The following is a 56,205-nucleotide window of genomic DNA, read 5'->3' as shown; positions in this document are numbered from 1 at the left end:
TGCACAGTCGGTTGATCATCAGCGCGCGCCTGCAACCTTTGCATTCGGTCGACAAGCTGCGCTCATCGGTCAAGGCCGGCGAGTGCTTTCGCTCACCGCTGGAACTGCTCGTGCATCTGCTACGCGACCAAGGCGAAGTGCTGACTCAGATCGTGCGCAAGACCAGCCTCAGCGTCGACCAGATCGAAGACCAATTGCTCTCTTCGCGACTGTCCACCAACCGCTCCGAGTTGGGCGCCCAACGTCGTGTGCTGGTGCGCCTGCAGCGTCTGCTGGCCCTGGAGCCAGGCTCGTTGCTGCGCTTGCTCAACCGCCCACCGCAATGGTTGCAGAAGGAGGACGTCAAGGAGCTGCGCAAGTCCACCGAGGAATTTGCCCTGATCATCAACGACCTCACCGCCCTGGGCGAGCGGATCAAGCTGCTGCAGGAAGAGATTGCTGCCAACCTCAACGAACAAAGCAACCGTACGCTGTTCACCCTGACCGTGGTCACGGTCCTGGCGCTGCCCATCAACATCATTGCCGGTTTCTTCGGCATGAACGTCGGCGGCGTACCGCTGGCCGGTGACCCCGAGGGCTTCTGGATCCTGGTGGCGCTGGTGGCGACCTTTACCGTGATTGCAGGCCGATGGGCGTTTCGCAAGCGACGCGATTATTGAGCATGACCTGTCCAGACAACCCCTTTTGTCGGCACGCCAGGATTTAAAAGTCTTTTTGTCATTTCTCCTGGGGTATCCTGCCCACGCTTTGTAAAAGCGCGGATCTACCAGATCTATCCACAGACTTTGCGAGGAGCGCGATATGCACGAGATCCCTAATCTCCCCTTCCCAAGCCTGCACGACACTGAGCAGACGACCACGCTACAAGCCGGGGGGCAACCTGATGCCCAGCAACCCGAGCCCAAGGAAACCACTGAACGCCGCCAGGCCGACAGCGAAGACTGATTGACCCGCACCACCAGACCGTGTGGAAAGCGCTAAGATGCGCTTTCCACACTGCCTGAACCCGAGTGCCCCATGACCGATGACACCCCTCCCTTCAGCGAAACCCAGGCCAGCGTCCTGATCGGCACCGCCGAGAGAATGGTCGAGATCTGGACCCGCCTTCCCGCCGAGAAACAAGCGGCCCTGCTGGCCCGTTTCGGCAGCGAAGAAAACGCCATCGCCGCGCTGGTCACCACGCGCCTGGTCAGCGGACAGCACGACAGCTGAACCGCCATTGGGCAAATAGTTTTACTTTTCCACGCCCGGACGCCGCGCTCGCCGTTATCATAAGCCGCCTATCTATCCCCGCTGCTCCGTGGACCTCTTTCCCATGTCAGATTCCCAGCGCCCCCTGGCGGTCACGCTGCAAGTCGTTTCCATCGTCCTGTTCACCTTCATCGGCTACCTGAATATCGGCATTCCCCTGGCCGTGCTGCCCGGTTTCGTCCATGGCGAACTGGGCTTCGGCGCGGTGATCGCCGGGCTGGTGATCAGCGTGCAGTACCTGGCCACCCTGCTCAGTCGCCCTTACGCAGGACGAATCATCGACAACCTGGGGAGCAAGCGCGCGGTGATGTTCGGCCTCGCCGGCTGTGGGCTGAGCGGTGTGTTCATGCTCGTGTCGGCCTGGACGCCCCACCTGCCGACACTCAGCCTGATCAGCCTGTTGATCGGTCGCCTGGTGCTGGGCAGTGCCGAAAGCCTGGTGGGCTCGGGTTCGATTGGCTGGGGCATTGGCCGGGTCGGTGCGGCGAATACCGCCAAGGTGATCTCCTGGAACGGCATCGCCAGTTACGGCGCGCTGGCGATCGGTGCGCCGCTGGGGGTATGGCTGGTCAATGCGTTGGGGCTGTGGAGCATGGGCGTCAGCATTATCTTGCTGGGTTTGCTGGGGCTGGCATTGGCCTGGCGCAAAACCGCGGCGCCCATCGTCGCTGGCGAACGCCTGCCGTTCATGCATGTGCTGGGACGTGTGCTGCCACACGGCTGCGGCCTGGCCCTGGGCTCCATCGGGTTTGGCACGATCGCGACCTTCATCACCCTGTACTACGCCACGCAGCACTGGGACAACGCCGTACTGTGCCTGAGCCTGTTCGGCGCCAGCTTCATCGGCGCGCGCCTGTTGTTCGGTAACCTGATCAACCGTCTGGGCGGCTTTCGCGTAGCGATTGCCTGCCTGTCGGTGGAAACCCTCGGACTGTTGCTGTTGTGGCTCGCACCGGATGCCCACTGGGCCCTGGCGGGCGCGGCGTTGAGCGGTTTCGGCTTTTCCCTGGTGTTCCCGGCGCTGGGCGTGGAAGCGGTCAACCTGGTGCCGGCCTCCAGTCGTGGGGCAGCGGTGGGCGCCTATTCACTGTTCATCGATTTGTCGTTGGGGATCACCGGGCCACTGGCCGGTGCCATTGCCGCAGGCTTCGGCTTTGCCTCGATCTTTCTGTTCGCCGCCCTGGCGGCCCTGGGCGGGTTGGCACTGAGTGTCTACCTGTACCGGCAGGCGCCGCGGTACCGTGAAGCGCGGGAGAAGGACTAGAAATCCACCTTGCCGCGCCCGGCCTTGATCGAGCCGCGCTTGGTCTTGGATTCCAGGCGACGCTTTTTCGAACCCAGGGTCGGCTTGGTCGGGCGGCGCTTCTTTTCGACCTTGGTGGCGCTGAGGATCAGTTCGGACAGGCGCTCCAGCGCGTCGGCCCGGTTCTGTTCCTGCGTGCGGTACTGTTGGGCCTTGATGATCAGCACACCGTCGCTGGTAATGCGACTGTCGCGCAGGGCCAGCAACCGCTCCTTGTAGAACTCGGGCAGCGACGAGGCCGGAATGTCGAAGCGCAAATGCACGGCGCTGGAGACCTTGTTGACGTTCTGCCCCCCGGCCCCTTGGGCGCGGATGGCCGTCAGCTCGATCTCGGCGTCCGGGATGTGCACGGTGTTGGAAATCGCCAGCATGGGAAAGGGTCCGCAATCAGGCCCCACAGAATACCCCGAATACCCCAGACAACGCCTAACCCTGTGGGAGCGAGCTTGCTCGCGATTGCAGTGTGTCAGTCACCCTTGACATTGCTGGCCCATCACCATCGCGAGCAAGCTCGCTCCCACAGGGTCCAGTGCTTACTTGGCAGCCGCCACAGCCAATTCCTGGCGGGCACTGCGCTTGTTCTTGATCACGTAGCACCCCCACATGAACACCACCCACACCGGAATCGCATACACCGAGATCTGGATGCCGGGGATCAGCAACATCACGCCCAGGATGAACACCACGAACGCCAGGCAGATGTAGTTGCCGTACGGATACCACAGCGCTTTGAACAGTGGCGTCTGGCCGGCCTGATTCATGTGCTGGCGGAACTTGAAGTGCGAGTAGCTGATCATCGCCCAGTTGATCACCAGGGTCGCGACCACCAGCGACATCAGCAACTCCAACGCATGCTGCGGGATCAGGTAGTTCAACAGCACCGCCACCAGCGTGACCGCCGCCGACGCAAGGATCGAACGTACCGGCACGCCGCGCTTGTCGATCCTGGACAAGGCCTTGGGCGCATCGCCCTGCTCGGCCATGCCCAGCAACATGCGGCTGTTGCAGTAGGTGCCGCTGTTGTACACCGACAGCGCGGCGGTCAGCACCACGAAATTGAGGATATGCGCAGCGGTGTTGCTACCCAGCATCGAGAACACCTGCACGAACGGGCTGCCGCTGTAGGCATCGCCGGAAGCGTTAAGGGTGGCCAGCAGGCTGTCCCAAGGGGTCAGGGACAACAGCACCACGAGCGCGCCGATGTAGAAAATCAGAATCCGATAGATCACCTGGTTGATGGCCTTGGGGATCACGGTTTTCGGTTTGTCGGCCTCAGCGGCGGTGAAACCGAGCATTTCCAGGCCACCGAAGGAGAACATGATGATCGCCATGGCCATCACCAGGCCGCTCACGCCGTTGGGGAAGAACCCACCATGGGACCACAGGTTGGTCACCGACGCCTGCGGGCCACCATGACCGCTGACCAGCAAATAGCTGCCCAAGGCAATCATGCCGACAATCGCCACGACCTTGATGATCGCGAACCAGAACTCGGCCTCGCCGAAGACTTTGACATTGGCCAGGTTGATCGCATTGATCAGGATGAAAAACGCCGCCGCCGACACCCAGGTCGGGATGTCCGGGGCCCAGTAATGGATGTACTTGCCGACCGCGGTCAGCTCGGACATGCCCACCAGGATGTAGAGAATCCAGCAGTTCCAACCCGACAGGAACCCGGCGAAACCGCCCCAGTACTTGTGGGCGAAGTGGCTGAAGGACCCGGCGACGGGCTCTTCGACGATCATTTCGCCCAACTGGCGCATGATCATGAAGGCGATGAAGCCGCAGATGGCGTAGCCGAGGATCATCGACGGGCCGGCTGATTTCAGCACCCCTGCCGAGCCGAGGAACAGGCCGGTGCCGATCGCGCCACCGAGGGCGATCAGTTGAATGTGGCGATTTTTCAGGCCGCGTTTCAGCTCGCCCGAATGCGAGTTTTGTCCACTCATGAAAAGGGTCTCACGCAAGGTTTGATGATGTTCGTTAGACGTTGCCGCTCGAATCGGATCTCAAGCAGCGCCGATCAAACCCCAGCGCAGGCACCAGGACTTCAGCGTTTTTACAACGGTCATGCGTCACCTGTTTGTTTTTATCTGTGACGAAATCGAACCCGACACGCTTGTGGCGTGGCGGAGTGAACAAGGCGGATAACCTTGAAAGTGCGTGGGTACGCGCAGGGTCACAGTAAAACGCGGCGCATTGTACACCGCTGACCCCCTGCTGCCAGACACCACCGGATCAGCGTGTCGTTTGCCGGGATTGCATGGGTCCGCCTCGAACGTGCCGGGCGGCTGCAAAAAAGTGTCCAGGCCCTTGCGAGCCCCTGAAGGGTGTAGCGCGAAAAACGCCACGACGGGAGAGATGCACTCGAGTTGCGGCGTTCATTGCGCCTCCTTCTTGTTATTTACCTGCACGACAGGCATGGGGCGCATCTCACCCTGCCCATCGTTTGGAAACAAGCGGGCCAGAGCCCAGGGAAACCCAATAAGGCAAGACGTGCGGAAGTTTTTTCTTACGATCCGGCAGAACACCGTTTTGGGCTCTCTCGGAGGCCCTTTTTTGTCAGTATTTCTTTACAACCCGTCACGCAAACTTTCCAAGTAGGAAATTTCCGTAGGCTGACTGCAAATTGACGGTAGGTAGCTACCTATTTAAAAAAACACCCAGGCGGCTGTTTTTGAATGAGTAATGTTGTCGTTGAAAATGGAACAAAAAGTTCAAACGAAAAAAATAAAATTATTTTTTTGCAATCCAAAAAACCCTCGACTAGGTTTTCAGCGACTTGCCAAGGCATCGTGCCGACAAGTTCTGTGGTGCCGTCGCCGGCCTGTTCCACTCGCCGCATCGGTCCGCTGATTTCCGTAAAAGTCATCTAGGAGATTCACTATGCAAACACTGGACAAAGACTTGGAAACCGAACTGCAACTGGACGAATGGTTTGAAGCACCGACCCATGAAGCCGCTGTTGAAATGATGCAAGCCGACGCCGTCGTTCCGTTCGGCACGGCGATGTGGCCTCTGTAGGCACCGCCCGGCGGAGGCGATCCGGCCGGTCGACTCCGCCACTTTTTGCCGGTTGTCAGGGAAGTCAAATGAACTTGTCAGGGAAGAATAAGCATGGACACACAACGAGCCATCTCACATTTCCTTTACTACCTCGAACACCATCCCGCCCTGGCTGGCATTCAGCCCGCCAAGGTGTTGCTCGGTCATACCGCTGACTACGAAGCGCTGACCGGCGCCATTGCCGAGCAGGCGGACAGCGGCTCGCCCTTCCGGTTCAGCGCCATGCGCCTGGACCTCGAATCCACGGAGCGCCTGTCCAAGGCCATTGCCGACAGCGATCTGTATATTTTCTTCTACGACTCTTCCACCCTGCCCAACCCACGTCCCGATGGCCCGGACTTTGTCCGTGCGCTGCAAGGCGTGATGGCCGACAACTGGAAGAAATCGCTGCTGTTCAAGGACTATGGCGATTATTTCTACGACACCTTCAGCGTGATTCCCCAGCGCATCGCCGGGCTCAACAGTCACCTGATCCGGCGCATGTCCCAGGCGACGACCCTGAGCTTCCAGGATGACCACGGTTCATATTTCGACACTGCCCTGGGTGGCGTGAAGAAATGGACCGACATCAACGGGGTCGGCAACTACGACCTGGCTCCCGGCGAAATCGCCACCCACAGCGACACCATCAATGGCCGGGTGAATTTCCTCGGCACATTCCTGAGCACCATCCCGTTCGCACGTAAATACGGCGTGTTGCAATCGCCGCTGCAGCTGTGGATCGAAGACTCCACCATCCAGAAAATCGCCACCGATGTACCTGGCCTGGAACACGACTTCAACAAGTACCTGGACGCCAACCCGTCCAATCGCCGCATCGAAGAACTGGGAATCGGCACCAACGAAGGGGTCAAGAGCCTGTACGCCCGCAATGCCGGTTTCGAGGAGCGCCACTGCGGCTTGCATCTGGGGCTTGGCGGTGGGGCCAAGGGCAGCCATCACCTGGATCTGATTTTCGAGAGCGGCGTATTGGCGCTGGATAACGAGCCGATGTTCGATGGGCGGTTTGTGCTTTAGGTTGGATTTCCAGAAGGCTGAGTCCGCATCGCGAGCAGGCTCGCTCCCACGATGGAGCGGTGCCGAACACATATCTCCCATTCACTGAAAATCAACTGTGGGAGCGAGCCTGCTCGCGATGGCGGACTCATCTGCACCACATCATGAAAGCCAGGCCAAAAAAAACGCCAACCCTAAGGTTGGCGTTTTTCATGGGTGCTCGCCGATCACTCCGGCTTACGACGCCCGAACCCCGGACGCTGTCCCGAACCTGCCGGTGCACCACGGCGCTTGCCTGATGGCGCGTCGCGGTCGGCCAGGACGATACCCGGGCGCTTTTTCGGCGCTGGCTTGGCCGGACGCTTGGTGTCGGCCGGGCGATCGGCGACTGGCGTACCGCGACCCGCCGGAGCACCGCGACCTTCACCGCGCTCGGTCCGACCATTGGCCGGACGCGGCGCACGTGGGCCACGCTCACCGTCCTGGCGAGGAGCAGGCTTGCGGGCCGGGCGTTCGCCTTCGATCTGCGGCTCGCGGGAAGGACGCGGGCCGGTCGCCACACCTTCAACAGCCGGACGCAACGTACGCACGCGCTCGGTCTTGCCCATCGGGCGCGAGGATTTACGCTGCATCCGCTCCAGCTTGTCCTTGCTCTTGGCGGTCATCTGCGGCATCGCCACCGGTTTGAGACCCACTTCGGCGGCCAGGATGTCGACTTCGTACTGGCTCATTTCGCGCCAGCGGCCCATCGGCAGGTCGGAGTTGAGGAACACCGGGCCGAAACGCACGCGCTTGAGGCGGCTGACCACCAGCCCCTGGGATTCCCACAAACGCCGCACTTCACGGTTCCGGCCTTCCATCACCACGCAGTGATACCAGTGGTTGAAGCCTTCGCCGCCGGGCGCCTGCTTGATGTCGGTGAAACGCGCCGGGCCGTCTTCCAGCACGACGCCGGCCTTGAGGCGCTCGATCATCTCGTCGTCGACTTCGCCACGCACACGCACGGCGTATTCGCGGTCCATCTCGTAGGACGGGTGCATCAAACGGTTGGCCAGCTCACCGTCGGTGGTGAACATCAACAAACCGGTGGTGTTGATGTCCAGGCGACCGATGTTGATCCAGCGGCCTTCTTTCGGACGCGGCATCTTGTCGAACACGGTCGGACGGCCTTCCGGGTCGTCACGGGTGCAGATCTCGCCGTCGGGCTTGTTGTACATGATCACGCGGCGCACCGTTTCGGCGGCCTCTTCGCGCTTGATCACCTTACCATCGATGGTGATGGCGTCGTGCATGTCGACACGCAGGCCCAAGGTGGCATCTTTACCATTGACCTTGATCCGGCCCTGGGTGATCCAGGCTTCCACGTCACGGCGCGAACCGACGCCGATACGGGCGAGGACTTTTTGCAGCTTCTCGCCTGCTGGGCCGATTTCCTGGCTGTCGTTCTGGTCTTGGTCTTTCATTCTGGGCACCTCCCGGTGTGGTCGGGTCAGGCCTGGCCTGACGCTTTGAAAACGGGTCTTGGACGAAGGGATCGCCAAAGGGTCGCGAATCATACGCCTGTTGAAGCGATTGCGCATCTGAGACTAGCTGATCAACCCAGGCTCAACGCTTTTTCCGCCGACCGGTGGCGCAATGCAGCGGCTCTTGGTGGAGTTCATGATGCACCGCATTCCTCTGTGGGAGCGAGCTTGCTCGCGATAGAGGTTTAACTTTCAACGATGACGTTGGCTGTCAGACCGCTATCGCGAGCAAGCTCGCTCCTACAGGATAGTGGGGTTTCAGAATTGTTTTTCCAGCACGCGGGATCAGTCGTCAAACTGGCGCCGTTCGTTCTCGATCGCCTCGGCCAGGGCACGGGCTTCGGCTTCTTCGTCGCTCAGTTCCGGCTCCGGCTCCGGCTCGTGAGGCTGGAGTGCGGCGACCGCGGCCAGCAGTTTTTCTCGAGCCTCGGCAACGCCGAGGATGTCTTCTTCGGGTTCAGGCTCGGCCTGACGTTCAACTTCGCGGTCGGCCTCGGGAGGCTCATCCGACTCATCCCCAGGACCAGGCCCCTCACGCAGCAGGTCGTCGAAATCGGTCTTGAGGCCTTCTTCCATAGTGTCCAGCTCCAGCAACAACGAGTGGAAACTGGTCTCTTCCTTCGGCTCCTCAGGCTCGGCGCTGGCATCCGCCAGTTCCTGCAAGCCCTGGGGCACCGGCACGTCGTCGAACTCCAGCACCGGTTCGGGTTCCAGCTCCCGCAATTCGGCCAGGGGCGGCAGGTCGTCCAGGTTTTTCAGGTTGAAATGATCGAGAAAGGCTTTGGTGGTGGCGAACATCGCCGGTTTGCCCGGCACATCGCGATAGCCGACGACGCGGATCCACTCGCGCTCCAGCAACGTCTTGACGATATGGCTGTTGACCGCCACGCCCCGTACATCCTCGATCTCGCCCCGGGTGATCGGTTGGCGATAGGCGATCAACGCCATGGTTTCGAGCATGGCGCGGGAGTAGCGCTGCGGCCGCTCCTCCCACAGGCGCCCAACCCAGGGCGCGAACTTCTCGCGGATCTGCAGGCGATAACCGGACGCCACTTCCTTGAGCTCAAAAGCCCGTCCCTCGCAGGACTTGCCCAGCAGCGTCAGGGCTTTCTTGAACACGGCCGGCTCGGGTCGCTCGCCTTCTTCGAAGAGTTCGAACAGGCGCTCCATCGATTGCGGCTTTCCCGAGGCCAACAGGAAAGCTTCAAGCAAGGGGGCCAGCTCGCGGGGTTCAGTCAGATTCATTGATTTGCTCGTTATTCGGCTCGTGCCCGCACGTGGATCGCTGCGAACGGCTCATTCTGCACCAGCTCGACCAAGGATTCCTTGACCAATTCCAGGACCGCCATAAACGTCACCACCACCCCCAAACGCCCTTCCTCGGCGGTGAACAGCTCGACGAACGGCACGAAGCCGCCGCCCTTGAGCCGCTCCAGCACATCGCTCATGCGCTCGCGGGTGGACAGCGCTTCGCGGCTGACCTGATGACTTTCAAACATATCGCCCCGGCGCAGGACCTCGGCCATGGACATCAGCAGCTCTTCCAGGCTCACATCCGGCAGCAACTTGCGCGCCCGCGCTTCGGGCGCATCGAGCTTGGGCACCACCACATCGCGCCCCACCCGGTTCAAGCCATCGAGGCCTTCGGCGGCGACCTTGAAGCGTTCGTACTCCTGCAAGCGCCGGATCAACTCCGCCCGCGGGTCGTCCTCTTCCGCTTCGACCTCCGCCGAGCGCGGCAGCAGCATCCGCGACTTGATCTCGGCCAGCATGGCCGCCATCACCAGGTACTCGGCCGCCAGTTCCAAGCGTACCGACTGCATCAACTCGACGTAGCCCATGTACTGGCGGGTGATTTCCGCCACGGGGATGTCGAGGATGTTGATGTTCTGTTTGCGGATCAGGTACAGCAGCAGGTCAAGCGGTCCCTCGAAGGCTTCGAGGAACACTTCCAGCGCATCCGGCGGAATGTAAAGGTCCAGGGGCATTTCCATGACCGCCTGGCCATAGACCATGGCGAACGGCAACTCCTGCTGCGCGCCGACCTGGCTATCGGCATTGTCCACGGAGGTTTCCACGGCGGACATTCAGGCCTCGACCATGAACGGCGTCGGATCGCCGCACCCGACGCGCACCACCTGGGGCTCGCCATCAGCCAGGTTGATCACCGTGGACGCCGACATGCCGCCGAAACCGCCGTCGATGATCAGGTCCACCTGATGCTCGAGTATCTGGCGCATCTCATAGGGATCGGTCAACGGCTCGGTCTCGCCGGGCATGATCAGCGTCACGCTCATCAACGGCTCACCCAGTTCCGCCAGCAGCGCCAGGGCGATGGGATGGCTCGGCACCCGCAGGCCGATGGTGCGCTTTTTCGGGTGCAGCAACAGCCGCGGGACTTCCCGGGTGGCATTGAGAATGAACGTGTAGGGCCCCGGCAAATGCGCCTTGAGCAAGCGGAAGGTGCCGGTGTCGATCTTGGCGAACAGGCCCAACTGCGAAAGGTCGCTGCAGATGAGCGCGAAATTGTGCTTGTCGTCCAGTTGACGCAGGCGTCTGACACGCTCCACGGCATTCTTGTCGCCGATCTGGCAACCGATGGCGTAGGACGAATCGGTGGGATAGACCACCACGCCACCACCACGAATGATTTCCACGGCCTGTTTGATCAGGCGCGCTTGCGGGTTTTCCGGATGAATCTGGAAAAATTGACTCACGTGTTCTACCTGTTCAGACGGCGGCGGTAACGGGATCATGTTTGAATCTACACCATAGTGGTGGCAGATCTTCCGGCAACGGGCGGTATTCGCCGATCTCGGACCAGCCCCCGGGGCCATGGAAATCACTGCCGGCGGTGACCAGCAGGCCGAACTCACGGGCCAGGATCGCCAGGCTGCCCACTTGCTCGGCAGGCTGATGGCCGTTGACCACCTCGATGGCATGGCCCCCCGCTTGAATATAGTCGGCGACCAGCCGGCGGCGCTTGCTGCGGGTGAAATCATAGTGCCATGGATGCGCCAGGCTGACCCAGGCGCCAGCGGCCCGCAGGGTCTGGACGGTTTCTTCCAGGGTCGGCCAGTGCTGCTTGACGTCCCCCAGCTTGCCGGCCCCCAACCATTTGCGGAACGCTTCGGCGCGATCCTTGACGAACCCTTCGCGCACCATCCAGTCGGCAAAGTGTGGCCGGGCCGGTGCGTTGCCGCTGTCGCCCAGTTCCTGCTGGATCTGCCGGGCGCCGTCCAGCGCACCGGGCATGCCCTTGAGGGCCAGCTTGCGGCTGATCTCTTCGGAGCGCAGCCAGCGCCCGTCGCGCAGGTGTGCGATGGCCTGGACCAGCGCCGGCGCCTTCACATCGAAACCATAGCCCAGCACATGGATGGTCGCCCCGCCCCAGGTACACGACAACTCGACCCCGTTGACCAGCCGCATGCCCAGCGCCGTGGCGGCGCTGCGGGCCTCGTCGAGGCCTTCGAGGGTGTCGTGATCGGTCAGGGCCAGGACTCGCACGCCGTGCTCGAACGCCCGCGCCACCAGAACCGCAGGCGCCAGGGCGCCATCGGAGGCCGTGCTATGGCAGTGCAAATCAACATTCACGAGAGTTTGTGACCTCAAATCAGCTGGCCCTATCGCGGCCAAGGATGTTTGTTATTATGCCGCCACATCCTGCTTCTGGCTGCCACTGTGAAACAATTCATCGACTTCATCCCGCTCCTGCTGTTTTTCATCGTCTACAAACTTGATCCCCGAGCCGTCGATTTCGCCGGTCACTCCTTGACTGTAGGCGGTATTTACAGCGCCACCGCCGTGCTGATCATCAGCTCCCTGGTGGTCTACGGCGCGCTGTTCGTGTCCCAGCGCAAGCTGGAGAAGAGCCAGTGGCTGACCTTGATCGCCTGCCTTGTATTCGGCAGCCTGACCCTGGCGTTCCACAGCGAAACCTTCCTCAAGTGGAAGGCCCCGGTGGTCAACTGGCTGTTTGCCCTCGCGTTCATCGGCAGCCACTTCATCGGTGACCGACTGCTGATCAAGCGCATCATGGGCCATGCCATCAACCTGCCGGAACTGATCTGGACCCGGTTGAACATCGCCTGGATCGCGTTTTTCCTGTTCTGCGGCGCCGCCAACCTGTTCGTTGCGTTCACGTTCCAGGAGTACTGGGTCGACTTCAAGGTCTTCGGCAGCCTGGGCATGACGCTGCTGTTCCTGATTGGCCAGGGCATCTACCTGTCCCGTCACCTGCACGATGCCGACCCCACCACGCCTAAAACCGAGGACTGACATGCTCTACGCAATCATTGCCACCGACGTCGCCGACTCCCTGGAAAAACGCCTGGCCGTGCGCCCGGCACACCTGGAGCGCCTGCAACAGCTCAAGTCCGAAGGCCGCATCGTGCTGGCCGGCCCGCATCCGGCGGTGGACAGCAATGACCCGGGCGCAGCCGGTTTTAGCGGCAGCCTGATCGTGGCCGAGTTCGACTCCCTGGTCGCCGCCCAGGCCTGGGCCGAGGCCGATCCGTTCGTGGCGGCCGGCGTCTACGCCAATGTCGTGGTCAAGCCGTTCAAGCAAGTCCTGCCGTAAATCCCCCCTGGCGCGATGGGCCTCCACGGCTCATTGCCGCCGTTGCTCATCTTTATCGTTCGCCGGCCGACAACCTGTCTAATCTCGATTGGAATTCAGGAGTTGCAATGCGCAAAGGTCCGTTGTGCCTGTTGTTGGTCTCGTTGGCGATCGGAGCGCCCGCCCATGGCGAGGAAAGCACCGAGGGCAGTCATTCGGCGCCCTTGTCCCTGAGCGCCGGCGGCCAGATCGCCGAATTGCAGCAACGCTTGAAAGACAGCGAACGCCAGCGTGAAGAGCTGAGCAAACAGCTGCAAAATGCCGACAGCGAGCGCGAAAGCGCTGTGCTGGCCCGGCTGCGCCAGGAGAACCAGCGCCTGAAGCTGCAACTCAAGGAAGCCCAGGCCAGCCCGCTGCCACGGCTGTTGACCGATCAACAGCAATGGTTCGTCATTGGTGCCGGGGTAGCGCTATTGGCCTTGCTCTGCGGTATCTTTGCCAGCGGTGGACGTAGACAACGTCGGCAATGGCTAAATTGAGTGAGTCATGAGCGAGCTGTTACTGATAGATGATGACCAGGAGCTGTGTGAGCTCCTCGTGAGTTGGCTGAGCCAGGAAGGGTTTCAGGTCCGCGCCTGTCACGATGGCCAGAGTGCCCGCAAGGCCTTGGCCGAAACCGCCCCGGCTGCCGTGGTCCTGGACGTGATGCTGCCCGACGGCAGCGGCCTGGAACTGCTCAAGCAACTGCGCAACGATCACCCGGAGTTGCCGGTGCTGATGCTGTCGGCCCGGGGTGAGCCGCTGGACCGTATCCTTGGCCTGGAACTGGGCGCCGATGACTACCTGGCCAAGCCCTGCGACCCACGGGAACTGACCGCCCGCCTGCGCGCCGTGCTGCGCCGCAGCCATCCGGCGGCGGTGTCCAGCCAGATCGAGCTGGGTGACCTGACTTTCAGCCCGGTGCGTGGCGTCGTCAGCATCGACGAACAGGAACAGACCCTCACCGTTTCCGAAAGTCGCCTGCTCGAAGCGCTGCTCAAGCAACCGGGCGAGCCGCTGGACAAGCAGGAGCTGGCGCAGATCGCCCTGGGCCGCAAGCTGACCCTGTACGACCGCAGCCTCGACATGCACGTGAGCAACCTGCGCAAGAAAATCGGCCCTCACCCCGACGGTCGCCCGCGCATCGTGGCGCTGCGTAGCCGGGGTTATTACTACAGCCTTTGAACACTGCCCCGATTCCGTGCTTGGACCGGGGAAATGATCCCTCTGTGGCGAGGGGATTTATCCCCGCTGGGGTGCGAAGCGCCCCCAGATGTGTCTGCCTCCGCGGTGCATCAGATAAAACCAAGAGGGCCGCTGCGCGGCCCAGCGGGGATAAATCCCCTCGCCACAAATAATCTCCTCGCCGCATTTTCTGCGCCCACTGTTTGTAAGCTCGTCACCAAACCGTCTTTACCCAAGCTTTACGCCCCCCTGACCGCCGCTGACCTTGATCTCCGTAATCTGCACACATCCGGAACTGACCGGGAATGAGACAAGGAGACACACCATGCGCAAGACCCTTATCGCTCTGATGTTCGCTGCCGCCCTGCCGACCGTCGCCATGGCCATGCCCGAAGGCCCCGGCCCGATGGGCCCGATGGACGGCCCGCGCCACGGCGGCCAGATGCACGACAAAGGCCCCTACAGTCAACTGGACCTGAGCCGCGAACAACGCCAGCAGATTCGCCGGATCATGGGCGAGCAGCGCCACGAACAACGGGAACTGGTCGACAAGTACCTGGCCAAGCTGTCGCCAGCCGACCAGAAAGCCATGCAGGACGAAATGCAGGCCCGGCACGAGAAAGTCGATGCCCAGATCCGTGGCTTGCTGAAGCCTGAGCAGCAAAAGGAATTCGACGCGATCCAGAAGAAACAGGCCGAACGTCGCGCCGAGTGGGCTGAGTTCAAAGCCTGGAAAGCGCAACAACCGCAAAAAGCGCAATAATGCACTGACGCTTGCCCAGCCCAACGGCCAATCGCCGTTGGGCTTTCTTTGTTTCCGAGGATTTATCGTGCGTTCATTGTTCTGGCGCATCCTGGCCAGTTTCTGGCTGGCCATCGCCCTGGTTGCAGGGCTTTCGATCCTGATGGGCCATATGCTGAACCAGGACGCCTGGATCCTCAGCCGTCACCCGGGCCTCAATACCCTGCCCGAAGAGTGGACGCAAACCTACGAAACCCAGGGCGAGGATGCCGCCCAGGAGATCCTGCAACAGCGCAAGCGCCAGTATCACATCGACGTCCAGGTGTTCAACGAAAGCGGCGACCCGGTGGTACGCGGCACCTTCCCCCATCGTGCCGCGGCCTTCGAGGCCCGGCAGAACAACGACGACCGACGCCTGCCCTGGCGGCGGCTGACCGACGAGTTCACCAGCGCCAAAAGTGGCGACACGTACCTGTTCATCTACCGCATTCCCCATCCCGAACTGGACGCCTGGCACCGCGGCAGCCTGCTCTGGCCCCTCAGCGCACTGGGCATCGCGCTGGTGGTGCTGACCTTGTTCAGCCTGTTGGTGACGCTTTCCATCACCCGTCCGCTGAATCGACTGCGCGGCGCGGTGCATGACCTGGGCCAGGCCGCCTACCAGCAGAACAGCCTCGCCAAGCTGGCCAACCGACGAGACGAGTTCGGCGTGCTGGCCACCGACTTCAACCGCATGGGCGCGCGCCTGCAAAGCTTGATCGCCAGCCAGCGCCAACTGCTGCGCGACGTATCCCACGAACTGCGCTCGCCCCTGGCCCGTCTGCGCATTGCCCTGGCATTGGCTGAACGGGCCAGCCCCGAGGAGCGTGAAAAACTCTGGCCACGCCTGACCCGCGAATGCGATCGCCTGGAAGCGTTGATCAGCGAAATCCTGGTCCTGGCCCGGGTCGACGCCGACAACGCCGGCGCCGAAGAGGTGGACCTCAACGGTTTGCTGTTCACCCTACAAAAAGATGCACAACTGGCGTCACCGGAGCAAACCGTGCAGCTTGAAACCGAGGCAGGCCTGACCCTCAAGGGCTGGCCGACCATGATCGAGCGAGCGGTGGACAACCTGCTGCGTAACGCCCAGCGCTTCAATCCGACCGGGCAACCCATCGAGATGCGCGCGGCACGCCAGGGCGAACGGATCCTGATCAGCGTGCGCGACCACGGGCCTGGCGTGGAGGCCGAACACTTGGGGCAATTGGGCGAGCCGTTCTACCGCGCCCCCGGCCAGACCGCCGCCGGCCATGGCCTGGGCCTGGCGATTGCGCGTCGTGCCGCCGAGCGCCATGGCGGTGCGCTGGTGTTGGGCAACCATCCTGACGGTGGGTTCGTCGCGACCCTGGAACTGCCGCTGGTGCCGGGGGCTGTTGTCCAGCCTTAAGCTCCCGCTGAGTTCTGTAGGAGCTGCCGAAGGCTGCGATCTTTTGATCTTTCACTCCAGATTCAATTGTCTGGGACAAGATCGCAGCCTCGTTGCACTCGACAGCTCCTACGTAGCTCCAGAACCACGCAGGCTTCACAAACCAAACGATAATTCCTCTTATTCAAACTCCCCGGCCCTGTTAGACTTTGCGCCCTCTTTTCACCTCTCTCCCAGGTCACCCGATGCCATCGTTGCCTCTTCGCTTATGTGCACTGTTCATGGCCCTGGGCCTGAGTGCCTGCGATGACGCCCCGCGTTTTACCCAGGCTGAACCGGGTGAAGCCCGTTCCGGTGGTGCCACGACGGTTCGCAAGAGCGATCAAAACGCCTTTTCCCTGCCCTCGGCCAACCTGCCACCTTCGCGGCGCGTGGATTTCAGCGTCGGCAACAGTTTCTTCCGCAGCCCCTGGGTGATCGCCCCCTCGACCACCACCGCCCGGGACGGCCTCGGCCCGTTGTTCAACACCAACGCCTGCCAGAACTGCCATATCAAGGACGGTCGCGGTCATCCGCCGGCACCGGACGCCGCCAGCGCGGTGTCGATGCTGGTACGCCTGTCGATTCCCGATGCGCCGCCCTACGCCAAGGTCATCGAACAACTGGGGGTGGTGCCGGAGCCGGTTTACGGTGGGCAGTTGCAGGACATGTCTGTCCCCGGTGTCGCTCCCGAAGGTAAAGTCCGGGTCGATTACAGCCCCGTCCCGGTGCGCTTCAAGGACGGCACCGTCGTGGAACTGCGCAAGCCAAACCTGCAAATCACCCAATTGGCCTATGGGCCGATGCACCCGGACACGCGTTTTTCCGCCCGTGTCGCTCCGCCCATGATCGGCCTGGGGTTGCTGGAGGCGATCCCTGACGAATCCATCCTCGCCAACGCCAAAGCCCAGGCGCGGGAAAACAACGGCATCGCCGGTCGTCCCAACCAGGTCTGGGACGATGCCCAACAGAAAACCGTACTTGGACGGTTTGGCTGGAAGGCTGGGCAGCCCAACCTCAACCAACAGAACGTCCATGCGTTCTCCGGTGACATGGGCCTGACGACGAGCCTGCGGCCCTTCGACGACTGCACCGAAACCCAGGTCGATTGCAAGCGCGCCCCCAGCGGCAACGGCCCGGACGGCGAGCCGGAAGTCAGCGACAACATCCTGCGACTGGTGCTGTTCTACAGCCGCAACCTCGCCGTGCCGGCCCGTCGCGAGGTGAATTCTCCTCAGGTACTGGCGGGCAAGAATCTGTTTTTCCAGGCCGGCTGCCAGTCTTGCCACACACCGAAATACACCACGTCCGCCCATGCTGCTGAACCGGAGCTGGCGAACCAGGTCATCCGCCCCTACACCGACCTGCTGCTGCACGACATGGGCGAAGGCCTGGCCGACAACCGCAGCGAATTCAAGGCCAGCGGCCGTGATTGGCGAACCCCGCCGCTGTGGGGCATCGGCCTGACCGAAACCGTTAACGGCCACACCCAGTTCCTGCATGACGGTCGTGCCCGCAACCTGCTCGAAGCCGTGCTGTGGCATGGCGGCGAAGCACAAGCGGCGCAACGCCAGGTTTTAGCGTTCAATGCCGAGCAACGCGCTGCGTTGCTGGCCTTTCTGAATTCCCTTTAAATGCCTTTTCCAGAAATGGGAGCCTGACATGTTCCGTCCCAAGCTGTTGTTCACCAGCCTCGCCGCCCTCGCCCTCGGTGCCTGCTCGCCCCAGGACCCACAAGCCGTCACCTCGGCCGCCATCGCCAAGCAAGTGATCCTGCCGACCTACAGCCGCTGGGTCGAGGCCGACCGGCAACTGGCGACCAGCGCCCTGGCGTTCTGCCAAGGCAAGGAAACCCTGGACACCGCCCGCGCCGACTTCCTCAAGGCGCAAAAAGCCTGGGCCGAGTTGCAACCCCTGTTGATCGGCCCGCTGGCCGAGGGCAACCGCGCCTGGCAGGTGCAGTTCTGGCCGGACAAGAAAAACCTGGTAGGCCGTCAGGTCGAGCAACTGGTCAACAGCCAGCCACAGATCGACGCCGCCGGCCTGGCCAAGTCCAGCGTTGTCGTACAAGGGCTCTCGGCCTACGAATACCTGCTGTTCGACGCAAAAATCGACATGGCCGACAGTGCCCAGAAAGCCAAGTACTGCCCGCTGCTCACTGCAATCGGCGAACGCCAGAAACAACTGGCCGAAGAGATCCTGTCGGGGTGGAACGCCAACGACGGCATGCTCGCCCAGATGAGCAAGTTCCCCAACCAGCGCTACGCCGACTCCCACGAGGCCATCGCCGATCTGCTGCGCGTGCAGGTCACGGCCCTGGACACGCTGAAGAAAAAACTCGGCACGCCGATGGGCCGCCAGAGCAAGGGCGTACCTCAGCCTTTCCAGGCCGACGCCTGGCGCAGCCAGTCGTCGTTGCAAGGGCTGGAAGCCAGCCTGAGCGCGGCCAGGACCGTCTGGGCCGGCGTGGACAACAAAGGCCTGCGCGGCCTGCTGCCAAGCGAGCAGAAACCGTTGGCGGACAAGATCGACGCCGCCTACGATGCCTCCTTGAAACTGTTCGCCAGCAGCCAGCGCTCGTTGACCGAAATGCTCAACGACGATGCCGGGCGCCAGCAACTCAACGATTTGTACGACAGCCTCAACGTCGTCCATCGCCTGCACGAAGGCGAACTGGCCAAGGCGCTGGGCATCCAACTGGGCTTCAATGCCAACGACGGTGACTGATCATGTTTCGACGTCAGGTCCTGGCACTGGGCAGCTTGCTGCTCGGCGCCGTCACCCTGGGCGGCTGGACGCTGTTCAAGCAAAAGGACAAGCACCCACTCTTGCTTTCGGCACGGGACGATGGCGACGGCAAGCATTACGCCGTCGGTTATCGACTGGACGGCACGCGGGTGTTCGCCACCCAGGTCGGCCAACGCTGCCATGACATCATCCATCACCCGACGCAACCGATTGCGCTGTTCGTCGCCCGTCGTCCAGGCACCGAAAGCTACTTGATCGACCTGCGTGACGGGACGCTGCTGCAAACCATCGCCTCGTTGCCGAACCGGCATTTCTACGGCCACGCGGTCATCCATAACAGCGGCGAATGGCTGTACGCCACCGAGAACGACACCACCGACCCGGGACGCGGCCTATTGGGCATGTACCGTTTCGAAGGCGAGCGGCTGGTGCACAGCGGCGAGATGTCCACCCATGGCATCGGTCCTCACCAGGTGTCCTGGATGCCCGATGGCGAGACGCTGGTGGTGGCCAACGGCGGCATTCGCACCGAGGCCGAAAGCCGGGTCGAAATGAACCTCGACGCCATGGAGCCAAGCCTGGTGCTGATGCAACGCGATGGCACCCTACTGAGCAAGGAAACCCTCGCCCAATCGATGAACAGCGTGCGCCACCTCGGCATCGCCAGTGACGGCACCATCGTTTCCGGCCAGCAGTTCATGGGCCCTGCCCACGAATCGTCGGAACTGGTGGCAATCAAGCGGCCAGGGCAGCCGTTCCAGGCATTCCCGGTGCCCGAAGAACAATTGCAGGCCATGGGGCACTACACCGCCAGCGTCGCTGTGCACAGCGACCTGCGCCTGGTGGCCCTGACCGCCCCACGCGGCAACCGCTTCTTCATCTGGGACCTGGACAGTGGCGAGGTCCGCCTGGATGCCCCCTTGCCGGACTGTGCCGGTGTGGGCGCGGTAACCGACGGTTTTGTCGTGACGTCGGGCCAAGGACGTTGCCGCTATTACGATTGCCGCCAGACACAACTGGTTGCAAAACCCCTGGATCTGCCGGCAGGGCTCTGGGACAACCATTTGCATCTGGCCTGAACAAGGGAGCGAAGCCCATCGGTGCCGAGCTCCCTGATTTTTCGGAAAAATCCCACGCATCACCGGCCCGTCAGCATCTGGAATAGCCCGCACACTCAGAGTAATGTGCCCGCCTATCTGTATTTTCTCTCAGCTCTTTCCAAGGAAGTGGAACATGCTGCGACGCCGCATGCTGATCATGTTGGGTGTTGTCCTGCTGGTAGTGCTATTGCTCGCCGGCTACAAGGCCTTCTCCGTTTACCAGCAGATCCAGTCGTTCTCCAAGCCGAAACCTCCGGTCAGCGTCGCCGTGGCCACGGCCACCCAGCAACCCTGGCAGGCTCGCCTGCCCACCGTCGGCAGCCTGAAGGCGCTGCAAGGGGTGGACCTGAGCCTGGAAATCGCCGGGACCGTGCAGAAGGTGCAGTTCCAGTCCGGGCAAAAGGTCAAGGCCGGCCAGCCGCTCCTGCAACTGGACAGCGAAGTCGAAAGCGCCCTGCTGGAAACCGCCGAGGCCGACCTGGGCCTGTCGCAAGTGGATTTCGGTCGCGGCCGACAACTGGTGGGCAGCCAGGCGATCTCCAAGGGCGAATTCGACCGGCTCTCGGCGCAACTGAAGAAGAACCAGGCCACGGTCAACCAGCTCAAGGCGTCGCTGGCCAAGAAACACATCCTGGCGCCGTTCAGCGGCACCATCGGCATTCGCCAGGTGGATGTCGGCGACTACCTGGCCAGCGGCACGGTGATCGCCACCCTGCAAGACCTCAGCAGCCTGTACGTGGACTTCTACGTGCCCGAGCAAAACGTGCCCCGGCTCGCTGTTGCCCAATCGGTCAACGTCAGCGTCTCGGCCTATCCCGGGCAGACCTTCGTCGGCACCATCAGTGCGATCAACCCCAAGGTCGAGGACAGCACCCGCAACGTCCTGGTGCGCGCCACCCTGGCCAACCCCGACGGCAAGCTGCTGCCCGGCATGTTCGCCAACCTGCAGGTGATCCTGCCGGACGTGGTCGCCGGAATCGTCGTGCCGGAAAGCGCCGTGACCTACACCCTCTACGGCAACTCCATGTACGTGGTGACGCAAAAGAAAGCCGCCGACGGCACAGTCGAGAAAGACGGCAAGGGGCAGCCGGTCCTGATCGCCGAACGGCGCTTCGTTGAAACCGGCGAGCGACGCGACGGGCAGGTGCTGGTTTCCAAAGGCGTGCAGAGCGGCGAACAAGTCGTGATCGCCGGCCAGCTCAAGCTCGATAACGGTACGCCGATCGCCATCAGCGACGACAAGACCCTGACCGAACAGAACAGCTCGCCGCGGGCGGACTGATCAAGGAACCCCCATGGCTTTTACCGATCCGTTCATCCGTCGCCCGGTGCTCGCCACCGTGGTCAGCCTGTTGATCGTACTGCTGGGCTTCCAGGCCTGGAGCAAGCTGCCCCTGCGTCAGTATCCACAAATGGAAAACGCCCTGATCACGGTGACCACCGCCTATCCCGGGGCCAACGCCGAGACCATCCAGGGCTACATCACCCAACCGATGCAGCAGAGCCTGGCCAGTGCCGAGGGCATCGACTACATGACCTCGGTCAGTCGCCAGAATTTCTCGGTGATTTCGGTCTATGCCCGCATCGGTTCCAACAGCGACCGGCTCTTTACCGAACTGCTGGCCAAGGCCAACGAGGTCAAGAACCAGTTGCCCCAGGATGCCGAGGACCCGGTCCTCAGCCGCGAGGCCGCCGATGCCTCGGCGCTGATGTACATCAGCTTCTTCAGCAAGGAACTGAACAACCCGCAGATCACCGACTACCTGTCGCGGGTGATCCAGCCCAAGCTGGCGACACTGCCCGGCATGGCCGAGGCGGAGATCCTCGGCAACCAGGTCTTCGCCATGCGCCTGTGGCTGGACCCGGTCAAGCTCGCCGGCTTCGGCCTGACCGCCGCCGACGTGACCAATGCCGTGCGCCAGCACAACTTCCTCTCCGCCGCCGGTGAAGTGAAAGGCGAATACGTCGTCACCAGCATCAACGCCAACACCGAACTCAAGTCCGCCGAGGCCTTCGCCGCGATCCCGCTCAAGACCGACGGCGACAGCCGCGTGTTGCTGCGGGACGTGGCCCGCGTGGAAATGGGCGCCGAGAACTACGACACCATCAGTTCCTTTGGTGGCACGCCTTCGGTGTACATCGGGATCAAGGCCACGCCGGGCGCGAACCCGCTGGATGTGATCAAGGAAGTGCGCAAGATCATGCCGGAGATGGAGGCGCAACTGCCGACCAACCTCAAGGCCGAGATCGCCTACGACGCCACCCTGTTCATCCAGGCGTCCCTCGACGAGGTGGTGAAAACCCTGTTCGAAGCGGTGCTGATCGTCATCGTCGTGGTGTTCCTGTTCCTCGGCGCCCTGCGTTCGGTGATCATCCCGGTGGTGACCATCCCGCTGTCGATGATCGGCGTGATGTTCTTCATGCAGTTGATGGGCTACTCGATGAACCTGCTGACGCTGCTGGCCATGGTGCTCGCCATCGGCCTGGTGGTGGACGACGCCATTGTGGTGGTGGAGAACATTCACCGGCACATCGAGGAAGGCAAGACCCCGTTCGACGCCGCGATAGAAGGTGCCCGGGAAATCGCCATGCCGGTGGTCTCGATGACCATCACCCTGGCGGCGGTGTATGCACCGATCGGCCTGCTCGAGGGCCTGACGGGCGCCTTGTTCAAGGAGTTCGCCTTGACCCTGGCCGGGGCGGTGGTGATCTCCGGGATCGTCGCCCTGACCCTGTCGCCCATGATGTGCGCCCTGCTCCTGCGCCACAATGAAAACCCCTCGGGGCTGGCCCATCGGCTGGACATGCTCTTCGAACGCTTGAAGAGCCGTTACCAGCGCATGCTCCATGGCACGCTCAACACCCGGCCGGTGGTACTGGTGTTCGCGGTGATCGTGCTGCTGCTGATCCCGGTGCTGGTCATGTTCAGCAAATCCGAACTGGCTCCCGACGAGGACCAGGGCATCATCTTCATGATGGCCAACGCCCCGCAGCCCACCAACCTCGACTACCTGAACACCTATACCGATCACTTCATTACCATTTTCAAGGAGTTCCCGGAGTACTACTCCTCGTTCCAGATCAATGGCTACAACGGCGTACAGTCGGGCATCGGTGGCTTCCTGCTCAAGCCCTGGAACGAACGCGACCGCACCCAGATGGAGATCCTGCCCGAGGTCCAGGCCAAGCTGGAAAGCGTGCCTGGCTTGCAGATCTTCGGCTTCAACCTGCCCTCGCTGCCGGGCACCGGCGAAGGCTTGCCGTTCGCGTTCGTCATCAACTCCCCGAAGGACTACGCAACGCTGCTGGAGGTTGCCGACCGGGTCAAAAAGCGCGCATTGGATTCCGGCAAGTTCGCGTTCATGGACATCGACCTTGCGTTCGACAAGCCAGAAGTCGTGGTGGATATCGATCGCGCCAAGGCCGCCCAGATGGGTGTTTCCATGCAGGACCTGGGCGGTACCCTGGCGACTCTGCTGGGGGAATCGGAGATCAATCGCTTCACCCTCGAAGGCCGCAGCTACAAGGTCATCGCCCAGGTCGAACGACCGTTCCGGGACAACCCGGAATGGCTGAACAATTACTACGTGAAAAATGCCAAGGGTGAATCGCTACCGCTATCGACCCTGATCAAGGTCAGCGACCGGGCGCGACCGCGGCAACTGAACCAGTTCCAGCAGCTCAATGCGGTGACGATTTCAGGCTTTCCCATCGTGAGCATGGGCGAGGCCATCGAGACCGTCCGCCAGATCGCCCGGGAGGAAGCGCCGGTGGGGTTCGCCTTCGATTACGCCGGGGCTTCACGCCAGTTCGTACAGGAAGGCAGCGCGTTGTGGGTGACCTTTGCCTTGGCCCTGGCGATTATCTTCCTGGTGCTGGCCGCGCAGTTCGAAAGCTTCCGGGACCCGCTGGTGATCCTGGTGACCGTGCCGTTGTCCATCTGCGGTGCCCTGATTCCGCTGTTCCTCGGCTGGTCGAGCATGAACATCTATACCCAGGTGGGCCTGGTGACGCTGATCGGCCTGATCAGCAAGCACGGGATCCTGATTGTCGAGTTCGCCAACCAGTTGCGCAGGGAACAGAACCTGTCGCCGCGCGAAGCCGTGGAACAAGCCGCGTCGATTCGTCTGCGACCGGTGCTGATGACCACTGCGGCGATGGTGTTCGGCATGGTGCCGCTCATCTTCGCCACCGGCGCCGGGGCAGTGAGCCGCTTCGACATCGGCACGGTGATCGCCACGGGCATGTCGATTGGTACCTTGTTCACCCTGTTTGTGCTGCCCTGCGTCTACACACTGCTGGCCAGGCCGGACAAACACTGAAGGCGGCCAGAAGGGAACTGGATGTTTTTTGCGGCGAGGGAGCAAGCTCCCTCGCACAGGTTTTAGTGCTCGACCGGAGATTGCGACAGGAAAAAAAGGCCTCGCACAGGCGAGGCCTTTTTGGCTTCGTGATGTTCAACTCTGAGGCCTCATCCCTTGGGACAGGCTGAACATGAACAGCAGCAGATCATCGTCCGGTCGGATCGCCTCGCTCGCCTTTGCCACACGCGGCAGGGGACAATGCGCACCCGCACTGGAGGCACTGAGGATCTGCGAGCGTGGCTGTTCCCATACAGCCACCGCCATCGACGTAACTGCCAGGGCTCCGACTAAAAACAAACCTCTAGCAATTTCTAGTTTCATCGCTATAAACCTTTGATAGCGCTGCCAAACGCCGTCTCATAAAAGTAGACGAGTTTTTTCCAGTCGGCATCGCTGAACGACGAATGGCGCCGCAGTTGCTTCAGGTCATGGGAAGCCGCACGCCGGGCGGTCAGACGCTGACGGCACTTCTCGAAATCCAGCAGGGCTACTTCGGCCTTAGCCGCCTCGCCCTCCCCGGTCACACGCACAAAAACATGCTTGATATAGATGCAGCCATGCTGCCAGCGTCCCTTGTGCATGCGGGCCAGGTTTTCAGCCAGCGCCAGGAGGATTTGATCATGCACCGCTTCGCCATGACGCTCGCGCCCACCGCCGGCATACCAGTGCTCGATCTCTTCAAAACCTTCCAGCGCCTGGGTCACCAGCAGCGCACGCCACTTATGAACCGGGTCCCGCTGGGCGCCACAGAAAATCAGCTGGGGGACGCGGACGTCAAGCCGAGTCAACGCCAGCAGTGCATCCTGTTCACGCAGTACGGTCGGCCGACCGAACGGGTGCAGCCAACTGCGATAAATGTGTCCGGTCTGACGCTTGGCATAAAGCAGCTTGCCGTCTTGGTCCCTGATCCGTTGCACACCGCTTTCACCGCCGCGACGCACATTGGGCTCTTCCACCCACTCACCCTGCTGACGCCAGAAATGCTCGAAGTCGTCGAGGAGAATTGTTGACGTCTCTGCTGCCTGTACACCCATGCCCTTACCTCTTGCGTAATACATAAACTCGCCACATGGCATAGAGCGGTAGGAAATCCAGCCGTTCCTGAATACGAAACCCAGCCTGTCGAAACTCTTCTTCTACTGTATCTGTCGGTAACACAAATCGATTCTGGTAGTCTTTCTGCTCACGAGTGCGCTCCAGACGCTTGCGTTTCCAGGCCTTGAAATTGCCATCGACCCACAATGAAACGATCACGCTGTCACGGCTGACACGCTCGAATTCCTTGAGAATCGCCAGTCGATGCGCGGGTTCACCGATGTGATGCAACAAACGCATACAAAAAATACTGTCGACGGCGTTATCAGGCAAGGCAATGTCGAACGCAGAAGTGTGCAAGGGCCGTACCCGTTTTACGACATCGCTCGGTTGAGCCTCCAATGCCGTACTGAGCATGGCCTCGGAATTGTCCGCGCCGATAATGACTCGGTTCGGTTTTTCGGCCAGCAAAGGCCAGAAGCGCCCCGCACCGCAAGGCAGGTCCAGGACCAGGCCAGGGTCTCCAACGAGGGCCAATGCACGCCGGGCCAGTTGTTGGTCTCGCTGGTTGGAAAGACGGCGACTCAAGCCACGACGATGCTTATGAAAATATTCCCTGGCATGCAGCTCGTCGTATTTTTCAGAAAATTCCAGCTTGATGGGTTTGGACATTAGGCGGGCCTCGATGACTGATCGAGCCCACCTTATGAATCGGAATGTCATGCCTTTGTGAAAATAAAGTCAGGTAAACGCTCCAATGTTTACAAGACTTTTCAGCATAGGGGCTTAGCCCTTTGGATTCAATTCCACTTCGAAATGGCAACCATTGGGCTCCATCGTACTGAGGCTGACTGTCCAGCCCTGGTTTTCGCAAATGCGCTGTACCAGGGACAAGCCCAATCCCAAGCCCTCGCCGCGTTTTTCGTTACCGCGCACGAACGGCTCGAACATCGCTTCGCGCTTCTCCTCGGGAATTCCCACGCCGCTGTCCTCGACCACGAATCCGGTGGTGGTCAGCGAAAGGCGGATGAATCCATGGTCGGTGTAGTGCAGGGCATTACGCAACAGATTGCCCATCACGGCCGTCAGGAACGTGGCGTTATACAGGGTGTCGACAGTTTGCCCGGGTTCGAAGATCAGCGTCAGGCCTTTGGATTCGATGGGGGCACGCCATACGCCAAGGAGGTTCTCGGCCACCTGCCCCAGGGTCAGCCGAGGCGACATGCCGTTGTCTTCACGCTCGGCCCTGGCGAGCATCAGGAAGGTCTGCACCAGCTCGCGCATCTCTTCACTGGCCCGATTGATACGCTCGACCTGGGTACGACCGCGCGGGTCCAGCGCCGGGTTTTCCAACAGCAACTCACAAGAGGTCGCCAGGACCATCAACGGTGTGCGCAACTCGTGGCTCACGTCGCTGGTAAACAAGCGCTCGCGGGTCAAGGCCTGGCGCAAACGTCCCAGTGTGGCGTCGAACGCCACCGCCAGTTCTCCCACCTCATCGGCGGCATAATCCGGGGCCAGCGGCGGCGCGAGCCCCAAGAGCTGATCGCGATGACGCACTTGCCGGGCCAGGCGAACCACGGGCGCCATCACCCGCCGTGCCAGGACCCAGCCCAGAAATACCGCCAGCGCCAGACTGAGCACGAACCCCACCAGCACCACGGCGAACAGTACCCGTTCGCGCTCTTCGAAGTCGCTCTGGTCTTGCAGCAACACGTAGTGTCGGCCGTCAACGATCTCGACCATGGCGTGATAGGACAACTGCTCACGAAACACCTCGTGGAAACCGCGCTCCAGATGGCGCAGATCCTTGGGCAACTCGAAATCCCCCGGGCCGCCACTGAAATAAAACAACTGGTCGGGTTCCGGCCGATGGTTCCAGTCCGAGACACTGTCCATCAACAGCAGGCGTTGCAGATCACCGCCAAGCCCGGCGGAGATCAGTTTCTCTTCAACCAGATGGACCGTCGCCACGATGCCCATGGCGAACGCACCGGCCACCAATGCGCTCATCAGCGCAAACGCGATGATGATCCGTTGGGCAAGGCTTTGCTTAAACTCCATCGCGGCCCTCGGCCAGGCGATAGCCGACGCCGTGCACGGTGTGCAACAACGGCTTTTCGAACGGTTTGTCGATCACCTGGCGCAGTTGATGGACATGGCTGCGCAAGCTGTCGCTGTCCGGGCAATCGTCGCCCCACAACGCTTCCTCGAGGATTTCGCGGCGCAGCACATGGGGACTTTTCTGCATCAGCACCGCCAACAGCTTCAGGCCGACGGGGTTGAGCTTGAGCAGCTTGCCTTCGCGCGTCACTTCGAGGGTATCGAGGTCGTAGCTCAGGTCGCCGACCTGCAAGGCCCGCCGGCCACCGCCCTGGGCACGACGCATGACGGCTTCGATCCGCGCCGCCAGTTCCGACAAGGCGAACGGTTTGATCAGGTAGTCATCGGCACCGGACTTGAAGCCCTGCAGGCGATCGTCCAACTGGTCCCGGGCAGTGAGCATGATGACCGGCGTATCGCGCCGGGCGTCTTCGCGCAGGCGCTTGCACAAGGTGTAGCCATCGATGCCTGGCAGCATGATATCGAGCACGATCAGGTCGTAATGTTCGGTCGCCGCCAGGTGCAACCCCGACAAACCGTCCTGGGCGCAATCGACGGTGTAGCCCTTGAGCCCCAGGTAATCGGCCAGGTTGGCCAGGATGTCACGGTTGTCTTCGACCAATAGAATTCGCATGGGCACCTCTGCGTATACGGTTAACGGCCATCTTGGCCAGCGCAGCTTACGGCCAATGCCGACTCAGGGCTAGGGCTGGGCACCGCGCAAACAGACGCCTTCCGCCCATCAGCTTTCCAATGCTTTTTTCACCATAGGTTCACAACCTGACTACAGTGAGGGGGCAACACTTTGCACTATCGGATTGAAAAATAAGGAAAGTAGTAAATGGACTTTATCAAAACAGCGCCTATGCGCTTGCTGTCGCTGATCGCCAGCGCCTGGCTGGTGGTGTTTCTCCTGACCCGAACCGTTTTGCTGCTGACCCATCTGGATGAGGCCGGAGGCGGCGCGTTTTCCGTGTTTGCTATCGGCCTGCTGTATGACCTGGGTTTCCTCGCCTACGCGATCTTGCCGATGGGCCTGTATCTGCTGCTTTGTCCTGCGGCCCTATGGCACCGTCGCGGTCACCGCTGGTTTCTTCGGGGGCTGCTGACGATCAGTGTCTTCATCATGCTGTTCACCGCGGTCGCCGAATGGCTGTTCTGGGATGAGTTCGGCGTGCGCTTCAACTTCATCGCTGTCGATTACCTGGTCTATTCCGATGAAGTGCTGAACAACGTGCTGGAGTCTTACCCGATCGGCACCCTGCTGACGATTCTCGCGGTGTTGGCCGTGGGCTTGAGCCTGGCTTTGAGTAAACCGTTCAATGCCGCGTTCCGTGCGCCTTTACCGCCCTTGCGCACACGCCTGCTCAGCGCCCTGGGTCTGCTGGTTGCCGTCGGCCTGAGCCTGCAACTGCTCAGCCAGGATACGCCGCGCGCCCAGGGCGGCAATGCCTATCAGAACGAACTGTCGAGCAACGGCCCGTATCAGTTCTTCGCAGCGTTTCGCAACAACGAACTGGACTATGGGCAATTCTACGGCAACTTACCCCCGGCGACCGTCGCCCAACAGATACGTGCCGAACTGAACGAACCTGGCGCGCGCTTCATCGGCGAAGACCCACAGGACATCCGCCGTATGATCGACAATCCCGGTGCCGCCCGGAAACCGAATATCGTGCTGGTTACCATCGAAAGTCTCAGTGCCAAATACCTGGGCAGCAACGGTGACCAACGCAACCTCACGCCCAACCTGGACGCCTTGCGCAAACAGAGTCTGTATTTCAGTAATTTCTATGCCACGGGCACCCGCACCGACCGCGGCCTGGAAGCCATCACCCTGGCCATTCCACCGACCCCGGGACGTTCGATCGTCAAACGCATCGGCCGGGAAAGCGGGTTCGCCAGCCTGGGCCAGCAATTGAGTGCGGTGGGCTACGACAGCGTATTTGTCTATGGCGGGCGGGGCTACTTCGATAACATGAACGCGTTCTTCAGCGGTAACGGCTATCGGGTCGTTGATCAAAGCAGCGTCGATGAATCCGAAATCCATTTCAAGAATGCCTGGGGCATGGCCGACGAAGACCTGTACGCACAGACGTTGAAACTGGCCGACGCCAATTACGCCAAGCAGCGACCCTTTTTATTGCAGTTGATGACCACCTCCAACCATCGTCCCTACACCTATCCGGACAACCGGATCGACATCAAATCCGGCAGTGGCCGCGATGGGGCGGTAAAGTACACCGACTACGCCATCGGTCAGTTTCTGGAGCAGGCGCGGCAAAAACCGTGGTTCGATAACACACTCTTCGTTTTCGTAGCCGACCACACCGCCGGCAGCGCCGGTAAGGAAGACCTGCCGATCAGCAACTACCAGATCCCACTGTTCATCTACGCGCCGCAGTTGATCGAACCGCGAGAAAGTGACCAACTCGCCAGTCAAATCGATCTGGCCCCGACGTTGCTCGGATTGCTGAACATGGATTACCAATCGACGTTCTTCGGTCGCAATCTGCTGCAGAACACCCCATTGCCGCCCCGTGTCGTCATAGGTAATTACCAGCATCTGGGCTTGTTCGACGGCAAGGACCTGGCGATCCTAAGCCCGCGCCAGGGCCTGCGCCGGCATGACGATGCATTGACCGAGAGTCGTGAATCCCGGGCAACCCGCGAAGACCCCCTGGTCAGCCGTACCATCACGTATTACCAAACCGCCAGTTATGGCTTCAAGCAACAGCTGCTTGGCTGGAGAGTACCCAAGGAGGGTACCGAGCAAATCAGCGAACGTTAACCGAACGGCCCCAGGCTGATGTCCTGGGGCGCTTTCCTTGTTCAGGATCTGTCATGTCATCAAGCGTTCTACGCCCTGCCCCTCGCCCACTGAACTTCTGGCTATGCCTCATGATTCCCGCCATTACGGCGATCATTCTGGTTTTGCTGGAGTGGACCGATCTGGACATGGTCCTGGCCCGGCTGTTTTATGACCCAACCGTTGGCAATTTCATCGGGCGCCACAGTTTTTTTCTAGAGGACATCCTCCACGACCGGGCGAAACAACTGGTGATTGCCTTTTCGGTGCTTGCCATCATCGGATTCATCGGCTCGTTCTTCATCACCCGGCTCAAACCATTCAAACGCGAGCTGGGTTGCCTGGTGCTGTCCCTGGCACTGGCGACGTCTTTCGTCACCCCGATGAAAGCGGTGACGGCTGTGCAATGCCCCTGGAGCCTGAAGGAATTCGGCGGCAAGGAAACCTACAGTGAACTGCTCAGCCCACGCCCGGCCACCGACAAACCCGGCCGCTGCTGGCCCGGCGGTCACGCCGCCACCGGGTTCACATTGTTTGCGCTGTTCTTCGTCCTGCGCGACCGCCGTCCGCGCCTGGCCCGCCGGGCCTTGGTACTGGCCTTGACGTTGGGCACGGTGTTTTCCCTGGGGCGGATGATGCAAGGGGCACACTTCTTTTCCCATAACGTGTGGACGGCGGTGTTCTGTTGGCTGATTTGCCTGGGGTGTTACTACTACATCCTGTACCGACCGGCCGTCACGGCTGATCGCGTAGCTGTAACCCGTCCCGCCAATGCCTGAACTGAACCGCATCCCAATGTGGGAGCGAGCTTGCTCGCGATAGCGGTGGGTCAGTGCCGGATATATGAGCTGACACACCGTAATCGCGAGCAAGCTCGCTCCCACAGGGGGATTGGCGTCGCTCATAAATACAAGGCAATAAAAAACCCCGCTTGCTTTCGCAGGCGGGGTTTTTCGCTACAGGGGTAAGGCTGGCTTACATCATGCCGCCCATGCCACCCATGCCGCCCATGTCTGGCATGCCGCCGCCAGCTGGAGCGTCTTCCTTGATTTCAGCGATCATCGCCTCGGTGGTGATCATCAGGCTGGCAATCGACGAAGCCGCTTGCAGAGCCGAACGAGTCACTTTGGCCGGGTCCAGGATACCCATTTCGATCATGTCGCCGTATTCGCCGGTAGCAGCGTTGTAACCGTAGTTACCCGAACCCTGCTTGACCTTGTCGACCACAACGCTTGGTTCGTCGCCGGAGTTGGCAACGATCTGGCGCAGCGGTGCTTCTACAGCGCGACGCAGCAACTGGATGCCCACGTTCTGGTCATCGTTGTCGCCCTTGAGTTCGCTGATGGCTTGCAGGGCACGAACCAGTGCCACGCCACCGCCAGGTACCACGCCTTCTTCGACGGCTGCGCGGGTAGCGTGCAGGGCGTCTTCAACGCGGGCTTTCTTCTCTTTCATTTCAACTTCGGAACCCGCACCGACCTTGATCACTGCAACACCGCCGGACAGTTTGGCCAGGCGCTCTTGCAGTTTTTCACGGTCGTAGTCGGACGAAGTCTCGGCCACTTGTGCGCGGATCTGGGTCACGCGAGCCTGGATGTCAGTCTCGACGCCGGCACCGTCGATCACGGTGGTGTTTTCCTTGGACAGGATCACGCGCTTGGCGTTACCCAGGTGCTCCAGGGTGGTGCTTTCCAGGCTCAGGCCGATCTCTTCGGAGATCACGGTACCGCCGGTCAGTACGGCGATGTCCTGCAGCATGGCCTTGCGACGGTCGCCGAAGCCTGGAGCCTTGACGGCTGCGACTTTAACGATGCCACGCATGTTGTTCACAACCAGGGTCGCCAGGGCTTCGCCTTCAACGTCTTCAGCCACGATCAGCAGTGGGCGGCCGGCTTTGGCAACGGCTTCCAGCACGGGCAGCATTTCGCGGATGTTGGAGATCTTCTTGTCCACCAGCAGGATCAGCGGGCTGTCCAGCTCGGCGGTCATGGTGTCTGGCTTGTTGACGAAGTATGGGGACAGGTAGCCACGGTCGAACTGCATGCCTTCTACGACCGACAGTTCGTTTTCCAGGCCCGAGCCTTCTTCGACGGTGATCACGCCTTCTTTACCGACTTTTTCCATGGCTTCGGCAATGATGTCGCCGATGGAGCTGTCGGAGTTGGCGGAGATGGTGCCGACCTGGGCGATCGCCTTGGAGTCAGCGCAAGGCTTGGCCAGACCCTTCAGTTCCTTGACGATGGCGATGGTCGCCTTGTCGATGCCGCGCTTGAGGTCCATCGGGTTCATGCCGGCAGCGACGGCTTTCAGGCCTTCGTTGACGATCGACTGAGCCAGTACGGTCGCGGTGGTGGTGCCGTCACCGGCGTCATCGTTGGCACGGGAGGCAACGTCTTTGACCAGCTGCGCGCCCATGTTTTCGAAGCGGTCTTTCAGCTCGATTTCCTTGGCTACGGAAACGCCGTCCTTGGTGATGGTCGGAGCGCCGAAGCTCTTCTCGATGATCACGTTACGGCCTTTCGGGCCCAGGGTCGCTTTTACTGCGTCAGCCAGGACGTTGACACCGGCGAGCATTTTCTTGCGGGCGGAATCGCCGAATTTAACTTCTTTAGCAGCCATGATCGATATTCCTTAAATACTTTGTAGTCGCGGGAAAATGAGCGGGTAAATCAGCCTTCGACAACAGCGAGAATTTCGCTCTCGCCGATAACCAGCAGGTCTTCGCCATCAACTTTCACAGTGTTGCTACCGGAGTAAGGGCCGAACACAACCTTGTCACCCACTTTCACGGACAGCGCACGTACTTCACCGTTTTCCAGTGCCTTGCCTGGGCCTACAGCGAGGACTTCACCCTGGTTTGGCTTTTCAGCAGCCGAACCTGGCAGGACGATACCGCCAGCGGTTTTCTTTTCTTCTTCGCTGCGACGGACGACGACGCGGTCATGCAGAGGACGAAGCTTCATTGTCGATCTCTCCTAATTGTGGTTTTCATCGGCCGGTGTAGTCCCGGCGGGTTTAACGAATCCGGCTGTGCCGGGTGCGGTTCGTCAAGCGAACCGCGGAAGTCTGTCCGGTGTTGCCACCGGAAACCTTGCGGTGACCCATACATAAGGGCGCACAAGGCGATTACAAGGGCACGGTATGAAATTTTTTACTTCTCGGAGCCAAAAACGAACACGGCACCCGAAGGTGCCGTGTCGTGGTTTTTTACTTGGGGTCGCGATGTTCGAATTCGCCCTCGATCACATTGGGCTCACGGCCCAGGGGTTCTCGCGGAGCCGGCCCGCCACGGGGCTGCAGGTCATCGGCGAAGGCCCGCTGGCGCATTGCCTGTTCTTCGGCGCGCTGGCGCATTTTATTGGCCAGCAGCCGGCGGGTGAACGGCAACAGCATGACCAGGCCCAGCACGTCGCTGATGAAACCTGGCAGGATCAACAGCCCGCCACCCAATGCCAGCATCAGGCCTTCGAGCATGGTCTGGGCAGGCAGCTCGCCACGGTTCAGGCTTTCACGGGCACGCAATGCCGTGGCGAGGCCGGCGATGCGCAGCACGAACACGCCGAGCATCGAGCCGAGAATGACCAGCAACAGCGCCGGGAAAAACCCGATCGCACCGCTGACCTTGACGAATACGAACAGCTCCAACACCGGAAACAGCAGAAAGAGCAATAAAAAAGGGCGCATCAAATGGTTCCTCAACGCAAGAATGCCTTGCTATGAAACCCTAAATGACGTCGCCCTTTCGTGAATTCAAGCGTCGGCCTCGGCATTTTTTGGCCATTGCTCGGCGTGAGCCAAGTAAACCAAGGCTTCGCGCACTTGTGTCGGGGTGTTGCAAGGTGTCGCAAACGCCAGCCAGTGCAGGCCCAGACCAATGCGCAGGTGCATGCCCTCGCTGTCGATGCCCACCAGTTGCGCCGGCTCGCTTTTCGGCAGGCCGGCCAGCTCCACGTAATGGGCGATGGCTTTGGCGTGATCGGCGTTCATATGCTCGATCATGCTGGCTTCGGCTTTACCGGCGAAGGGGTTGGCCAGGGTGAGCCGATCGATCCAGTGAATGGCGCCAAAGCCGCCGATGTAGCGATGACGCACCGGCTCGAGCACCCAGAAATCGAAATCATGGGCCTTGTGGTAGTTCTGCGAGTCGGGGAAATAGCGGTAATAACGCTCGGCGGCCGCTTCGATGGCGGCGCTGTCTTCGAGCTTCCGGGCTTCGGCCAGGTAGGTCAGGCGCCCCACGGCCTGCACATCCTCGGCACCGCGCTCGCCCACCAGCATCGAACACTTGGGGTCTTTTTGCAGATTGTGAGTGTGCTGGGCAATGCGGCTGATCAGGATCAGCGGCCAGCCCTGTGCGTCCAGGCAATACGGGACGACGGAGCCGAACGGAAAGCCGGGCATGGATCTGGAATGAGTGGAGAGCATTCCACGGTACTCCTTGAGCAGCAGTTCCCGGGCATGCTTGGCAGCTTCAACGCTCAATTTATGACTCCTTCTATAAAATCCGTCTAGAAAACGGTCAGGCGACTGGAGTAATGTTCCGATACACCTAGGGGACAGTTCTCGTGTGCAATCGGGCTACACCGTCGCGAATCGAGATGCCTCCCAACAGGTCCCCTCCACCGCTGCGCCACCTGGACATGAGAATGCAACTCACTGACAAAGTAATCATTATCACTGGCGGTTGCCAGGGCCTGGGTCGTTCCATGGCCGAGTATTTCGCCGGTAAAGGCGCAAAGCTGGCGCTGGTGGACCTCAACCAGGAAAAACTCGACCAGGCGGTGGCCGCCTGCGCAGCCAAGGGCGTCGAGGCCCGTGCCTACCTGTGCAATGTCGCCAATCAAGATCAGGTCATCGACATGGTTGCCCGGGTGGCCGAGGACTTCGGCGCGATCCACGGCTTGATCAACAACGCCGGGATCCTGCGCGACGGCCTGCTGCTCAAGGTCAAGGACGGCGAAATGACCAAGATGAGCCTGGCCCAATGGCAGGCCGTGATCGACGTCAATCTCACCGGCGTATTCCTGTGCACCCGTGAAGTGGCGGCGAAAATGGTCGAGCTGAAGAACAGCGGCGCCATCATCAATATCTCGTCGATTTCCCGCGCCGGCAATGTCGGCCAGACCAACTATTCGGCCGCCAAGGCCGGTGTGGCCGCCGCCACCGTGACCTGGGCGAAGGAACTGGCGCGCTACGGCATCCGTGTCGCCGGCATCGCCCCGGGCTTCATCGAAACCGAGATGACCCTGGGCATGAAACCCGAAGCCCTGGAGAAAATGACCTCGGGGATTCCGCTCAAGCGCATGGGCAAGCCCGAGGAGATCGCCCATTCGGCGGCGTATATCTTCGAGAACGACTACTACACCGGTCGGATCTTGGAGATGGATGGCGGGTTGCGGATCTAAGGTCACCGCAAACCGAATGTGGGAGCGAGCTTGCTCGCGATAGCGTCAGTTCAGTCAGCCTTGATGCGACTGATACGCCGCTATCGCGAGCAAGCTCGCTCCCACAGTGGATAGGGTTTCAGTCGATCAATCGTCGCTGACAGTGATGTTCGGCATCGCCGGTGAAGCGGCCTCCTGCAACACGATCCGCGCGCCCACGTGGCGGGCCAGTTCCTGATAGACCATGGCGATCTGGCTGTCCGGTTCGGCGATGACCGTCGGCTTGCCGCCGTCGGCCTGTTCGCGGATCACCATCGACAGCGGCAGCGAAGCCAGCAATTCGACGCCGTACTGGGTCGCCAGTTTTTCCCCGCCACCTTCGCCGAACAGGTGCTCGGCATGTCCGCAATTGGAGCAGATGTGCACGGCCATGTTCTCTACAACGCCCAGCACAGGGATGTTCACCTTGCGGAACATCTCCACGCCCTTGCGCGCGTCCAGCAGGGCCAGGTCCTGGGGAGTGGTGACGATCACCGCACCGGCCACCGGGACTTTCTGCGCCAGGGTCAGCTGGATATCGCCGGTGCCCGGCGGCATGTCGATCACCAGGTAATCCAGGTCGCCCCACGCGGTTTGCGTGACCAGTTGCAGCAAGGCCCCGGAAACCATCGGTCCGCGCCAGACCATCGGCGTGTTGTCGTCGGTCAGGAAGGCCATGGACATGACTTCCACCCCATGGGATTGCAGCGGCACGAACCACTTCTGGTCCTTGATCTGGGGCCGGGTGCCCTCGGCGATCCCGAACATGATGCCCTGGCTCGGACCGTAGATGTCCGCGTCGAGAATCCCGACCTTCGCCCCTTCACGGGCCAGGGCCAGGGCCAGGTTGGCGGCGGTGGTGGACTTGCCCACGCCGCCCTTGCCCGAGGCCACGGCGATCACGTTCTTGACGTTGGCCAGCCCCGGCACCTGCGCCTGGGCCTTATGCGCAGCGATCACGCTGGTGACCTGGACCGTCGCGGCGCTCACGCCGTCCAGGCCTTCGATCGCCATTTGCAGCATCTGCGCCCAGCCGCTCTTGAACAGGTCGGCGGCGTAGCCGATTTCCAGCTGGACACTGACGCGATCGCCCTGGATGTCGATGGCGCGCACGCATCCGGCGCTGACCGGGTCCTGGTTCAGGTAGGGGTCGGTGTACTGGCGAAGGACGGTTTCCACCGCTGCGCGGTTGACGGCGCTCATGGGCAACTCCGATAGCAAGACTTGAAAAACAGGCCGCTATCCTACGCCGAGCGCTCCCGCGTGGCGACCCGATTACAGCAGGGCGAACACCTTTGTGGCGAGGGGATTTATCCCCGCTGGACTGCGCAGCAGTCCCAAAACATTCGAACCTGATCAGCCTGACTCACCGAGGTGCCAGGTTTTGGGGTTGCTTCGCAACCCAGCGGGGATAAATCCCCTCGCCACAGATTGTGCCTGGCCCAGGCCCCCCCCAACCGATGCATGCGGAAACAGGCCAGTGGGGTGAAATATATTTCCCGGCGCTTTATAGTGGCCGACCTCCGTTTCATCAAGTAGCCGAGCCCCATGTCCGAGCCACGCAAGATTCTCGTCACCAGCGCCCTGCCCTATGCCAATGGTTCGATTCACCTCGGCCATATGCTGGAATACATCCAGACCGATATGTGGACGCGCTTCCAGAAACATCGCGGCAACCAGTGCATCTATGTCTGCGCCGACGACGCCCACGGTTCGGCCATCATGCTGCGCGCGGAAAAGGAAGGCATCACCCCGGAACAACTGATCGCCAACGTCCAGGCCGAACACAGCGCCGACTTTGCCGAGTTCCTGGTGGACTTCGACAACTTCCACTCCACTCACGCCGAAGAGAACCGTGAGCTGTCGAGCCAGATCTACCTGAAGCTGCGTGACGCCGGGCACATCGCCACCCGTTCGGTCACCCAGTATTTCGACCCGGAAAAGAACATGTTCCTGGCCGACCGCTTCATCAAGGGCACCTGCCCGAAATGCGGCACCGAAGACCAGTACGGCGACAACTGCGAAAAATGCGGCGCCACCTACGCACCGACCGACCTGAAGGACCCGAAATCGGCGATTTCCGGCGCCACCCCGGTGCTCAGGGACTCCCAGCATTTCTTCTTCAAGCTCCCGGATTTCCAGGAGATGCTGCAAACCTGGACCCGCAGCGGCACGTTGCACGACGCGGTGGCCAACAAGCTCGCCGAATGGCTCGACTCGGGCCTGCAGGAGTGGGACATTTCCCGCGATGCACCGTACTTCGGCTTCGAAATCCCCGGCGAACCCGGCAAGTATTTCTACGTGTGGCTGGATGCGCCCATCGGCTACATGGCGAGCTTCAAGAACCTTTGCGACCGCACGCCAGGGCTGGACTTCGACGCGTTCTGGGGCAAGGACTCCACGGCCGAGGTGTATCACTTCATCGGCAAGGACATCGTCAACTTCCACGCGCTGTTCTGGCCCGCCATGCTCGAAGGCGCCGGTTTCCGCAAGCCGACCGGCATCAACGTCCACGGCTACCTGACCGTCAATGGCCAGAAGATGTCCAAGTCCCGCGGCACCTTCATCAAGGCCCGGACCTACCTGGACCACCTGTCGCCGGAATACCTGCGCTACTACTACGCGGCCAAGCTCGGCCGCGGCGTCGACGACCTGGACCTGAACCTCGAAGACTTCGTGCAGAAGGTCAACTCCGACCTGGTGGGCAAGGTCGTCAACATTGCCAGCCGTTGCGCCGGGTTCATCCACAAGGGCAACGCCGGGGTCCTGGTCGCCGGTAACGCCGCGCCGGAACTGACCGACGCTTTCCTGGCGGCGGCGCCCAGCATCGCCGATGCCTACGAGAGCCGCGACTTTGCCCGCGCCATGCGCGAAATCATGGCCCTGGCCGACCGCGCCAATGCCTGGATCGCCGACAAGGCCCCGTGGTCGCTGGCCAAGCAGGAAGGCAAGCAAGACGAAGTCCAGGCCATCTGCGCCTTGGGCATCAACCTGTTCCGCCAGTTGGTGATCTTCCTCAAGCCAGTGCTGCCGTTGCTGGCCGCTGATGCCGAAGCGTTCCTGAACGTCTCGCCGCTGACCTGGAACGACCACCAGACACTGCTGAGCAACCATCAACTGAATGCGTTCAAGCCATTGATGACCCGTATCGATGCCACCAAGGTCCAAGCCATGATCGACGCCTCCAAGGAAGACCTGGCCGCCAGCCAGACCGATACCGGCGGCGCGACCGGCAACGGTGAGTTGACCAAGGATCCGTTGTCGCCGGAAATCGACTTCGACGCTTTCGCCGCCGTTGACCTGCGCGTGGCGCTGATCGTCAAGGCCGAAGCCGTCGAAGGGGCCGACAAGCTGCTGCGCCTGACCCTGGACATCGGCGACGAGCAACGCAACGTGTTCTCCGGTATCAAGAGTGCCTACCCGGACCCGGCCAAGCTCGAAGGTCGGTTGACGATGATGATCGCCAACCTCAAGCCGCGCAAAATGCGCTTCGGCATCTCCGAAGGCATGGTGATGGCGGCGGGCCCCGGTGGCGAGGAAATCTACCTGTTGAGCCCTGACAGCGGCGCCAAGCCGGGCCAGCGGATCAAGTAACGCGACCGCGTGCTGCACCGATCCCACAGTCGCCTTGCAGGTGGCTGTGGGATTTTCATATCTGGCCCGCACTCCCGGCGTGGCGGATAATGCCTAATCTTGTAACAGGCCCTTTGTCGCCCACACGCCCATGACCGAAATCGTCCTCACGCTGTTCAGCGCCGCCCTGATCAACAACCTGGTGTTGCATTGGCCGCTGGGCGTCGATCCGCTGCTGGCGGCCAACGGCAGAAGGCAGGTGCACGCCCTGGGCCTGGCAACGGCGTGCCTGATGCTGATCGTCGGCACCCTGGGTTATCTGGTCGACCATGGGGTGCTCGTGCCAACCCATCTGACATTCCTGCGCCTGTTGGTCTGGCTGTCCTTGAGCATCTTGCTGATCGGGCCCTTGTTGCGCCTGCTGACACGCTGGCTGCCAGCAATGCCATTCGATGGATTGTGGCCGCTGCTGCTCGGCAATGCCGGCATCCTGGGCGTCACGCTGCTCAACGGTCAGGAAGACCGAGGCCTGGGCCACGCCATGGCGCTGAGCCTGGGTGCCGGGCTGGGCTTCTGGCTGGTGCTGAGCCTGTTCGACGACCTGCGCCAGCGCACCTTCAATCACGCTATTGCCTTGCCCTTTCGAGGCCTGCCGATTCAGTTGATCAGTGCCGGACTGATGGCGGTGGCCTTTCTCGGATTGCGCGGGCTGGTCAAAACATGAGCCTGATTCAACGTATCGACGCCCTGTTGCCGCAGACCCAATGCGGCAAGTGCGGCCACCCCGGGTGCAAGCCCTACGCCGAAGGCATCGCCCAGGGCGAGCCGATCAACAAATGCCCGCCCGGCGGGCGCGAAACCATCGCGGCCCTGGCCGAGCTGATGAAAATACCGGTGCTGGAACTGGACACCAGTCGCGGCGTGGCTCCAGCGCAAATCGCCTTTATCCGCGAAGCCGAATGCATCGGTTGCACCAAGTGCATCCAGGCCTGTCCGGTGGACGCGATTGTCGGCGCGGCCAAGCTGATGCACACCGTCCTCATCGACGAATGCACCGGCTGCGACCTGTGCGTGGCGCCCTGCCCGGTCGACTGCATCGAAATGCGGCCCCTGCCGACGGCAAGCGTGTTGCCGATTGTCGGCGGCCTGGCCTTCAGCGCCGCCGAGCAACAGGCGCGAACAGCCAAGCGCAACCACGCCCGGCGCCGCTTCGAACAACGCAATGCGCGCCTGCGCCGCGAAGAAGAACAGCGCCAGGCGGAGCGCTTGGCTCGAACCCAGCGCGCGGCCCAGGCCAAGGAACAGGAACAGCCGCTCGATCCCGTACAAGCCGCACTGGAACGCGTGCGCGCGCAAAAAGCCGCCACCGCCGATGCCGCCTTGAAAAAAGCCAAGGTTGACCTGGCCATGAGCCGGGCGCAGTTGAACAAGTCCTTGAAAGCGTTCGGCCATCCGCCAACCTTCGAGCAACAGTCGCAACTGATCCTGCTGCAACGCCAGTTCGAAGCGGCCGAACAGGCCCTGAGCCAACTGGAGAACGCCGCACCCGCGATCACGCCAGTCCCGGCTCCGGCACAAAGCGCCGAACTGAAGCGGGCCAAGATCCAACTGGCGATGCGCCGCGCCGAACTCAGCAAAGCCCGTACGGCAGCGGCATCGGATGAACAACTGCAGGCGTTGGAGCAAGCGGTGAAGGATGCCGAACGCCAGGTGGACGTCCATGCCGCTTCCTGAGCCCGTGGACGAACGGCTGCGGCCAGCGATGACGCGGGTGTTGTTGGCGACACTGCCTGGCGTGCTGGCGTTGCTGTGGTTCCAGGGCTGGGGCGTGGCGCTCAACCTGCTGTTGTCCGGCCTCACCGCGCTGGCAGTCGAAGCGTTGGTGCTGCGTTTGCGCCGCCGGCCGCTCAAACCCGAGCTGAACGATGGCAGCGCGCTGGTCAGTGCCACGCTGCTGGCCCTGGCCTTGCCGGCGTATTGCCCGTGGTGGCTGACCGTCACCGCGGCCGCCTGCGCCTTGCTGTTCGGCAAGCACCTGTGGGGCGGCGTCGGCAGCAACCCGTTCAACCCGGCGATGCTCGGGTATGCCCTGGTGCTGATGGCGTTTCCCGCCTATATGAGTCCCGCGTCCCACGGTTTGGGCCTGCTTGAAGGCTTGCAACAGGTGTTCGGCACTCATCCGGCGCCCGACGCCTGGGCCGGGGCCACCGCGCTGGACAGCCTGCGGACCAACACGAGCCTGACCATCGATGAACTGTTCGCCAGCGATCCGGCGTTCGGGCGTTTCGGTGGCCGCGGTGCCGAATGGGTCAATCTGGCCTTCCTGGCGGGCGGCCTGTTTCTGTTGCAACAACGGGTGTTCAGCTGGCATGCGCCGGTGGGCCTGCTGGCGAGCCTGTTTATCGTCAGCCTGCTGTGCTGGAACGGGTCGGGCTCCGATTCCCATGGCTCACCGCTGTTTCATCTGTTCAGCGGCGCGACCATGCTCGGCGCGTTTTTTATCGCGACCGAACCGGTCTCGGGCGCCAAGGCTCCTCTCGCCCGCCTGCTGTTCGGGGCGGGCATGGGGCTGCTGGTCTACCTGATCCGCACCTGGGGCGGCTACCCGGATGGCGTGGCGTTCGCGGTGTTGCTGATGAACCTCGGCGTGCCGGCACTGGACCGGTTTGCCGAGGCGCGACAACGGCGGCCACTGACATGAAGAATCCCCGCGGCGTGGCAATCCTGATCCTGTTGATCGGCCTCGGTAGCGGTGCCACGTACCTCACGCACTTCGGCACCGCTGGGCGCATCGAAGCCCAGCGGCAAGCATTGGCGAACAGGACCTTGCTTGAGGTGCTGCCCACCGACCTCTACGACAATCAGCCATTGGCGCACCCCGTTCTCACCGCCTCGGTGACCTTGGCCCATAGCACGCTGCTGGGCGGTTATCTGGCGAGCCGCAATGGCCAGCCCAGCGCCGTGCTGCTGCGTAGCCAGGCGCCAGGCTACGAGGGCAGCATCGAATTGCTGGTCGCCATCGATCCACAGGGCCGGCTGCTGGGCGTCAAGACGTTGCGCCAAGCCGAAACACCCGGGTTGGGCGCGGCGATTGCCGGGTGGCCGAACGCCTGGATGCAGGCCTTCACCGGCAAATCACGCCAGGCGCCTGACGACAGCGGCTGGGCCCTGAAGAAGGACCAGGGACAGTTCGATCAACTGGCCGGCGCAACGGTGACGTCCCGGGCGGTGCTCCAAGCGGTTCACGACGCGTTGCGTTACTTCGACGAGCACAAGGCTCGGTTGGGAGTGCCTGCCAATGAATAAGCCATGGGGCCTGACACACGGCCTGCTGCTCGTCCCGCTGGTGGGCGCCAGCGATTCGCTGATGGCCGCACTGGTGCTATGGCTGGCCTGGGCCTTGATGTTCTTCTGCCAGGGCTTGGCCATGGGGTGTGTCCGGCAATACCTGACAACCACGCAACAACTGTTCGCCGCCATCGTGCTGGCCGCAACCCTGACCACCTGCATAGGTTTTGTCGTCCAGGGCTGGGCATTGGAACTGTATCGACCGCTGGGGCTTTACCTGGGCTGGATCGCCTTGAGCTGCGTGGCGCTGGAGCAAGCGGGTTTCTTCGTCGAGTCTCGCTGGCCTGGACGCCTCAGGCTGGCTGGGGTGTTCGGTCTCTTGATGGTCAGCCTGGGCACCCTGCGTGAGCTGATCGGCAGCGGCCTCCCCCTGGCCCTGCTCGCCCCGGGCGGGTTCATTTTGCTCGGCCTGCTGCTGGCGGCCCGACAGGCCTGGACGGCAGCCAAATCCCCTTCAACCACCGAGGAAACGCCGCGCCCATGAACGCCGCAAAACGCCTGGAAATATTCCGTCGCTTTCACGAGGACAACCCGGAACCGAAAACCGAACTGGCCTATTCCTCGCCGTTCGAATTGCTGATCGCGGTCATCCTGTCGGCCCAGTCCACCGACGTCGGTGTCAACAAGGCCACGGCTAAATTGTTCCCGGTCGCCAACACCCCGGAGGCGATCTACGCCCTGGGCGTCGAAGGGTTGTCCGAGTACATCAAGACCATCGGCCTGTTCAACAGCAAGGCCAAAAACGTGATCGAAACCTGCCGCCTGCTGATCGAGCGCCACGGCAGCGAAATCCCGCAGACCCGTGAAGCGCTGGAAGCCCTTCCAGGCGTCGGCCGCAAAACCGCCAACGTCGTGCTCAATACCGCGTTTCGGCAGTTGACCATGGCGGTGGACACCCACATTTTCCGCGTCAGCAACCGTACCGGACTGGCCCCCGGCAAAAACGTGGTGGAGGTGGAGAAGAAGCTGATGAAGTTTGTCCCCAAGGAATACCTGCTGGACTCCCATCACTGGCTCATCCTCCATGGACGCTACGTCTGCCTGGCGCGCAAGCCCCGCTGCGGCAGCTGCCGAATCGAAGATTTATGCGAATACAAGCACAAGACCTCGGACGATTGAGGCGCTATTGCTTTTATCGATCTATCGATTGAAAAAATCTTTTTTACCAGCCCGTGGTTTATCGATATAAGGAGCGCCAATGGCAGTCTTAGCCTGGAGTCGAACCCATGAGTGCTGGCAAAGAACAACTGGATGTAGAAGACGAATTCATCGCCGTTGAGGCCGACGACGGTGAACCTGCGGTCGTGCCGGAAGTAGCGAAAACCAACCTGAGCAAGCGCCGCACCATCGACAACCTGCTGGAAGAGCGTCGTTTACAGAAGCAACTGGCCGATTACGACTTTGACCTCTGACACGTAAAAGCCTCCCTGACGGAGGCTTTTTACTGAGTACGCGTGACAGCAGCCTCACACCAACCCATTGCGCTGCGCCAGCTCGATCAGGTCGACCAGCGAACGGGCATTGAGCTTCAATAACAGACGGGTCTTGTAAGTACTGACGGTCTTGTTGCTCAAGAACATTCCATCGGCGATTTCCTTGTTGGTCTTGCCGCGCGCCAGTTGCTGCAAGACCATCATCTCCCGCCCCGATAACCGATCGACCATATCGGACTCACTGGCATTACCCAGGCTCGATCGCACCGTATGCAATGCCTGGTTGGGAAAGTAACTGTAGCCGGACAGCACTGCCTTGATTGCACTTAATAATTCAGTAAGGTCCTGTTGCTTGCAGACATACCCGGCCGCCCCTGTCTGCATGCAGCGCATTGAAAAATGCCCAGGCGCCTGGGAAGTCAGTACCAACACCTTCATTGACGAAGGTATGGCCGTCAAACGGGCAATGACCTCCAACCCGTCCAGTTTCGGAATACCGATATCGAGAATGACGATATCGGGCATAAGTTCACGAGCAAGTTGTAACGCATCGACGCCGTTGTCGGTTTCGGCAACGACCTCATAACCATGACGCTCCATCAGCAAACGTACAGCAAGACGAATGACGGGATGATCATCCACGATCAGCACTTTATTCATGGGCAAATCCAACTTCGCTGTTCGAATTTTTAGAGCACGCACAATAGCCTAGTCATTTCTACCTTGGCATGCCGCCCCCCCCTGACCGCTCGCACCGAGAGACAGATCCTACAAGCTATACAGAAAACTCCTACAAATCCCGCCGGGAAAAATGTGTCCTCAATTTTTTACAGAGCAGGACCGACCGCCCTTGAGCATCCGGTACCCCTATGAATAATGCGCTCTTTCGCCACCATGCCTGCCTGCGGACCGGTCATTGGAAAGCACTTCACTCATAAAGAGTAACTGAATTATTTACTGTTAAAACAGGCACCCCTCACTTCAGCAGCGGAAATTCATATATAAGAAACGTTCAGGCAGCCGTTATAAAACATCGGCGCCCCTGATTGTTTCAGCGACACTTTATTAACCACCGATATTATTTTTCCAACCCACTCACGAGCATGAATATTCCATGAGCATTAACCATGAACAAACCTTTGAAGACCATTACCAACCCCATGACCCTTATCGCCATATTCGCGACTTTATCCGAAACGTCCGCGGCTGTTTCCCTGCCTTTTCTGGATGACCAGGACCGTGAGTATTACCTCTGGTTCCTGATCAGCTTTCCCTTTTATTTATTGCTGCTTTTTTTCATCACCCTCAACTTCAATTATCGTTCCTTGTATTCACCTTCGGATTTTCGCAAGAGCAAACACTTCATAAAGACCATGGATGACGCGGCCTGTCGGCGTAAACGAATGCTACGCCGGACGGGCAAGGACCAGCGGCGGCGACTGATAAGCCTTCATCGCCCCAGACATGAACCGCCGGATCCGCTTTGCATCCTATGCCGCCAATCCCACCGCCTGATCGAGCCTTGCCGACCGGAGCATTTGAAACACGCCGGCATCGTTGTGTACGTCATTTACCACCACGCAGACCTTGCGACCCGCGGGCAGGATGAATGAGCTATCAGGAGACAGCGCTGCAGCACATAGGCTGCGCGCGCAAAACAGAGGGCAAAAAAAACGGCCTGCTCAAGGCAGGCCGTTTTTTTATCGCCAGGGTCAGAACAGCTTGCGACCCTTGTTCGCCGCGATGCGCATGCGCAGGGCGTTGAGCTTGATGAAGCCAGCCGCGTCGGCCTGGTTGTAGGCACCGCCGTCTTCTTCGAAGGTCGCGATGTTGGCGTCGAACAGCGACTCGTCGGACTTACGCCCGGTGACAATCACGTTGCCCTTGTACAGCTTCAGGCGTACCACGCCATTCACGTGAGCCTGGGAGGCGTCGATCATCTGCTGCAGCATCAGACGCTCAGGGCTCCACCAGTAGCCGGTGTAGATCAGGCTGGCGTACTTGGGCATCAGCTCGTCCTTGAGGTGAGCCACTTCGCGGTCCAGGGTGATCGATTCGATCGCCCGGTGAGCGCGCAGCATGATGGTACCGCCCGGGGTTTCGTAGCAGCCGCGGGACTTCATGCCGACATAGCGGTTCTCGACGATGTCCAGACGACCGATGCCATGTTCGCCGCCGATGCGGTTCAGGGTCGCCAGCACGGTGGCCGGGCTCATTTCCACGCCGTCCAGGGCGACGATATCGCCATTGCGATAGGTCAGCTCCAGGTATTGCGGGGTATCCGGGGCCTTCTCGGGAGAGACGGTCCAGCGCCACATGTCTTCTTCGTGCTCGGTCCAGGTGTCTTCCAGCACGCCGCCTTCATAGGAGATGTGCAGCAGGTTGGCATCCATCGAGTACGGGGATTTCTTCTTGCCGTGACGCTCGATTGGAATCGCGTGCTTCTCGGCGTAGTCCATCAGTTTTTCACGGGACAGCAGGTCCCATTCACGCCACGGGGCAATGACTTTCACGCCTGGCTTGAGGGCATAGGCGCCCAGCTCGAAACGCACCTGGTCGTTGCCTTTGCCGGTCGCGCCGTGGGAAATGGCATCGGCGCCGGTTTCGTTGGCGATTTCGATCAGGCGCTTGGCAATCAACGGACGGGCGATGGACGTACCCAGCAGGTACTCGCCTTCGTAAACGGTGTTGGCGCGGAACATCGGGAATACGAAGTCGCGGACGAACTCTTCGCGCAGGTCATCGATGTAGATCTCTTTGACGCCCATGGCCTGGGCCTTGGCGCGTGCAGGCTCGACCTCTTCGCCCTGTCCCAGGTCAGCGGTGAAGGTCACCACTTCGCAGTTATAAGTGTCCTGCAGCCACTTGAGGATCACCGAAGTGTCCAGGCCGCCGGAATACGCCAGAACGACCTTGTTTACGTCCGCCATGCCATCACTCCACGGGTTCTACGGAAAGCCGTGAAGTCTAACGTCCAGCGCGGATAATTTACAGGGGCGCGACAGCTTATGACGACGAAGCGACAGATTATGTCGAACGCGCGACGGTCAAAATCGAATCAGGAGGTCCGCGCGGTCGTCCCGGCGGGCGGTGGTGCCGGTGTCTTGGCCGGCGCCGCGGTGGGCGCCGGCACCTTGGCAGGGGCCGCAGCGGGTGCAGGCTGCGCGGCGGGGGCCTGGGGTGTCGGTGCTTCGCTAGCCGCCACGCGTTCGAGGCGCACGGCCACCCGACGGTTCTTGGCCCGGTTGGCGGCGTTGGTGTTGGGCACCAGGGGATAACGCTCGCCGTGGAAGCGCAGGGTGATCTGCGACTCCTGGAAACCATTGGCCTTGAAGAAGTCCTGGACCGCCAGGGCCCGGCGGCGCGACAGCTCGCGGTTGGTCAGGCGATTGCCGCTGTTGTCGGAGTGACCGTCAAGCTCGATATGATTGACACTCGGATCGGCCTTGATGAAGTCGAGCATCACCTGCAACTGGGCCTTGGCCCGGGCATCGAGTTCGACTTCTTCGCCGGGGAAGCCGATCTGGGTCTGCTTCACCTGCTCGAAATTCTTCGGCAACAACTTGGCGACACAGCTCTGATAATCGCTGAAGGCTTTGTTGAAACGCACCGGCAGCAACCGGACTTCCGACACTCGACCGTCCTCGGTGTTGCGCCGAACCACCGGGCTGCGACCGTCCATCAGCCCACTGATCAAGCGTCCGGCCTGGACCTGGGAGCTGTTGAACAATACATCGCCACTGCCAATGCTGACCGAGCCCAGGTTGATATCGCCGCGCCCCGGTTGCCACGGTGCGGCCGCCGCCAGCAAGGTGGCCGAACCGCCGCCCAGCATCGGGTTGTAGCTCTTGAGGCGGAACGTGGCCTGCTCGCCCGCCCGGCGCACGAATTCGCCAGTGCCGAAATCGGTGATCGGCTGGCTCAGCCGGCACTCGAACTTGTCGCCTTCGACCGTCCACTCAATGCTCTCCAGACGGGTCTGGAAAGTGAGCGCCATGGCGGGAAGGCTGGCAAACACACTGAGCAAGGCTAGATAACGCTGGCGCACGGGAGGCTCCACTGACTTTTATACAAAGATCGACGCATGCTTGAGGGCATGACACCTGTCCGGGGCACTGCACGGATTCGTGGCACACCTGTAGGAGCTATCGGTAAGTTGTGGCAGAACTTGATAGCGGGTGCCTGAATCGGTCTTTTCCGGTAGCATTCCCCAGAGTTTGACCCGCCTGGAAGCCCCCCAATGTCCGACCGCCTGACCCTGCTGCGTCCCGACGACTGGCATATTCATCTTCGCGATGGTGCTGTGTTGACCCATACCGTCGCCGATGTCGCGCGCACCTTCGGGCGCGCAATCATCATGCCTAACCTGGTTCCGCCCGTGCGCAACGCCGCCGAGGCCGATGGCTATCGCCAGCGTATCCTCGCCGCGCGCCCGGCTGGCAGCCGCTTCGAACCGCTGATGGTGCTTTACCTCACCGACCGCACCCAGCCCGAAGAGATTCGCGACGCCAAGGCCAGCGGTTTTGTCCATGCCGCCAAGCTGTATCCCGCCGGCGCGACGACCAACTCCGATTCCGGTGTCACCAGCATCGACAAGATCTTCCCGGCGCTGGAGGCCATGGCCGAAGTCGGCATGCCGTTGTTGATCCATGGTGAGGTTACCCGGGGCGACGTCGATGTGTTCGACCGCGAGAAGATCTTCATCGACGAGCACATGCGCCGTGTCGTGGAGCGTTTCCCGACCCTCAAGGTGGTGTTCGAACACATCACCACCGGCGATGCCGTGCAGTTCGTCAACGAGGCCCCGGCCAACGTCGGCGCGACCATTACCGCCCACCACCTGCTGTACAACCGCAACCACATGCTGGTAGGCGGGATCCGGCCGCACTTCTACTGCCTGCCGATCCTCAAGCGCAATACCCACCAGGAAGCCTTGCTGGACGCCGCCACCGGCGGCAGCGCCAAGTTTTTCCTCGGCACCGACTCGGCGCCCCACGCCCGTCACGCCAAGGAAGCGGCCTGCGGTTGCGCCGGCTGCTACACCGCCTATGCCGCCATCGAGATGTACGCCGAGGCGTTCGAACAGCGCAATGCGCTGGAAAAACTCGAAGGCTTCGCCAGCCTGCATGGTCCGCGCTTCTATGGCCTGCCGGTGAACACCGACCGTATTACCCTGGTCCGTGACGAATGGACCGCCCCCGTCAGCCTGCCCTTCGGCGAGCAGACTGTCATCCCGCTGCGCGCCGGTGAAAAACTGCGCTGGCGCCTGCTGGAGGAAAACGCGTGAGTGAAGATCATTTCGACGACGAACTGGACGGCAACGGTGGTTCGGGCGGCGCCCGTCACCCCATGGCCGCGCGGTTCCGTGGTTATCTGCCGGTCGTCGTCGATGTAGAAACCGGTGGTTTCAATTCCGCCACCGACGCCTTGCTGGAAATCGCCGCGACTACCATCGGCATGGACGAAAAAGGCTTTGTGTTCCCTGACCACACCTATTTCTTCCGTGTCGAACCGTTCGAAGGCGCCAACGTCGAAGCGGCGGCTCTGGAGTTCACCGGGATCAAGCTCGATCACCCGTTGCGCATGGCGGTCAGCGAAGAAACGGCCTTGACCGACATCTTCCGTGGTGTGCGCAAGGCGCTCAAGGCCAACGGTTGCAAGCGCGCAATCCTGGTGGGCCACAACAGCAGCTTCGATCTGGGCTTCCTCAACGCCGCCGTCGCGCGCCTGGACATGAAGCGCAACCCGTTCCACCCGTTCTCCAGCTTCGACACCGCGACCCTGGCAGGCCTGGCGTATGGCCAGACCGTCCTGGCCAAGGCCTGCCAGGCCGCCGACATCGATTTCGATGGCCGTGAGGCGCACTCGGCCCGCTACGACACCGAGAAGACCGCCGAGCTGTTCTGCGGCATCGTCAACCGGTGGAAAGAAATGGGTGGCTGGCAGGATTTCGACGACTGACATAGAGCCAGGCTTGGCTCTTTTGTGGCGAGGGGATTTATCCCCGCTGGACTGCGCAGCAGTCCCGGAAAGGTGAGCCAGGCAACTCAATTGGCAGGCTTGGGGCCGCTTCGCGGCCCAGCGGGCTAAATCCCCTCGCCACAGAGCGCTGTGTTTCAGCCGATGATTTGGTTGAAATCCCCATAAAAAAACCGGCCCATCGAGGGCCGGTTTTTTTATGCCTGGATGCGCTTACAGCTTGTCGCCGTGCTCGCCCAGGTATGCGGCAACGCCTTCAGGGGATGCGGTCATGCCCTTGTCGCCTTTTTTCCAGTTGGCCGGGCAGACTTCGCCGTGCTCTTCGTGGAATTGCAGGGCGTCGACCAGACGGATCAGCTCTTCCATGTTACGGCCCAGCGGCAGGTCGTTGACGATCTGCGAACGGACAACGCCCTTGTCGTCGATCAGGAAGGCGCCACGGAAGGCCACGCCGCCTTCGGACTCAACGTCGTAGGCCTTGGCGATTTCGTGCTTCATGTCGGCAGCCATGGTGTATTTCACCTGACCGATACCGCCATTGTTGATCGGGGTGTTGCGCCAGGCGTTGTGAGTGAAGTGCGAGTCGATCGAAACAGCGATCACTTCAACGTTGCGCGCCTTGAAGTCGTCCATGCGGTGATCCAGTGCGATCAGCTCGGACGGGCAGACGAAGGTGAAGTCCAGCGGATAGAAGAACACCAGGCCGTATTTGCCTTTGATGGCCGAGGACAGGGTGAAGCTGTCGACGATTTCGCCGTTGCCAAGCACGGCTGGCACGGTGAAGTCAGGGGCTTGTTTGCCTACGAGTACGCTCATTGGATATCTCCTGATGTAATTAGCGTGAAAACAAAGTCCGGGCCAGCCTGCCACCCTCAGGCGACAGCCCTGTGACACGAACCCGCTTGCAAGGGCCGACCATCATACACCGCGCATTTGGACTGTCTTCAAGGGTTTTTCGGTGGTATCGAAAAATCGCCGCCCCGCTGCGTGCTGCCTTTGTTGCCCAAGGAAAAAACCGTTCGTCAGCCTGGCACCGCTCTGGCGCAAGTCCTTGAGAAACCACTTTGACAATCATTCTCGTTAACATTAAGATCCGTCTCAATTGAGTCACAACCAGCGACGGTTCTCACTTATGTATGTATGCCTCTGCACTGGCGTCACCGACGGACAAATCCGCGAAGCGATCTATGAAGGTTGCTGCAGCTATCGCGAAGTCCGCCAGGCCACCGGCGTAGCCAGCCAATGCGGCAAATGTGCCTGCCTGGCCAAGGACGTGGTGCGTGAAACCCTCGCCAAGGTGCAAACGGCACAGGCCTCGATCCCCTACCCGGTAGAATTTACTGCCGCGTAAGGACAGCTTTTCAAGGAACCGGACTCGATGTCCGGTTTTTTTATGCCTGTAAATCAAATGCTTAGCGTCCAGACGCGGAACACAAACATTCTTATTCCGATTAATTTTCATTTATTATTCAATAACTTAGGTTTGACACTGATAAATACGCGGCTCAAACTCCGCCCTATACACAGCTATTACAGGGCAGGCCTCATCATGAAAGGCGACATTACAGTCATCCAGCATCTCAACAAGATCCTTGCCAATGAGCTGGTCGCGATCAACCAATACTTCCTGCATGCGCGCATGTACGAGGATTGGGGCCTGAACAAGCTGGGCAAGCACGAGTACCACGAGTCCATCGACGAGATGAAACACGCGGACAAACTGATCAAGCGCATCCTGTTTCTCGAAGGCCTGCCGAACGTCCAGGACCTGGGCAAGCTGCACATCGGCGAACACACCCGGGAAATGCTCGAGTGCGACCTGCGCATCGAGCGCACCGGCCACGCTGACCTGAAGGCCGCCATTGCCCATTGCGAAAGCGTTGGCGACTTCGGTAGCCGTGAACTGCTGGAAGACATCCTCGAATCCGAGGAAGAGCACATCGACTGGCTGGAAACCCAACTGGGCCTGATCGACAAAGTCGGTCTTGAGAACTACCTGCAATCGCAGATGGGCGAAGAGTAAACTTCCCCGGCAGCAGGCCACTAAAAAGCCCCGCCCTCTTTCGAGAGGCGGGGCTTTTTATTGCCTGGATTCCAAGGACAACTGAAATCCACTGTGGGAGCGAGCCTGCTCGCGATAGCGGTGCATCAATCACAACTGTATTGACTGACACTCCCTCATCGCGAGCAGGCTCGCTCCCACATTTGTCAGGGGTGGATCAGGCTTCGGTCTTGTTCGCCGTCGCTTTTTCTACCGCTGCCTTGATCGTGGCCTGCAAGGAACCGTCGGCGGCCATCTCGGTCATGATGTCGCTACCACCGATCAGCTCACCGCCCACCCACAACTGCGGGAAGGTTGGCCAGTTGGCGTACTTGGGCAGGTTGGCGCGGATTTCCGGGTTCTGCAGGATGTCCACGTAGGCAAACTTCTCGCCACACGCCATCACCGCCTGAGCAGCCTTGGCCGAGAAGCCGCACTGTGGCGCGTTCGGCGAGCCTTTCATGTAAAGCAGGATGGTGTTGTTGGCAATCTGGTCTTTAATGGTTTCGATGATATCCACGGAGCACCTCGGCTTAAACTTTGCGACGTCAGTTGTCGACACGGTGGCGCATTGTAACGGAAAGCAGAACGTGCTGCTCAGAGACAATTCTACGCAGCCGCCACCTTCACCGGTACACCGTTGAGCGCCGCGTTGCCGGACAACTCATCGAGCTGGCAATCATCGGTCAGGTCATTGGCGCTGGAGCCCGGCTGTCCACTGGCAATGGTCATCTGCACGCCCGGCCGGGCATGACCCCAGCCGTGGGGCAGGCTGACCACGCCTTTCATCATGTCCAGGCTGCCCAGGACCTCGACTTCGATGGCCCCCACCCGCGAACTGACCGTCACACGCTGCCCGTCGGCAAGGCCGCGCGAGGCGAGGTCATCCGGGTGCATCAGCAATTGATGACGCGGCTTGCCCTTCACCAGTCGATGGAAGTTATGCATCCAGGAGTTGTTGCTGCGCACATGGCGGCGGCCAATCATCAGCAACTCGTCCGGTTCTGGCGCCTGCAACGCGGCAAAGCGCGCAAGGTCGGCGAGAATCACCGCCGGCGCGGCCTGCACCCGTTGGTTTTCGGTTTTCAAGCGCGGGGCCAGGTTGGGCTTGAGTGCGCCGAGGTCGATGCCATGGGGATGGTCGAACAAGGTCGCCAGGGACAGCTTGTGTGGCGAGGCGTCGCCATACGCCCCGCTGCGCAGGCCAAGATCGATCATCTGCGCCGGCGGCATGGTCGGCTTGAGTTCCTTGCCGGTCCGGGCAGCGAAGGCCTTGGCCAGGCCGACAAAGATTTCCCAGTCGTGCAGCGCCCCCTCGGGCTTGGGCAGGATCGCCCGGTTGAAACGGGTCACGTTGCGCACCGCGAACAGGTTGAAGGTGGTGTCGTAATGATCGTTTTCCAGGGCCGAGGTCGAGGGCAGGATCAGGTCGGCGTAACGGGTGGTTTCGTTGATGTACAGATCGACGCTGACCATGAACTCCAACCCATCCAGGGCCTGCTCCAACTGCCGCCCGTTGGGTGTAGACAACACCGGGTTGCCGGCCACGGTGACCAGCGCCCGAATCTGGCCTTCGCCTTCGGTCAGCATCTCCTCGGCCAGGGCCGACACTGGCAGCTCGCCTGCGTATTCGGGACGCCCGGACACCCGGCTCTGCCAACGATTGAAATGCCCGCCCGAGGTGGTCGCCACCAGGTCCACCGCCGGCTCGGTACACAGCGCACCGCCCACCCGATCCAGATTGCCGGTCACCAGGTTGATCACCTGGATCAGCCAGTGACACAGCGTACCAAACGCCTGGGTCGACACCCCCATCCGCCCGTAGCACACCGCTGACGGGGCGGCGGCGAAGTCCCGGGCCAATTGCCGGATCTGCGCTGCCGGCACCGCACAGAGCGGGCTCATCGCTTCAGCCGTGAAAGCAGCAACGGCCGCGCGCACCTCGTCCAGGCCGTCCACCGGCAGGTGGCTGTCACGGGTCAGGCCTTCGCTGAACAGGGTATTGAGCAAGCCAAACAGCAGCGCGGCATCGCCCCCGGGACGCACGAAGACATGCTGGTCGGCAATGGCCGCCGTTTCGCTGCGGCGCGGATCGACCACCACCACTTTGCCGCCACGGGCCTGGATCGCCTTGAGGCGCTTCTCCACGTCCGGCACGGTCATGATGCTGCCGTTGGAGGCCAGTGGGTTGCCGCCCAGGATCAGCATGAAATCGGTGTGATCGATGTCCGGAATCGGCAGTAGCAAGCCGTGGCCGTACATCAGGTGGCTGGTCAGGTGATGGGGCAGTTGGTCCACCGAGGTTGCCGAGAAACGGCTGCGGGTCTTCAACAGGCCCAGGAAATAGTTGCTGTGGGTCATCAGCCCATAGTTATGCACGCTGGGGTTGCCCTGGTAGACCGCCACCGCATTCTGGCCATGGCGCGCCTGGATATCCGCCAGGCGCGCGGCCACCAACGCGAAGGCATCGTCCCAGGCGATGGGGTGCCATTCGTTGCCGATGCGTTGCACGGGTTGGCGCAGGCGGTCCGGATCGTTCTGGATATCTTGCAGGGCCACTGCCTTGGGGCAGATGTGACCGCGACTGAAGGTGTCCAGCGCATCGCCCTTGATCGAGGTGATCGCCAGGCCCTGGCCGTCGGTTTCGGTGGTTTCGAGGGTCAAGCCGCAGATGGCCTCACACAGATGGCACGCACGGTGGTGGAGAGTCTTGGTCATGGCCAGTCTCTGTTTTATTCGTGGCGGGCACTTTCGGCCGCGGGAACAAAACTATGGCGCGTGATGCCCGGCAGCGCCAGCGACGTTCGTCCTGTGAATTGCCGGCCATCAGGCGCGCCGATGAAGTGCCATCAAGGGCCCTCGGGGGGCGCCAGGAGCTGGATTTCCTCGACGGTTTCCACTTCCTCCTGGGCGATGGGCACGCCGGTCAGTTCGCCAATCAATCGCCAATGCTCGTCAAGACCGCTGCTGATCGTGGCCATGCGATCGATCATCCGGCGGCCGGCGGCCTTGGTCACTTCATCATCGCTGCGCAGCAATTCGAATGACATGGACGTCACCGATGCCGTCAGGTGGGTCAGCGAGCGTGCGGTCAGCCCCAGCAATTCCATCAATTGTCGCTCTTTCGAATCCATTTCGGGCTCCTGTGCCGCTGAGGCTCATTTATAACCCAGGCCTTTGCATTAGGAAATGTTTCACAGCCACCAGCAGACAGGCGCAGAGTCGGAGGACGTGGCACAAACCGCCCTCCATCCATGGCGCGCCCGCCGCGCTTGATTGCCAAGCCGAGCAGCGCCAGTGTACAAATGGGTCGCTGCAGTCAGGAAACCGGCCTCAAATACGCCATCGCATTCGCGTGATGGCTTCGCTGAAATCCCCAAAAACCGTAGCCCTATTGGTAAGACGCGACATTTAATTATAAGATCGCGCCTTCCCCTATTTCGTCGCCCCGTGCGGCTTTTGCCGCAGGTCTCGCCCGTTTTTTCATTAAACAAGGCTTTGAGCATCTGCGGTCAGTTACAAAAAGGTAGTCAATCATGAGCGCAAGGCACTTTCTCTCCCTGATGGATTTCACGCCCGATGAGTTGCTCGGCGTGATCCGTCGAGGCGTGGAGCTCAAGGACCTGCGTAATCGCGGCGTACTGTTCGAGCCCTTGAAAAACCGTGTGCTGGGGATGATCTTCGAGAAGTCATCGACCCGCACCCGCATCTCTTTCGAAGCCGGCATGATCCAACTGGGCGGCCAGGCGATTTTCCTGTCGCCCCGCGACACCCAACTGGGCCGTGGCGAACCCATCGGCGATTGCGCCATCGTCATGTCGAGCATGCTGGACGCGGTGATGATCCGTACCTTTGCCCACAGCACCCTGACCGAATTCGCGGCCCATTCCCGCGTACCGGTGATCAACGGCCTGTCCGACGACCTGCACCCCTGCCAGTTGCTGGCCGACATGCAGACCTTCCTCGAGCACCGTGGCTCGATCCAGGGCAAGACCGTGGCCTGGATCGGCGATGGCAACAACATGTGCAACAGCTATATAGAAGCGGCGATGCAATTCGACTTCCAATTGCGCATCGCCTGCCCCGAAGGTTTTGACCCCAATGCCGAGTTGCTGGCCAAGGCCGGGGAGCGGGTGTCC

General features: G+C 61.1%; 58 protein-coding genes and 1 pseudogene (2 of these 59 running past the window's edge). 34 read left to right on the top strand and 25 right to left on the bottom strand.

Annotated elements, in window-relative coordinates:
* The 4 genes from BLQ55_RS02370 to BLQ55_RS02360 form a co-directional block, all read left to right on the top strand.
* On the top strand, positions 1-659 hold the 3' portion of the coding sequence (locus BLQ55_RS02370) for a transporter (protein WP_072408633.1). The gene continues 364 nt to the left of window position 1, outside the view; only the last 659 of its 1,023 coding nucleotides appear in the window; its start codon lies off the left edge, out of view; the stop codon is at positions 657-659.
* A 142-nt stretch (positions 660-801) separates the two neighbouring features.
* Positions 802-945, top strand: coding sequence for a hypothetical protein (locus BLQ55_RS32100; RefSeq protein ID WP_170847594.1), 144 nt, complete (start codon positions 802-804; stop codon positions 943-945).
* 72 nt (positions 946-1,017) lie between these two features.
* On the top strand, positions 1,018-1,212 hold the full coding sequence (locus BLQ55_RS02365) for a hypothetical protein (protein ID WP_092201615.1): 195 nt from the start codon (positions 1,018-1,020) through the stop codon (positions 1,210-1,212).
* A 103-nt stretch (positions 1,213-1,315) separates the two neighbouring features.
* Positions 1,316-2,515 (top strand): MFS transporter, encoded by a 1,200-nt coding sequence (locus tag BLQ55_RS02360; RefSeq protein WP_060740977.1) that lies wholly within the window; start codon positions 1,316-1,318, stop codon positions 2,513-2,515.
* Here the strand turns inward: BLQ55_RS02360 and arfB are convergent.
* From arfB to BLQ55_RS31160, 3 genes are all read right to left on the bottom strand, one after another.
* Positions 2,512-2,925 (bottom strand): alternative ribosome rescue aminoacyl-tRNA hydrolase ArfB, encoded by a 414-nt coding sequence (gene arfB, locus BLQ55_RS02355; RefSeq protein WP_060740976.1) that lies wholly within the window; start codon positions 2,923-2,925, stop codon positions 2,512-2,514. The genes BLQ55_RS02360 and arfB overlap by 4 nt on opposite strands.
* A gap of 162 nt (positions 2,926-3,087) precedes the next feature.
* Positions 3,088-4,503, bottom strand: coding sequence for an amino acid permease (locus BLQ55_RS02350; protein WP_092252086.1), 1,416 nt, complete (start codon positions 4,501-4,503; stop codon positions 3,088-3,090).
* Between the two features lie 698 nt (positions 4,504-5,201).
* On the bottom strand, positions 5,202-5,426 hold the full coding sequence (locus BLQ55_RS31160; protein WP_143011684.1) for a hypothetical protein: 225 nt from the start codon (positions 5,424-5,426) through the stop codon (positions 5,202-5,204).
* A gap of 14 nt (positions 5,427-5,440) precedes the next feature.
* On the opposite strand from BLQ55_RS31160, the gene BLQ55_RS32095 reads away from it, so the two are divergent.
* Both BLQ55_RS32095 and BLQ55_RS02345 read left to right on the top strand, forming a co-directional pair.
* Positions 5,441-5,578, top strand: a complete 138-nt coding sequence (locus BLQ55_RS32095) for a hypothetical protein (protein WP_042729498.1) — start codon at positions 5,441-5,443, stop codon at positions 5,576-5,578.
* Positions 5,579-5,671: 93 nt separating this feature from the next.
* Complete coding sequence (locus tag BLQ55_RS02345; RefSeq protein ID WP_092252084.1) at positions 5,672-6,637, top strand: M29 family metallopeptidase; 966 nt, start codon at positions 5,672-5,674, stop codon at positions 6,635-6,637.
* Between the two features lie 206 nt (positions 6,638-6,843).
* Here the strand turns inward: BLQ55_RS02345 and rluB are convergent, their stop codons facing one another.
* From rluB to BLQ55_RS02320, 5 genes are all read right to left on the bottom strand, one after another.
* Positions 6,844-8,079: a 23S rRNA pseudouridine(2605) synthase RluB gene (gene rluB, locus BLQ55_RS02340; protein WP_092201606.1), complete on the bottom strand. Its 1,236-nt coding sequence runs from the start codon at positions 8,077-8,079 to the stop codon at positions 6,844-6,846.
* A gap of 345 nt (positions 8,080-8,424) precedes the next feature.
* Positions 8,425-9,384, bottom strand: coding sequence for an SMC-Scp complex subunit ScpB (gene scpB, locus BLQ55_RS02335; protein WP_092252082.1), 960 nt, complete (start codon positions 9,382-9,384; stop codon positions 8,425-8,427).
* 11 nt (positions 9,385-9,395) lie between these two features.
* The gene (locus BLQ55_RS02330; RefSeq protein WP_165826070.1) at positions 9,396-10,094 is read right to left on the bottom strand and encodes a segregation and condensation protein A; all 699 of its coding nucleotides are present in this window, start codon (positions 10,092-10,094) and stop codon (positions 9,396-9,398) included.
* 132 nt (positions 10,095-10,226) lie between these two features.
* Positions 10,227-10,856, bottom strand: a complete 630-nt coding sequence (locus tag BLQ55_RS02325; RefSeq protein WP_053124883.1) for an L-threonylcarbamoyladenylate synthase — start codon at positions 10,854-10,856, stop codon at positions 10,227-10,229.
* Between the two features lie 13 nt (positions 10,857-10,869).
* On the bottom strand, positions 10,870-11,733 hold the full coding sequence (locus tag BLQ55_RS02320) for a PHP domain-containing protein (RefSeq protein ID WP_092201602.1): 864 nt from the start codon (positions 11,731-11,733) through the stop codon (positions 10,870-10,872).
* A gap of 87 nt (positions 11,734-11,820) precedes the next feature.
* On the opposite strand from BLQ55_RS02320, the gene BLQ55_RS02315 reads away from it, so the two are divergent.
* The 11 genes from BLQ55_RS02315 (at position 11,821) to BLQ55_RS02265 (ending at position 24,280) form a co-directional block, all read left to right on the top strand.
* Positions 11,821-12,417 (top strand): septation protein A, encoded by a 597-nt coding sequence (locus BLQ55_RS02315; RefSeq protein WP_003204874.1) that lies wholly within the window; start codon positions 11,821-11,823, stop codon positions 12,415-12,417.
* Between the two features lies 1 nt (position 12,418).
* Complete coding sequence (locus tag BLQ55_RS02310) at positions 12,419-12,718, top strand: YciI family protein (RefSeq protein ID WP_060740968.1); 300 nt, start codon at positions 12,419-12,421, stop codon at positions 12,716-12,718.
* Between the two features lie 107 nt (positions 12,719-12,825).
* Complete coding sequence (locus BLQ55_RS02305; protein ID WP_060740967.1) at positions 12,826-13,236, top strand: SH3 domain-containing protein; 411 nt, start codon at positions 12,826-12,828, stop codon at positions 13,234-13,236.
* Positions 13,237-13,243: 7 nt separating this feature from the next.
* Positions 13,244-13,921, top strand: a complete 678-nt coding sequence (locus tag BLQ55_RS02300; protein WP_003178772.1) for a response regulator transcription factor — start codon at positions 13,244-13,246, stop codon at positions 13,919-13,921.
* 325 nt (positions 13,922-14,246) lie between these two features.
* The gene (locus tag BLQ55_RS02295) at positions 14,247-14,684 is read left to right on the top strand and encodes a Spy/CpxP family protein refolding chaperone (RefSeq protein WP_072408657.1); all 438 of its coding nucleotides are present in this window, start codon (positions 14,247-14,249) and stop codon (positions 14,682-14,684) included.
* Between the two features lie 67 nt (positions 14,685-14,751).
* On the top strand, positions 14,752-16,092 hold the full coding sequence (locus BLQ55_RS02290) for a sensor histidine kinase (protein ID WP_092252078.1): 1,341 nt from the start codon (positions 14,752-14,754) through the stop codon (positions 16,090-16,092).
* Positions 16,093-16,316: 224 nt separating this feature from the next.
* A complete protein-coding gene (locus BLQ55_RS02285) occupies positions 16,317-17,744 on the top strand; it encodes a di-heme oxidoreductase family protein (protein WP_092252076.1) in 1,428 nt (475 codons plus the stop codon).
* Positions 17,745-17,772: 28 nt separating this feature from the next.
* Positions 17,773-18,837 carry an imelysin family protein gene (locus BLQ55_RS02280; protein WP_092201597.1) on the top strand — a complete coding sequence of 355 codons (1,065 nt, stop codon included), beginning with the start codon at positions 17,773-17,775 and terminating at the stop codon, positions 18,835-18,837.
* A 2-nt stretch (positions 18,838-18,839) separates the two neighbouring features.
* The gene (locus tag BLQ55_RS02275) at positions 18,840-19,937 is read left to right on the top strand and encodes a DUF1513 domain-containing protein (protein ID WP_092252074.1); all 1,098 of its coding nucleotides are present in this window, start codon (positions 18,840-18,842) and stop codon (positions 19,935-19,937) included.
* A 154-nt stretch (positions 19,938-20,091) separates the two neighbouring features.
* On the top strand, positions 20,092-21,240 hold the full coding sequence (locus BLQ55_RS02270) for an efflux RND transporter periplasmic adaptor subunit (protein ID WP_092201593.1): 1,149 nt from the start codon (positions 20,092-20,094) through the stop codon (positions 21,238-21,240).
* A 13-nt stretch (positions 21,241-21,253) separates the two neighbouring features.
* Positions 21,254-24,280 carry a multidrug efflux RND transporter permease subunit gene (locus tag BLQ55_RS02265; protein WP_092252072.1) on the top strand — a complete coding sequence of 1,009 codons (3,027 nt, stop codon included), beginning with the start codon at positions 21,254-21,256 and terminating at the stop codon, positions 24,278-24,280.
* A gap of 135 nt (positions 24,281-24,415) precedes the next feature.
* Here the strand turns inward: BLQ55_RS02265 and BLQ55_RS32370 are convergent, their stop codons facing one another.
* From BLQ55_RS32370 to colR, 5 genes are all read right to left on the bottom strand, one after another.
* On the bottom strand, positions 24,416-24,643 hold the full coding sequence (locus BLQ55_RS32370) for a hypothetical protein (RefSeq protein ID WP_092201589.1): 228 nt from the start codon (positions 24,641-24,643) through the stop codon (positions 24,416-24,418).
* Positions 24,644-24,645: 2 nt separating this feature from the next.
* Positions 24,646-25,356, bottom strand: a complete 711-nt coding sequence (locus BLQ55_RS02255; protein WP_092201587.1) for a lipopolysaccharide kinase InaA family protein — start codon at positions 25,354-25,356, stop codon at positions 24,646-24,648.
* Positions 25,357-25,360: 4 nt separating this feature from the next.
* Positions 25,361-26,029, bottom strand: coding sequence for a class I SAM-dependent methyltransferase (locus tag BLQ55_RS02250; RefSeq protein ID WP_092252070.1), 669 nt, complete (start codon positions 26,027-26,029; stop codon positions 25,361-25,363).
* A 114-nt stretch (positions 26,030-26,143) separates the two neighbouring features.
* Positions 26,144-27,421: a sensor histidine kinase gene (locus BLQ55_RS02245; RefSeq protein ID WP_092201583.1), complete on the bottom strand. Its 1,278-nt coding sequence runs from the start codon at positions 27,419-27,421 to the stop codon at positions 26,144-26,146.
* Positions 27,411-28,094, bottom strand: a complete 684-nt coding sequence (gene colR / locus BLQ55_RS02240; RefSeq protein WP_024779529.1) for a two-component system response regulator ColR — start codon at positions 28,092-28,094, stop codon at positions 27,411-27,413. Before colR ends, BLQ55_RS02245 begins: the two co-directional genes overlap by 11 nt.
* Positions 28,095-28,301: 207 nt before the next feature.
* Between colR and BLQ55_RS02235 the strand changes: the two genes are divergently transcribed.
* Together BLQ55_RS02235 and BLQ55_RS02230 are read left to right on the top strand one after the other, a co-directional pair.
* The gene (locus BLQ55_RS02235; protein WP_092252068.1) at positions 28,302-30,251 is read left to right on the top strand and encodes an LTA synthase family protein; all 1,950 of its coding nucleotides are present in this window, start codon (positions 28,302-28,304) and stop codon (positions 30,249-30,251) included.
* 53 nt (positions 30,252-30,304) lie between these two features.
* The gene (locus BLQ55_RS02230) at positions 30,305-31,048 is read left to right on the top strand and encodes a phosphatase PAP2 family protein (protein WP_092201579.1); all 744 of its coding nucleotides are present in this window, start codon (positions 30,305-30,307) and stop codon (positions 31,046-31,048) included.
* 196 nt (positions 31,049-31,244) lie between these two features.
* Here BLQ55_RS02230 and groL read toward each other — a convergent pair whose 3' ends face one another.
* From groL to BLQ55_RS02210, 4 genes are all read right to left on the bottom strand, one after another.
* The gene (groL, locus tag BLQ55_RS02225; RefSeq protein ID WP_092252066.1) at positions 31,245-32,888 is read right to left on the bottom strand and encodes a chaperonin GroEL; all 1,644 of its coding nucleotides are present in this window, start codon (positions 32,886-32,888) and stop codon (positions 31,245-31,247) included.
* Positions 32,889-32,938: 50 nt separating this feature from the next.
* The gene (locus BLQ55_RS02220) at positions 32,939-33,232 is read right to left on the bottom strand and encodes a co-chaperone GroES (RefSeq protein WP_024619193.1); all 294 of its coding nucleotides are present in this window, start codon (positions 33,230-33,232) and stop codon (positions 32,939-32,941) included.
* Between the two features lie 244 nt (positions 33,233-33,476).
* Entirely contained in the window at positions 33,477-33,953 is a 477-nt protein-coding gene (locus BLQ55_RS02215) for an FxsA family protein (RefSeq protein ID WP_060740954.1), read from the bottom strand.
* A 66-nt stretch (positions 33,954-34,019) separates the two neighbouring features.
* The gene (locus BLQ55_RS02210; RefSeq protein ID WP_092201575.1) at positions 34,020-34,751 is read right to left on the bottom strand and encodes a HugZ family pyridoxamine 5'-phosphate oxidase; all 732 of its coding nucleotides are present in this window, start codon (positions 34,749-34,751) and stop codon (positions 34,020-34,022) included.
* A 164-nt stretch (positions 34,752-34,915) separates the two neighbouring features.
* Between BLQ55_RS02210 and BLQ55_RS02205 the strand changes: the two genes are divergently transcribed.
* Positions 34,916-35,674, top strand: a complete 759-nt coding sequence (locus BLQ55_RS02205) for an SDR family oxidoreductase (RefSeq protein ID WP_092252064.1) — start codon at positions 34,916-34,918, stop codon at positions 35,672-35,674.
* Positions 35,675-35,800: 126 nt separating this feature from the next.
* On the opposite strand, the gene apbC is transcribed toward BLQ55_RS02205, so the two are convergent.
* Positions 35,801-36,895 (bottom strand): iron-sulfur cluster carrier protein ApbC, encoded by a 1,095-nt coding sequence (apbC, locus tag BLQ55_RS02200; protein WP_092201571.1) that lies wholly within the window; start codon positions 36,893-36,895, stop codon positions 35,801-35,803.
* A gap of 345 nt (positions 36,896-37,240) precedes the next feature.
* On the opposite strand from apbC, the gene metG reads away from it, so the two are divergent.
* The 8 genes from metG to BLQ55_RS02160 all read left to right on the top strand — a co-directional run bounded on the left by metG (position 37,241) and on the right by BLQ55_RS02160 (position 44,025).
* A complete protein-coding gene (metG, locus tag BLQ55_RS02195; RefSeq protein WP_092201569.1) occupies positions 37,241-39,286 on the top strand; it encodes a methionine--tRNA ligase in 2,046 nt (681 codons plus the stop codon).
* Between the two features lie 130 nt (positions 39,287-39,416).
* Complete coding sequence (locus BLQ55_RS02190) at positions 39,417-39,989, top strand: Rnf-Nqr domain containing protein (RefSeq protein WP_092252062.1); 573 nt, start codon at positions 39,417-39,419, stop codon at positions 39,987-39,989.
* Entirely contained in the window at positions 39,986-40,999 is a 1,014-nt protein-coding gene (gene rsxB / locus BLQ55_RS02185; protein WP_092201565.1) for an electron transport complex subunit RsxB, read from the top strand. The genes BLQ55_RS02190 and rsxB overlap by 4 nt, the downstream gene beginning before the upstream one ends.
* Complete coding sequence (locus BLQ55_RS02180; RefSeq protein ID WP_092252060.1) at positions 40,986-41,966, top strand: RnfABCDGE type electron transport complex subunit D; 981 nt, start codon at positions 40,986-40,988, stop codon at positions 41,964-41,966. The genes rsxB and BLQ55_RS02180 overlap by 14 nt, the downstream gene beginning before the upstream one ends.
* Positions 41,963-42,571 (top strand): RnfABCDGE type electron transport complex subunit G, encoded by a 609-nt coding sequence (locus BLQ55_RS02175; RefSeq protein WP_092252058.1) that lies wholly within the window; start codon positions 41,963-41,965, stop codon positions 42,569-42,571. The genes BLQ55_RS02180 and BLQ55_RS02175 overlap by 4 nt, the downstream gene beginning before the upstream one ends.
* Positions 42,564-43,097 carry an Rnf-Nqr domain containing protein gene (locus BLQ55_RS02170; protein WP_092252056.1) on the top strand — a complete coding sequence of 178 codons (534 nt, stop codon included), beginning with the start codon at positions 42,564-42,566 and terminating at the stop codon, positions 43,095-43,097. The genes BLQ55_RS02175 and BLQ55_RS02170 overlap by 8 nt, the downstream gene beginning before the upstream one ends.
* Positions 43,094-43,732: an endonuclease III gene (gene nth, locus BLQ55_RS02165; protein ID WP_053124528.1), complete on the top strand. Its 639-nt coding sequence runs from the start codon at positions 43,094-43,096 to the stop codon at positions 43,730-43,732. The genes BLQ55_RS02170 and nth overlap by 4 nt, the downstream gene beginning before the upstream one ends.
* Positions 43,733-43,839: 107 nt before the next feature.
* Positions 43,840-44,025 carry a PA3496 family putative envelope integrity protein gene (locus BLQ55_RS02160; RefSeq protein WP_072408699.1) on the top strand — a complete coding sequence of 62 codons (186 nt, stop codon included), beginning with the start codon at positions 43,840-43,842 and terminating at the stop codon, positions 44,023-44,025.
* 54 nt (positions 44,026-44,079) lie between these two features.
* Here BLQ55_RS02160 and BLQ55_RS02155 read toward each other — a convergent pair whose 3' ends face one another.
* A complete protein-coding gene (locus BLQ55_RS02155) occupies positions 44,080-44,706 on the bottom strand; it encodes a response regulator transcription factor (protein ID WP_053124532.1) in 627 nt (208 codons plus the stop codon).
* A gap of 467 nt (positions 44,707-45,173) precedes the next feature.
* On the opposite strand from BLQ55_RS02155, the pseudogene BLQ55_RS32090 reads away from it, so the two are divergent.
* A pseudogene (locus tag BLQ55_RS32090) lies at positions 45,174-45,431 on the top strand (hypothetical protein); the annotation flags it as partial.
* A gap of 327 nt (positions 45,432-45,758) precedes the next feature.
* On the opposite strand, the gene BLQ55_RS02145 reads toward BLQ55_RS32090, so the two are convergent.
* Together BLQ55_RS02145 and BLQ55_RS02140 are read right to left on the bottom strand one after the other, a co-directional pair.
* Positions 45,759-46,976 carry an argininosuccinate synthase gene (locus BLQ55_RS02145; protein WP_003204943.1) on the bottom strand — a complete coding sequence of 406 codons (1,218 nt, stop codon included), beginning with the start codon at positions 46,974-46,976 and terminating at the stop codon, positions 45,759-45,761.
* A gap of 128 nt (positions 46,977-47,104) precedes the next feature.
* A complete protein-coding gene (locus tag BLQ55_RS02140) occupies positions 47,105-48,094 on the bottom strand; it encodes a flagellar protein MotY (RefSeq protein ID WP_092252052.1) in 990 nt (329 codons plus the stop codon).
* Between the two features lie 192 nt (positions 48,095-48,286).
* Here BLQ55_RS02140 and pyrC point away from each other — a divergent pair, with 192 nt between their 5' ends.
* Positions 48,287-49,333, top strand: a complete 1,047-nt coding sequence (pyrC, locus tag BLQ55_RS02135) for a dihydroorotase (protein ID WP_092252050.1) — start codon at positions 48,287-48,289, stop codon at positions 49,331-49,333.
* Positions 49,330-50,007, top strand: coding sequence for a ribonuclease T (rnt, locus tag BLQ55_RS02130; protein ID WP_003204947.1), 678 nt, complete (start codon positions 49,330-49,332; stop codon positions 50,005-50,007). The genes pyrC and rnt overlap by 4 nt, the downstream gene beginning before the upstream one ends.
* Positions 50,008-50,238: 231 nt before the next feature.
* Here the strand turns inward: rnt and BLQ55_RS02125 are convergent, their stop codons facing one another.
* Positions 50,239-50,841, bottom strand: coding sequence for a peroxiredoxin (locus tag BLQ55_RS02125; RefSeq protein ID WP_092201553.1), 603 nt, complete (start codon positions 50,839-50,841; stop codon positions 50,239-50,241).
* A 316-nt stretch (positions 50,842-51,157) separates the two neighbouring features.
* Between BLQ55_RS02125 and BLQ55_RS02120 the strand changes: the two genes are divergently transcribed.
* Both BLQ55_RS02120 and bfr read left to right on the top strand, forming a co-directional pair.
* Positions 51,158-51,376: a bacterioferritin-associated ferredoxin gene (locus tag BLQ55_RS02120; protein WP_092201551.1), complete on the top strand. Its 219-nt coding sequence runs from the start codon at positions 51,158-51,160 to the stop codon at positions 51,374-51,376.
* Positions 51,377-51,574: 198 nt separating this feature from the next.
* Complete coding sequence (gene bfr / locus BLQ55_RS02115) at positions 51,575-52,048, top strand: bacterioferritin (RefSeq protein WP_003178701.1); 474 nt, start codon at positions 51,575-51,577, stop codon at positions 52,046-52,048.
* A gap of 196 nt (positions 52,049-52,244) precedes the next feature.
* Here bfr and grxD read toward each other — a convergent pair whose 3' ends face one another.
* From grxD to BLQ55_RS02100, 3 genes are all read right to left on the bottom strand, one after another.
* Positions 52,245-52,586, bottom strand: coding sequence for a Grx4 family monothiol glutaredoxin (gene grxD, locus BLQ55_RS02110; RefSeq protein WP_092201550.1), 342 nt, complete (start codon positions 52,584-52,586; stop codon positions 52,245-52,247).
* 89 nt (positions 52,587-52,675) lie between these two features.
* Complete coding sequence (locus BLQ55_RS02105) at positions 52,676-54,784, bottom strand: molybdopterin oxidoreductase family protein (RefSeq protein WP_092201548.1); 2,109 nt, start codon at positions 54,782-54,784, stop codon at positions 52,676-52,678.
* Between the two features lie 131 nt (positions 54,785-54,915).
* Positions 54,916-55,200 (bottom strand): hypothetical protein, encoded by a 285-nt coding sequence (locus tag BLQ55_RS02100; RefSeq protein WP_092201546.1) that lies wholly within the window; start codon positions 55,198-55,200, stop codon positions 54,916-54,918.
* 402 nt (positions 55,201-55,602) lie between these two features.
* On the opposite strand from BLQ55_RS02100, the gene argF reads away from it, so the two are divergent.
* Positions 55,603-56,205, top strand: the 5' portion of a protein-coding gene (gene argF, locus BLQ55_RS02095; protein ID WP_092252048.1) for an ornithine carbamoyltransferase. Its footprint extends 318 nt past the window's final position; only the first 603 of its 921 coding nucleotides appear in the window; the start codon lies at positions 55,603-55,605; its stop codon lies beyond the right edge, outside the window.

It is taken from the genome of Pseudomonas sp. NFACC13-1, from assembly GCF_900104425.1.
In the GTDB taxonomy this organism is placed as follows: domain Bacteria; phylum Pseudomonadota; class Gammaproteobacteria; order Pseudomonadales; family Pseudomonadaceae; genus Aquipseudomonas; species Aquipseudomonas fluorescens_AA.
The sequence above is the reverse complement of the archived record's forward strand: the minus strand, read 5'-3'. Positions and strand labels throughout refer to the sequence as shown.

Bases quoted from the DNA above. Each gene is read 5' to 3' on its own strand.
- BLQ55_RS02180 (WP_092252060.1), top strand. From the start codon at position 40,986: ATGCCGCTTCCTGAGCCCGTGGACGAACGGCTGCGGCCAGCGATGACG.
- BLQ55_RS32095 (WP_042729498.1), top strand. From the start codon at position 5,441: ATGCAAACACTGGACAAAGACTTGGAAACCGAACTGCAACTGGACGAA.
- BLQ55_RS02250 (WP_092252070.1), bottom strand. From the start codon at position 26,029: ATGTCCAAACCCATCAAGCTGGAATTTTCTGAAAAATACGACGAGCTG.
- BLQ55_RS02350 (WP_092252086.1), bottom strand. From the start codon at position 4,503: ATGAGTGGACAAAACTCGCATTCGGGCGAGCTGAAACGCGGCCTGAAA.
- BLQ55_RS02125 (WP_092201553.1), bottom strand. From the start codon at position 50,841: ATGAGCGTACTCGTAGGCAAACAAGCCCCTGACTTCACCGTGCCAGCC.
- BLQ55_RS02365 (WP_092201615.1), top strand. From the start codon at position 1,018: ATGACCGATGACACCCCTCCCTTCAGCGAAACCCAGGCCAGCGTCCTG.
- pyrC (WP_092252050.1), top strand. From the start codon at position 48,287: ATGTCCGACCGCCTGACCCTGCTGCGTCCCGACGACTGGCATATTCAT.
- BLQ55_RS02280 (WP_092201597.1), top strand. From the start codon at position 17,773: ATGTTCCGTCCCAAGCTGTTGTTCACCAGCCTCGCCGCCCTCGCCCTC.
- BLQ55_RS02305 (WP_060740967.1), top strand. From the start codon at position 12,826: ATGCGCAAAGGTCCGTTGTGCCTGTTGTTGGTCTCGTTGGCGATCGGA.
- BLQ55_RS02170 (WP_092252056.1), top strand. From the start codon at position 42,564: ATGAATAAGCCATGGGGCCTGACACACGGCCTGCTGCTCGTCCCGCTG.
- BLQ55_RS02230 (WP_092201579.1), top strand. From the start codon at position 30,305: ATGTCATCAAGCGTTCTACGCCCTGCCCCTCGCCCACTGAACTTCTGG.
- BLQ55_RS02220 (WP_024619193.1), bottom strand. From the start codon at position 33,232: ATGAAGCTTCGTCCTCTGCATGACCGCGTCGTCGTCCGTCGCAGCGAA.
- BLQ55_RS32100 (WP_170847594.1), top strand. From the start codon at position 802: ATGCACGAGATCCCTAATCTCCCCTTCCCAAGCCTGCACGACACTGAG.
- BLQ55_RS31160 (WP_143011684.1), bottom strand. From the start codon at position 5,426: ATGACTTTTACGGAAATCAGCGGACCGATGCGGCGAGTGGAACAGGCC.
- BLQ55_RS02345 (WP_092252084.1), top strand. From the start codon at position 5,672: ATGGACACACAACGAGCCATCTCACATTTCCTTTACTACCTCGAACAC.
- BLQ55_RS02205 (WP_092252064.1), top strand. From the start codon at position 34,916: ATGCAACTCACTGACAAAGTAATCATTATCACTGGCGGTTGCCAGGGC.
- BLQ55_RS02310 (WP_060740968.1), top strand. From the start codon at position 12,419: ATGCTCTACGCAATCATTGCCACCGACGTCGCCGACTCCCTGGAAAAA.
- nth (WP_053124528.1), top strand. From the start codon at position 43,094: ATGAACGCCGCAAAACGCCTGGAAATATTCCGTCGCTTTCACGAGGAC.
- metG (WP_092201569.1), top strand. From the start codon at position 37,241: ATGTCCGAGCCACGCAAGATTCTCGTCACCAGCGCCCTGCCCTATGCC.
- BLQ55_RS02190 (WP_092252062.1), top strand. From the start codon at position 39,417: ATGACCGAAATCGTCCTCACGCTGTTCAGCGCCGCCCTGATCAACAAC.
- BLQ55_RS02360 (WP_060740977.1), top strand. From the start codon at position 1,316: ATGTCAGATTCCCAGCGCCCCCTGGCGGTCACGCTGCAAGTCGTTTCC.
- BLQ55_RS02100 (WP_092201546.1), bottom strand. From the start codon at position 55,200: ATGGATTCGAAAGAGCGACAATTGATGGAATTGCTGGGGCTGACCGCA.
- rluB (WP_092201606.1), bottom strand. From the start codon at position 8,079: ATGAAAGACCAAGACCAGAACGACAGCCAGGAAATCGGCCCAGCAGGC.
- BLQ55_RS02255 (WP_092201587.1), bottom strand. From the start codon at position 25,356: ATGGGTGTACAGGCAGCAGAGACGTCAACAATTCTCCTCGACGACTTC.
- BLQ55_RS02265 (WP_092252072.1), top strand. From the start codon at position 21,254: ATGGCTTTTACCGATCCGTTCATCCGTCGCCCGGTGCTCGCCACCGTG.
- BLQ55_RS02145 (WP_003204943.1), bottom strand. From the start codon at position 46,976: ATGGCGGACGTAAACAAGGTCGTTCTGGCGTATTCCGGCGGCCTGGAC.
- BLQ55_RS02235 (WP_092252068.1), top strand. From the start codon at position 28,302: ATGGACTTTATCAAAACAGCGCCTATGCGCTTGCTGTCGCTGATCGCC.
- BLQ55_RS02275 (WP_092252074.1), top strand. From the start codon at position 18,840: ATGTTTCGACGTCAGGTCCTGGCACTGGGCAGCTTGCTGCTCGGCGCC.
- BLQ55_RS32370 (WP_092201589.1), bottom strand. From the start codon at position 24,643: ATGAAACTAGAAATTGCTAGAGGTTTGTTTTTAGTCGGAGCCCTGGCA.
- colR (WP_024779529.1), bottom strand. From the start codon at position 28,094: ATGCGAATTCTATTGGTCGAAGACAACCGTGACATCCTGGCCAACCTG.
- arfB (WP_060740976.1), bottom strand. From the start codon at position 2,925: ATGCTGGCGATTTCCAACACCGTGCACATCCCGGACGCCGAGATCGAG.
- apbC (WP_092201571.1), bottom strand. From the start codon at position 36,895: ATGAGCGCCGTCAACCGCGCAGCGGTGGAAACCGTCCTTCGCCAGTAC.
- BLQ55_RS02175 (WP_092252058.1), top strand. From the start codon at position 41,963: ATGAAGAATCCCCGCGGCGTGGCAATCCTGATCCTGTTGATCGGCCTC.
- BLQ55_RS02270 (WP_092201593.1), top strand. From the start codon at position 20,092: ATGCTGCGACGCCGCATGCTGATCATGTTGGGTGTTGTCCTGCTGGTA.
- BLQ55_RS02295 (WP_072408657.1), top strand. From the start codon at position 14,247: ATGCGCAAGACCCTTATCGCTCTGATGTTCGCTGCCGCCCTGCCGACC.
- bfr (WP_003178701.1), top strand. From the start codon at position 51,575: ATGAAAGGCGACATTACAGTCATCCAGCATCTCAACAAGATCCTTGCC.
- BLQ55_RS02285 (WP_092252076.1), top strand. From the start codon at position 16,317: ATGCCATCGTTGCCTCTTCGCTTATGTGCACTGTTCATGGCCCTGGGC.
- BLQ55_RS02155 (WP_053124532.1), bottom strand. From the start codon at position 44,706: ATGAATAAAGTGCTGATCGTGGATGATCATCCCGTCATTCGTCTTGCT.
- rsxB (WP_092201565.1), top strand. From the start codon at position 39,986: ATGAGCCTGATTCAACGTATCGACGCCCTGTTGCCGCAGACCCAATGC.
- groL (WP_092252066.1), bottom strand. From the start codon at position 32,888: ATGGCTGCTAAAGAAGTTAAATTCGGCGATTCCGCCCGCAAGAAAATG.
- BLQ55_RS02105 (WP_092201548.1), bottom strand. From the start codon at position 54,784: ATGACCAAGACTCTCCACCACCGTGCGTGCCATCTGTGTGAGGCCATC.
- BLQ55_RS02300 (WP_003178772.1), top strand. From the start codon at position 13,244: ATGAGCGAGCTGTTACTGATAGATGATGACCAGGAGCTGTGTGAGCTC.
- BLQ55_RS02215 (WP_060740954.1), bottom strand. From the start codon at position 33,953: ATGCGCCCTTTTTTATTGCTCTTTCTGCTGTTTCCGGTGTTGGAGCTG.
- BLQ55_RS02245 (WP_092201583.1), bottom strand. From the start codon at position 27,421: ATGGAGTTTAAGCAAAGCCTTGCCCAACGGATCATCATCGCGTTTGCG.
- BLQ55_RS02160 (WP_072408699.1), top strand. From the start codon at position 43,840: ATGAGTGCTGGCAAAGAACAACTGGATGTAGAAGACGAATTCATCGCC.
- scpB (WP_092252082.1), bottom strand. From the start codon at position 9,384: ATGAATCTGACTGAACCCCGCGAGCTGGCCCCCTTGCTTGAAGCTTTC.
- BLQ55_RS02120 (WP_092201551.1), top strand. From the start codon at position 51,158: ATGTATGTATGCCTCTGCACTGGCGTCACCGACGGACAAATCCGCGAA.